Origin of the sequence: Acetobacter sp. P1H12_c, assembly GCF_018811975.1 — a bacterium.
GTDB lineage: Bacteria > Pseudomonadota > Alphaproteobacteria > Acetobacterales > Acetobacteraceae > Acetobacter > Acetobacter persici.
The window spans coordinates 1-52,370 of the sequence record NZ_JACRVR010000020.1; the positions used below are offsets into that span (position 1 = coordinate 1).

General features: G+C 54.5%; 36 protein-coding genes, 1 tRNA gene and 1 rRNA gene. 29 read left to right on the top strand and 9 right to left on the bottom strand.

The window, feature by feature from the left end; translation table 11 throughout:
- Window positions 1-25 precede the first annotated feature (25 nt).
- The 3 genes from rrf to KP699_RS10620 all read left to right on the top strand — a co-directional run bounded on the left by rrf (window position 26) and on the right by KP699_RS10620 (window position 1,227).
- Window positions 26-141: ribosomal RNA gene (gene rrf, locus KP699_RS10610) — 5S ribosomal RNA — on the top strand.
- A gap of 27 nt (window positions 142-168) precedes the next feature.
- Window positions 169-245: transfer RNA gene (locus KP699_RS10615), tRNA-Met, on the top strand.
- 247 nt (window positions 246-492) lie between these two features.
- Window positions 493-1,227 carry an IclR family transcriptional regulator gene (locus tag KP699_RS10620; RefSeq protein ID WP_215762590.1) on the top strand — a complete coding sequence of 245 codons (735 nt, stop codon included), beginning with the start codon at window positions 493-495 and terminating at the stop codon, window positions 1,225-1,227.
- A 14-nt stretch (window positions 1,228-1,241) separates the two neighbouring features.
- On the opposite strand, the gene KP699_RS10625 is transcribed toward KP699_RS10620, so the two are convergent.
- Window positions 1,242-2,738: a class I adenylate-forming enzyme family protein gene (locus KP699_RS10625; RefSeq protein WP_215762591.1), complete on the bottom strand. Its 1,497-nt coding sequence runs from the start codon at window positions 2,736-2,738 to the stop codon at window positions 1,242-1,244.
- 4 nt (window positions 2,739-2,742) lie between these two features.
- Window positions 2,743-3,768, bottom strand: coding sequence for an alcohol dehydrogenase catalytic domain-containing protein (locus KP699_RS10630; protein WP_077930868.1), 1,026 nt, complete (start codon window positions 3,766-3,768; stop codon window positions 2,743-2,745).
- Between the two features lie 130 nt (window positions 3,769-3,898).
- On the opposite strand from KP699_RS10630, the gene KP699_RS10635 reads away from it, so the two are divergent.
- The 5 genes from KP699_RS10635 to KP699_RS16460 all read left to right on the top strand — a co-directional run bounded on the left by KP699_RS10635 (window position 3,899) and on the right by KP699_RS16460 (window position 9,759).
- Entirely contained in the window at window positions 3,899-4,597 is a 699-nt protein-coding gene (locus KP699_RS10635; protein WP_077930869.1) for an enoyl-CoA hydratase/isomerase family protein, read from the top strand.
- Window positions 4,587-5,933 (top strand): MFS transporter, encoded by a 1,347-nt coding sequence (locus KP699_RS10640; RefSeq protein ID WP_215762592.1) that lies wholly within the window; start codon window positions 4,587-4,589, stop codon window positions 5,931-5,933. Before KP699_RS10635 ends, KP699_RS10640 begins: the two co-directional genes overlap by 11 nt.
- Window positions 5,930-7,126, top strand: a complete 1,197-nt coding sequence (locus KP699_RS10645) for an acyl-CoA dehydrogenase family protein (RefSeq protein ID WP_215762593.1) — start codon at window positions 5,930-5,932, stop codon at window positions 7,124-7,126. The genes KP699_RS10640 and KP699_RS10645 overlap by 4 nt, the downstream gene beginning before the upstream one ends.
- Window positions 7,127-7,198: 72 nt before the next feature.
- Complete coding sequence (locus tag KP699_RS10650; RefSeq protein ID WP_252346964.1) at window positions 7,199-9,163, top strand: TonB-dependent siderophore receptor; 1,965 nt, start codon at window positions 7,199-7,201, stop codon at window positions 9,161-9,163.
- Complete coding sequence (locus KP699_RS16460) at window positions 9,115-9,759, top strand: TonB-dependent receptor domain-containing protein (protein WP_374196928.1); 645 nt, start codon at window positions 9,115-9,117, stop codon at window positions 9,757-9,759. Before KP699_RS10650 ends, KP699_RS16460 begins: the two co-directional genes overlap by 49 nt.
- Before the next feature lie 322 nt (window positions 9,760-10,081).
- On the opposite strand, the gene KP699_RS10655 is transcribed toward KP699_RS16460, so the two are convergent.
- Entirely contained in the window at window positions 10,082-11,005 is a 924-nt protein-coding gene (locus KP699_RS10655) for a LysR family transcriptional regulator (protein WP_215762594.1), read from the bottom strand.
- A 135-nt stretch (window positions 11,006-11,140) separates the two neighbouring features.
- Between KP699_RS10655 and betC the strand changes: the two genes are divergently transcribed.
- From betC to KP699_RS10670, 3 genes are all read left to right on the top strand, one after another.
- On the top strand, window positions 11,141-12,658 hold the full coding sequence (gene betC / locus KP699_RS10660) for a choline-sulfatase (RefSeq protein WP_252346966.1): 1,518 nt from the start codon (window positions 11,141-11,143) through the stop codon (window positions 12,656-12,658).
- A gap of 124 nt (window positions 12,659-12,782) precedes the next feature.
- Entirely contained in the window at window positions 12,783-15,053 is a 2,271-nt protein-coding gene (locus KP699_RS10665; protein WP_308164912.1) for a TonB-dependent receptor domain-containing protein, read from the top strand.
- Window positions 15,054-15,055: 2 nt separating this feature from the next.
- A complete protein-coding gene (locus KP699_RS10670) occupies window positions 15,056-16,198 on the top strand; it encodes a hypothetical protein (protein ID WP_215762596.1) in 1,143 nt (380 codons plus the stop codon).
- A 22-nt stretch (window positions 16,199-16,220) separates the two neighbouring features.
- Here the strand turns inward: KP699_RS10670 and KP699_RS10675 are convergent, their stop codons facing one another.
- The gene (locus KP699_RS10675) at window positions 16,221-16,397 is read right to left on the bottom strand and encodes a hypothetical protein (RefSeq protein WP_212361863.1); all 177 of its coding nucleotides are present in this window, start codon (window positions 16,395-16,397) and stop codon (window positions 16,221-16,223) included.
- Between the two features lie 156 nt (window positions 16,398-16,553).
- On the opposite strand from KP699_RS10675, the gene KP699_RS10680 reads away from it, so the two are divergent.
- Both KP699_RS10680 and KP699_RS10685 read left to right on the top strand, forming a co-directional pair.
- Window positions 16,554-17,183, top strand: coding sequence for a peroxiredoxin (locus KP699_RS10680; RefSeq protein ID WP_215762597.1), 630 nt, complete (start codon window positions 16,554-16,556; stop codon window positions 17,181-17,183).
- Between the two features lie 115 nt (window positions 17,184-17,298).
- Window positions 17,299-18,030, top strand: a complete 732-nt coding sequence (locus KP699_RS10685; protein WP_215762598.1) for an alpha/beta hydrolase — start codon at window positions 17,299-17,301, stop codon at window positions 18,028-18,030.
- 150 nt (window positions 18,031-18,180) lie between these two features.
- On the opposite strand, the gene KP699_RS10690 is transcribed toward KP699_RS10685, so the two are convergent.
- Entirely contained in the window at window positions 18,181-21,075 is a 2,895-nt protein-coding gene (locus KP699_RS10690; RefSeq protein ID WP_252346968.1) for a TonB-dependent siderophore receptor, read from the bottom strand.
- Between the two features lie 580 nt (window positions 21,076-21,655).
- Here KP699_RS10690 and KP699_RS10695 point away from each other — a divergent pair.
- From KP699_RS10695 to KP699_RS10750, 12 genes are all read left to right on the top strand, one after another.
- Complete coding sequence (locus KP699_RS10695; protein WP_077930877.1) at window positions 21,656-22,549, top strand: LysR family transcriptional regulator; 894 nt, start codon at window positions 21,656-21,658, stop codon at window positions 22,547-22,549.
- A 185-nt stretch (window positions 22,550-22,734) separates the two neighbouring features.
- Window positions 22,735-25,527, top strand: coding sequence for a TonB-dependent receptor domain-containing protein (locus tag KP699_RS10700; RefSeq protein WP_179194641.1), 2,793 nt, complete (start codon window positions 22,735-22,737; stop codon window positions 25,525-25,527).
- 22 nt (window positions 25,528-25,549) lie between these two features.
- Window positions 25,550-26,725: an acyltransferase family protein gene (locus KP699_RS10705; protein ID WP_215762599.1), complete on the top strand. Its 1,176-nt coding sequence runs from the start codon at window positions 25,550-25,552 to the stop codon at window positions 26,723-26,725.
- A 75-nt stretch (window positions 26,726-26,800) separates the two neighbouring features.
- Window positions 26,801-28,375 (top strand): serine hydrolase, encoded by a 1,575-nt coding sequence (locus KP699_RS10710; RefSeq protein ID WP_215762600.1) that lies wholly within the window; start codon window positions 26,801-26,803, stop codon window positions 28,373-28,375.
- Window positions 28,372-29,553, top strand: a complete 1,182-nt coding sequence (locus KP699_RS10715; RefSeq protein ID WP_215762601.1) for a serine hydrolase — start codon at window positions 28,372-28,374, stop codon at window positions 29,551-29,553. The genes KP699_RS10710 and KP699_RS10715 overlap by 4 nt, the downstream gene beginning before the upstream one ends.
- A 167-nt stretch (window positions 29,554-29,720) precedes the next feature.
- Window positions 29,721-30,929 carry a D-amino acid dehydrogenase gene (locus KP699_RS10720; RefSeq protein WP_215762602.1) on the top strand — a complete coding sequence of 403 codons (1,209 nt, stop codon included), beginning with the start codon at window positions 29,721-29,723 and terminating at the stop codon, window positions 30,927-30,929.
- A 1-nt stretch (window position 30,930) separates the two neighbouring features.
- A complete protein-coding gene (locus KP699_RS10725; RefSeq protein WP_215762603.1) occupies window positions 30,931-33,378 on the top strand; it encodes a penicillin acylase family protein in 2,448 nt (815 codons plus the stop codon).
- A complete protein-coding gene (locus tag KP699_RS10730; protein WP_215762604.1) occupies window positions 33,375-34,649 on the top strand; it encodes a serine hydrolase in 1,275 nt (424 codons plus the stop codon). The genes KP699_RS10725 and KP699_RS10730 overlap by 4 nt, the downstream gene beginning before the upstream one ends.
- Window positions 34,646-36,721 (top strand): alpha/beta fold hydrolase, encoded by a 2,076-nt coding sequence (locus KP699_RS10735; protein WP_215762605.1) that lies wholly within the window; start codon window positions 34,646-34,648, stop codon window positions 36,719-36,721. Before KP699_RS10730 ends, KP699_RS10735 begins: the two co-directional genes overlap by 4 nt.
- A gap of 94 nt (window positions 36,722-36,815) precedes the next feature.
- A complete protein-coding gene (locus KP699_RS10740) occupies window positions 36,816-37,709 on the top strand; it encodes a serine hydrolase (RefSeq protein WP_252346969.1) in 894 nt (297 codons plus the stop codon).
- A 263-nt stretch (window positions 37,710-37,972) separates the two neighbouring features.
- A complete protein-coding gene (locus KP699_RS10745) occupies window positions 37,973-40,363 on the top strand; it encodes a TonB-dependent receptor (RefSeq protein ID WP_215762607.1) in 2,391 nt (796 codons plus the stop codon).
- A gap of 36 nt (window positions 40,364-40,399) precedes the next feature.
- On the top strand, window positions 40,400-42,418 hold the full coding sequence (locus KP699_RS10750; RefSeq protein WP_215762608.1) for a phosphocholine-specific phospholipase C: 2,019 nt from the start codon (window positions 40,400-40,402) through the stop codon (window positions 42,416-42,418).
- Window positions 42,419-42,486: 68 nt separating this feature from the next.
- On the opposite strand, the gene KP699_RS10755 is transcribed toward KP699_RS10750, so the two are convergent.
- The 3 genes from KP699_RS10755 to KP699_RS10765 all read right to left on the bottom strand — a co-directional run bounded on the left by KP699_RS10755 (window position 42,487) and on the right by KP699_RS10765 (window position 45,264).
- Entirely contained in the window at window positions 42,487-43,281 is a 795-nt protein-coding gene (locus KP699_RS10755; protein WP_215762609.1) for a family 1 encapsulin nanocompartment shell protein, read from the bottom strand.
- A gap of 11 nt (window positions 43,282-43,292) precedes the next feature.
- Window positions 43,293-44,321: a Dyp-type peroxidase gene (locus tag KP699_RS10760; RefSeq protein WP_215762610.1), complete on the bottom strand. Its 1,029-nt coding sequence runs from the start codon at window positions 44,319-44,321 to the stop codon at window positions 43,293-43,295.
- A gap of 259 nt (window positions 44,322-44,580) precedes the next feature.
- Complete coding sequence (locus KP699_RS10765) at window positions 44,581-45,264, bottom strand: Fe2+-dependent dioxygenase (protein ID WP_025824967.1); 684 nt, start codon at window positions 45,262-45,264, stop codon at window positions 44,581-44,583.
- 200 nt (window positions 45,265-45,464) lie between these two features.
- Here KP699_RS10765 and KP699_RS10770 point away from each other — a divergent pair, with 200 nt between their 5' ends.
- From KP699_RS10770 to KP699_RS10780, 3 genes are all read left to right on the top strand, one after another.
- On the top strand, window positions 45,465-46,097 hold the full coding sequence (locus tag KP699_RS10770; protein WP_086656501.1) for a TetR/AcrR family transcriptional regulator: 633 nt from the start codon (window positions 45,465-45,467) through the stop codon (window positions 46,095-46,097).
- 147 nt (window positions 46,098-46,244) lie between these two features.
- Window positions 46,245-47,396, top strand: coding sequence for a Xaa-Pro peptidase family protein (locus KP699_RS10775; protein ID WP_252346972.1), 1,152 nt, complete (start codon window positions 46,245-46,247; stop codon window positions 47,394-47,396).
- 209 nt (window positions 47,397-47,605) lie between these two features.
- Complete coding sequence (locus tag KP699_RS10780) at window positions 47,606-49,951, top strand: TonB-dependent receptor (RefSeq protein WP_215762612.1); 2,346 nt, start codon at window positions 47,606-47,608, stop codon at window positions 49,949-49,951.
- Between the two features lie 112 nt (window positions 49,952-50,063).
- Here the strand turns inward: KP699_RS10780 and KP699_RS10785 are convergent, their stop codons facing one another.
- Entirely contained in the window at window positions 50,064-51,203 is a 1,140-nt protein-coding gene (locus tag KP699_RS10785; RefSeq protein ID WP_374196931.1) for a lipase family protein, read from the bottom strand.
- A gap of 440 nt (window positions 51,204-51,643) precedes the next feature.
- Between KP699_RS10785 and KP699_RS10790 the strand changes: the two genes are divergently transcribed.
- On the top strand, window positions 51,644-52,370 hold a 727-nt coding region (locus KP699_RS10790; RefSeq protein ID WP_215762613.1), incomplete at its 3' end, for a hypothetical protein.

Below are 52,370 nucleotides of genomic sequence, written 5' to 3' on the forward strand. Positions count from 1 at the left end.
ACCCCACTCAGGGTGGACTGGATGACCTGGTGGCCATGGCGGGGAGTGATCCACCCGATCCCATCCCGAACTCGGCCGTGAAACCCCCCAGCGCCTATGATACTGCGGCTTAAGTCGTGGGAAAGTCGGTCGCCGCCAGGTCTTCCAGTCTACCCAACAAAACACCACCGCGGGGTGGAGCAGCCCGGTAGCTCGTCAGGCTCATAACCTGAAGGCCGCAGGTTCAAATCCTGCCCCCGCAACCAAAATCCTACCAAATTGCAATCACTACAGCCAACCCGCCTCCCTCAGGCGGGGTTTTTGCGTTGCGCTCAAGCCTTCCCTGGCAAACCCATAAAATCCATCACACTCTTCCAGAGCAGAAATGAGAAGGGAAAATGTGAATACATTCCATAAAGAAAAGTAGGGAGCGAAAAACCCTACTGTTTTTAAGTCTGAAAAATTGTGCAAAAGCCTGAGGTGGTAGTCGCAATCTGCTGAGAGTATTATTGTATGAACGGTAGCGGTGTCGGTGTTCTCGATAAATATATGGAACTGCAGAAGCAGCTTGCGCGAGTTTCCAAAGGCCTGACAGCGCAGGAGCTCGCCCGTTTGACGAGTATGGATCGTGGAACGGTTCATCGGTTGCTCAAAGCAATGATCTATTGGGGGCAGGTGGAAGCAGAACACGGCATATACCGTCTGGGGGGAGGGTGCTTACTGCCCGCCAGTGCGTATCTGACGCGCCTGCCTTTGCGCCGCGTTGCACTTCCCTACACAATTGATTTGCAGAACGTCATTGCGGACCGCCCCGCCATTGTATCTGTCGCCCTGCCCGTGGGGGATCAGATTGTCCTGATCGAACGCATGTGGACGGCGGCAACACCCTTTAATGTTGTGGCCGATCTGGATGATAAATTCGCCATGGATCGCTGCACAAGTGGACGTGCTATTCTGGCGACCTATCCTGAGGAACGGGCGCGGGAGACACTGGGAGAGGAACGGTATGAAAATATATCGCCCAGAATACAGGAAATTATGAAGGCTGGCGGCTACTCCTTCGGGCGGAGTGAGCAGCGCGAGGGCTTGTCGTCCATGGGTTACCCCATTCGCCACGGGCAGGAGGCTGCTGTTGGGGCGCTGGTAATAGCCGGACTGGAGATGGATGCTGTGTTGCAGGTCTCATCTCCTCTGGCGCAACATCTCCAGCGTGCCTGTAAGGGTATTTCAGAACAGCTTTTTGGCTGAGCACGCGCTGGCAGTTAGGCTTCTAAAAGTTTAAGCAGCTTAGCCTGTTGCACCTTGCCGTAATGAGAGCGTGGCAGGTGGGACACAAAAAGGATTTGTTTGGGCACTTTGTGCCGGGACAGGCGCTGTTTGCAGTGCAGGATAAGGTCTGCTTCTTGGATATAGGTATCGGCGTGCAGGACAATTGCTGCGCAGACGCGTTCTCCCCATTCTGGATCAGCCGCACCAAAAGCATGTGCCTCAGCAACACTGCTGTGGGAGAGCAGACATTCCACAACTTCCGAGGGCTGGACGGACATCCCGCCAGATCGAATAATTTCTTTGCTACGGCCAACAATTTTAAGAAGGTGCGTGTCGTCCATCACGCCCAGATCTCCTGTCGCCAGCCAGCCATCCTGTAATACGGAGGCCGTTTTTTCTGGTTGCTTCCAGTATCCCGCCATCAAGTGCGGGCCACAAATTTCCACCTCTCCTGCGTTAAGAGGGGGGATGGTGGGGGACAGACGAACCTGCACCTGTCGGAGTGGGAAGCCTACCGCTCCAATAGAGTTTCCGGCGGCATGCAGGGCTGTCAGTTCCGGGGCTGGCAGGTAAAAGCTCCAGGGGGCTTCGGTCATGCCGTAAAGAATGCTCAGCCGCGGGCCAAGCAGAGACATAGCTTTCTCAAGCAGTTCTGTGGGCAGCGAGGCCGCACCCACGTCGAGCGAGCGGAAAAAAGGAAGCATTTTCCGGCTTTCAGGAACGTCGTCCTGTTCTGCAATATGCTGCACAAGACGGGCAATCTGTGTCGGGACAAGTGAACTATAGGCGGCTTTGGTCGTCTCAAGGAGAGAGAGAAAGGTTACAGGGTTAAAGCGCCCTCCCAGCACCACAGTCCCTCCGTGGCACAGATGCGCCAGCACGGAGACTGAGGCAATGGGCCACAAAGGCCGGACGTTTAACAGCACGTCCCCCACGTCTGTCGGGCGCGCCAGTCCGATATTGTTCACAATGGCATTCAGGCTGCCCTGCGTGTGCATAACCGCTTTTGGCTGGCCTGTTGTGCCCCCCGTATAATTGAGAGATGCCAATGTGGATAGAGCAGTTTCGGATACGGTGAGCGCTGTCGGCGCGTCTGATATTGGCCAGCTTGTGGGAAGAGAAACACAGGTGGCCCCTGCTGCCTGCTCTGCCAGTTCCGCATGCGTAGGGTCATGAAGCAGAATGGCAATATCGGCATCGCTAATCTGATTCCGTAATTCCTCAACGGAAAGGGAAGGGTCAAACGGCACGCGCACATAACCGCAAACCATGCTGCCGTAATCGGCAATCAGATAGGGAATGCTGGCATCAGCCAGAATCCCGACCCGTGCGTCGGGTGTTACGCCCTGTGCAGTCAGAAATGCCCCAAAACCCTGTAAAGTAGTCTGCATATCCCCGAAAGAAAGCGTCTGGCCTGTAGCGGGTTCATGCAGCGCTACCGTATCAGGCCATCGAGCTGCGGCATTCAAAAAAAGATTTTGCACGCTCATGCTTTTACCATCCGCTTAAGATAATGCGGCCATTCACCTGCCTTGCTTCCAGAAGGGCATGGGCCTGCGCCGCCTGCGTAAAGGGCATGACGCGGTCAATCTGCGGCCGGACAAGGCCTGCGGAAATCATGGCGAGAGACTGGCTGACTTCATCCAGCGTGGCGCTGCCAGACCCCTGCACACGAAGCCTGCGCCCGATCAGCAGGCCGGGTGAGACTTCGACAGGTGCCGGAGCGATATTGCCCAGCACCACAATGCGTCCGCCCATGCCTGTTGCCCGCAGGGTTTGGGGAAGGGTGAGGCCCAGATTCTCCATGGCAACATCCACACCGCGCTTACCGGTCTGGTTCCACACCGCAGCACTGTAGTTTCCATCCGGTGCCACTATGACTGAGGATGCTCCAAGTTCTTCCAGTCTGCTGGCTTTTGCAGGGTCCCCTGTCACGGCAATAACCTGCGCCCCCAGCGCACGGGCAATCTGGATCTGATGCACGCCCAGCCCTCCGCTGGCCCCGTTGACCAGAACAGTCTCGCCCGCAGTCAGTCCGGCCTGTGAGACAAGCGCCCGCATGGCGGTGCCAATAGGGCAGGACGCAAGGGCGGCCTGCTGAAAAGTGACATTATCCGGGATACGGATGGCGGAGACGGCGGGCAGGCGAATATACTGGGCATAAGCCCCTTCCGTATCCACGGCGGGGAGAGAGACGGCGCGGCACAGGTCTTGCCGCCCTCTCAGACAGTCCCGGCATTGTCCGCAAAAGCGGCGTTGATAGCCGGTTATGCGGTCCCCGACGCGCAGCGTGGTTACGGCGGCACCCGTTTCCACAACGCGGCCCGCTACCTCGTGACCGAGGATAACCCCCTTAGGGGCTCCTGCCAGTTTGCCTGCTCTGTGCAGCAGGTCATGGTGGCACACCCCTGCGGCTTCAACCTGCACAAGCACATCATGCGCACCAGCCTCAGGTGTGGGGACGTCTTCCAGCCTGAGCTGAGAGGGACCGCCAAAGTCCGAAAGGATAATTGCTTTCATTGTTACAGCCCTGATGTTTGTTCATATAACGAACATAAAGAACACAATATAAACTTTTTATATTCCACATCGAAAAATGTTGCTATGGCTAATTTAACGAATCGGAATCATGCTTAATTCGGGATAAACCATGATAGATAGTGCTATTCAGTCCGGTGTTCTCACCATCACTCTCAACCGTCCTGACCGGTTGAACGCGCTGGACAGCCACGACAAAGCAGCACTGGGGCGTATCTGGCATGAGGCACTGCATAATTCCGCAGTCAGAGCCGTGGTTTTGCATGGTGCGGGAGAAAAGGCGTTCTGTGCAGGGTCAGACCTTAAGGAAATCTCTGCAACGCAGCAGGTGGCGACAACAGATGTGCTGGCCTCCTGTATTCCCGGTGTTGCGGAAGACTTTACCAAACCCGTTGTTGCGGCCCTGCACGGTCATGTCATCGGGTTAGGGATAAGCATCGCCATGTATTGTGATTTTCGGATTGCAGCACCCGGAACCCGTTTTCGTTTTCCTGAGGTCGAGCATGACATGCTCTCCGGCTTCAGCGCGATAGAGTTGCCCTCGCTGATCGGAGAGGCCGCAGCGCTGGATATTATGCTGACGGGCCGCAGCTTTGATGCTGAAGACGCGCAGCGCATAGGGCTGGTGTCTTCCCTGGCACAGGATCCGCTGGCAGAGGCCACGGCTCTCGCCACACGTCTGGCAGGTTTGCCGACATCCGCTATGGCATGGAGCAAGCGGCTGCTGCTGGCTGAGCGGCGTGCGCGGCTGGACAGACATTATGCGCTGGTTGATCAGGCCAGACTGGAAGTCGGTCGATATGAGCAATGAGGATCTGATTCCTGCCGGGGCGGCAGAGGGGGCTGTTTTCCGGCGTGTGGCGTGGCGTCTTATGCCGTTCCTGTTCATCTGCCTTGTTTTTAACTGGCTGGATCGTGTGGCTGTCAGCTTTGCGCATCTCCAGTTCGGTGCGGATCTGCATATCAGCGACACAGCTTTTGGTCTGTCTGTCGGCCTTTTTTCAGCCGGTTATCTGCTGTGCGAAATTCCGAGTAATCTGGTCATGGAGCGGTGGGGGGCACGCAGAACCCTCGCCCGTATCATGATTATTTGGGGACTGGTGACTGTTGGTATGGCATTCGTGCAGGGGCCGTACTCCCTGTATGCCACGCGCACTTTGCTGGGGATGGCGGAAGCCGGGTTTTTCCCCGGTGTCATTCTTTATCTGACGTACTGGTTCCCCAGCGCTTACCGCGCCCGCATCACGTCGCGCTTTATCATGGCGATTGCTGTGTGCGGGATCGTCGGGGGGCCGAGCGCAACCTGGATCATGACCCATCTGGCCGGGCTCTGGGGCTGGCACGGGTGGCAATGGCTGTTTCTGCTCGGGGGGCTCCCGCCGGTTGTTGCTGGATTTCTGGCCTTTGGCTGGCTGGCTGATAAGCCCGATAACGCACGCTGGTTGAAGAAGAATGAGAAAAAAATCATTCAGCAGGCCATGGTACGTGAACCGTCTGCAACCATCCGTCCCGTCCGGGCCTCTCTTGTCAGTGCGTTTTCCAACCGTACAGTCTGGTTACTGTCTCTGAGCTACTGCCTGACCATTACGTGCACGGGGAATGTCGTCAATTTCTGGGTGCCGTCGCTCCTGCGTGCCGCAGGAGTGCAGAACCTGCAACAGCTTGGTCTTTTAAGTGCCTTGCCGCATGCGGTGGGTATTGGGGCCATGTTACTGGCCTGCCGGCATTCAGACCAGCATCAGGAGCGGCGCTGGCATTTCGCGCTGGGCGGAGCGCTGGCTATGGCAGGCATGCTGGCCCTGCCGTGGATAGCGCACGGAACGACAGAAACCCTCTTTTTTCTGACTGTTATGGTTGCAGGCTATCTGATTGCAACAGCAATTTTCTGGAGTATTCCCGCAGGCCTGCTGCCAGCGCAGGACCGGGCCATTGGTTTTGCCCTGATCAATTGCTGCGGCCAGATCAGCAGCATGCTTGTGCCGGTTTTAATTGGTTTTCTCAAAACGCGGCTGGGTGGGTTTGAGGTCGCTTTGAGTCTTGTCAGCCTCTTTGTCGGGCTTGGCGTGATCGTCATGCTTGCCATGACCGCCCGTACGGCGCGCCTTCCGGTCTCTCAGCCTTATTCGGTAATGGATTCACAGTCATGACAGATTATGTTCATCTTGCCCGCACGCTTGCGCCCGTGATTGCTGAAGAGGCTTCGCGGCGGGACGCAGAACGGATTTTACCGTTTGATATTTTCGAAAAAATTGCGCGTTCAGGGCTTGGTGCCGCACGGGTGCAAAAAGAGCTTGGGGGTGGAGACGTTACTCAGGGTGCGGTTGCTGAGATCTTTATAGCGCTTGGTAAAGCAGACCCGAATGTAGCGCAGGCTCTGTTCCCGCATTTTATCAATATTGAACAATTACGGCTTATGGCGGGACCAGACGCGCAGGCGCGTTATCTGGGGCAGATTGGCCGCGGCCGCATCAGTTCTGGCGCAGTGGCGGAACGGACCGGCAGTTTCAGAGGGGAAATTCATACCCATCTCGCGCATGTTGATGGCAAGACAGTCTTGCGAGGCCATAAATTTTACAGCACAGGCTGTCTTTTTGCGGATCTGATTAAGGTACAGGCACTCGATGAGGCAGGGAAGCCGCTCTACGTCATGTTGCCAAAAGATGCGCAGGGCCTTGTCTTAAAGGACGACTGGGATGGCATGGGCCAGCGTACCACAGCCAGCGGTACGACGGAGTTTCACGATATTGCCCTCTCAGCAGAGCAGATTATTCCAACAGGTCACTGGTCGGGCAGGCGGAATTACGTTGGGGCCTCGGCGCAGCTGATCCATTGCGCTATTGATGTGGGGATTGGGCTGGCTGTGCTGGATGATGCCATTTACTGGGCCAGAAACCATACACGCCCCCTGCGTGAAAGCGGCGTCAGCAAAGCGACTGATGATCCTTACATTCTGTACGCGGTAGGAGAAATTGCGGCGCGTGTAAGAGCAGCCGAATCGCTGGTCCGGCGTGCCGCCGGATATGTGGAGCAGGCGGCCCGCGCGCAACTGGAGGACGTCAGCCGTGGTCATGCCTCAACGGAAGAAACGGAAAATCTTCTGGTACAGTCGTCAATTGCGGTTGCAGAAGCAAAAATAGCATCCACGGAAAGCGCTCTGTACGTCTCACAGAAACTGTATGACGTCGGGGGTGCCGCCACAACACAAAAGCCGTTTAATTTTGACCGGCACTGGCGTAATGCCCGCACACATACAACGCATGATAGCGTGGCTTACAAATACAAGGCTATTGGCAATTTTCTTCTTAACGAAGAGCCGCCGCCGATTACCTTTACTTACTGAATCAGCCAAGAGGCATTTTTTTATCTAAATATAACTATCAAAAACAGTTATATGAAAAAGGGATCGTTCACTATGCTTGTTGAGGTTGCGAGCGGAAGGAAAGCACTTCCAATTGTTGTTGTTATGGCGGCCCTTCCGGCAACGGCATATGCAGGCACGGTGGAGGAAGGCAAAACGCGGGAGCGTCAGGGCACGCATACGGTCTCTTCCCATCAGCCTGCCACAAAAAGCCGCGCGACAGCAGCAAAACCGTTTCATAAAAAGGAGGTTTTACAGGCTTCCCCGGAAACAATTTCGGTGGTGGGCAGACAGGAAAACCCGGTGCTTTCCGGCACAACCCGCAGGCACAGTACCGTCAATGTTCAGGTGATCAGCGCGCAGGACATTGTCAAAACAGGCCAGAGCAACGCTATGGCTGCACTGGAACAGCTTATGCCTTCAGTCAGTTCTCCCTCATTCAGTGGCGTGGGCTCCAACCGCTTTATTCGCACCATGCAGTTGCGTAACCTCTCAGCCGATCAGACTCTGGTGCTGGTCAATGGAAAACGGCGGCATCTGACAGCAAATTTCAACGCGAACGCTGGCCCTAATTCCGGAACGGAGCCCGCCGATCTGTCCCTGATCCCCCTGAGTGCCATCGACCATATTGAAGTGATAACGGAAGGGGCTTCTGCCCTGTATGGTCAGGATGCCATCGCCGGTGCCGTCAATATTGTGCTCAAGCATAATACAAGCGGAGGATCGCTCAATTTTGTAGACAGCGGCTACTATGCCGGAGATGGCGTGGGCGTAAACGGGTATGGGGATTATGCCATAAAGCTTGGCAACCGTGGGGGCTTTCTGGATATTGCGGCACAGATATCCAACCAGCTCCCTACCAATCGTTCCGGGCTTTATACAGGCAGCATGTACTTCCCTCTGGCCGACGGGAGTGTGGACCCACGCCAGAAAAAGGCAGGGCGGGACTATAACCGGCTGGAAGGGCTGGGGCACACAACCATGGAGACGCTTTCCCTCAATGGGGCCTTACCCATAACGGACAGTATTCGTGGTTATCTTACCGGAACGTATGGACACAGGACGGTTGAAAATCAGGTCACGTATCGCAATCAGGCCAACAACAACACGGTGCGTGCCCTCTACCCTGATGGCTTTATTCCGCTGATGGGAATGACGGAAAATGACTTTCAGATTAATGGCGGTGTGCAGGGTACAACCGCAGGGTTTGACTGGGATGGGTACGTAACATTCGGTCGGGATGATGAAAGTTATACAACGCTCAATTCCAATAACCCGACATTTGGTCTGGCCAGCAAACGTAATTTTTACGATGGGTCCGATATTTCCACCCAGTTTGTGGCGGGGTTCAAGGCCTCCAGAAACTTCACACCCTCCTTTCTGTCTCGGCCGGTCACGCTGGAATTTGGCGGGGAATACCGGCATGATACGTTCCAGCTGATGGCGGGGGATTATCAGTCTTGGGCGAATGGTGGCGTCAAGGTGCTGGATGGGCCAAATGCCGGGGCCACGGCCACGCCGGGAGCCTCAGGCCATATTGGTGCATCCCCGGATACGGCCAGTAACACAGCGCGGGATACGTTTGACGGGCATGTTAATCTCTCTTTCCATATTCTGCCAAAATGGGAGTGGACACTGGGTGGGCATGTGGTCAGCTATTCCAATCTGACGACGACGGAAACAGGCTCCGTTGGCACCCGTTATGATTTTAACAAACGCTGGGCCATTCGCGCTAATTTTAACACTGGCTATCGCCCGCCGACGCTTGGTCAGGAAAATTATTATTATACCTCAACCTTTCCGACTTATACCTTTGCACAGCTACCGACTACGAGCGCTGCGGCCAGCGCGTTAGGGGGTGGCCCGTTAAAAGGCGAGTATTCGCGCAGCTACAGTATCGGGATTGACGCGCATCCGGTCGATAATTTCACACTCACAGCCAACCTTACCGCATCGCTATCAATGACCGCATGGCCAATTCCACCCAGTTTGGGGGGACTGCGGTGGAAAGTATGCTGAACAGTCTTGGGCTGAATGGTATCCGGTACGTTCAGTACTATACGAACCCGGTCAATACCGTGACCAATGGCGGGGATGTGAATGCTGCCTATAACCTGAATCTGCATGATTACGGGCAGTGGATTTTTTCCATTGGTGCCAATTTCTCGGATACTGAAATCAGCCATTACAATGCCACGCCATCCCAGCTTCTCGCTTTTAATCAGCCGTATTTTGATGGGTATGCTCAGAATACATTATTGCACTCCTCCCCTAAAAATCGGGAAACTCTTGGGATTACATGGGCAAAAAATAAATGGATGGTGTCCTTTCAGGAGCAGCGCTACGGCCAGTTGACCTATATTGCTAACCCAAGCCTAGCAACCAAGGACTGGACGGTTGTCAAACCGGCATTTATTACCAATCTTACAGTGAGTTATGATGTTACGCCGCGCTGGTCCGTCAGCGTGGGGGCGCAAAACCTGTTCAACAAATATCCTAATCAGGTGTCCAAAGCCGGGCAGGCCTCGTCTAGTGGCGCCTTTAAATATCCATACTATTCGGCGTATGGCTTCATGGGCGGATACTATTTTGCTAAAATAAGCTACCGTTTGTGAGTGTTTTCCTCTTTAGAATAAAGGAAGAGAAACGGGCTTATTGATTTTTGTTTCAGATAAAGGGAAGGCGGCAGAGTTTATCTGGCTGCCTTCCGGAGTTCAGAAAATCTGGTCTCTTTATCGCATTCAAAATATTTGATTTTTTTTTAGAACATTTTCAAGAGTTCTATTTTGCGCCGTAAAGATTTCTTTTCATGCTTCTCGCACGATGCATTCAGGGTAATTATATATTGTTTTGAAATGGCAGTATAAACCGCTATTTTATCAGGTTTTTCTGGAATAAATTAAGAATATTAGACTCTTTTTAGGATTGGATATTATATTAAGGGGTATGAGAGTGTGTAAGAATCCATTGTATAAAACTGTCAACATGACGCTTTTTTTTGGAATCAGTTGCTATAAAATACCCTCTTTGGCTTTTAATGCTCTTGTTACTTAAAGATACAATTTGACTGGTTTTTATCAGATCATCAATCAAAGGCCTCCACCCCAGAGCGATACCCTGATTTTGCAACACAGCCTGAAGCAGGAGTGGATAATTTCCGAAAAATAATCCATTTTTCCGGAATGATTTTAACGGGAGCCTGCTATCAATCGCGCCAAACCAGTCTGCCCATGTAAACCACTGATGGTCCGGCCCGCTTAAATGTAAAAGCTTTGCCGAGAGAAGATCTTGAGGTTCATGAAATGGTCCCGCTGCTTTGAAATATAGGGCACTACAGATAGGCACAATCTCTTCCTGAAACAGGCAGATTGAAGAGACGCCGTGTGCATGGGGGTCCTCCCCAAAAAGAATGGAAACATCATGAGGGGTGTTCCTGTGGTCTATTTTGGCGTCTCGTCTGGCTTGTGTTGTCAGAAGACTGACGTCAAATTCAGGAAATTTCTCTTCAAAATCAGACAACCGGGGCAGAAGCCAGTTCGCTGCGAACCCATAATCTGTGAGGATTGTCAGCGTTTTTCTGGAATGACAGTCATGTATACTCTCCATGGTACTATAGAGCTGTGCCAGCACGTCACTTGTTGTCGCATGGAGCATCTGGCCGTGTCTGGTAGCCAGCACCCCTCTGTGCCGACGCTCAAACAAAACTACCCCTAACAGTTTTTCAAGCTGAGCAACCTGCTGGCTTACGGCCGGTTGGGTCATGCCGAGTTCAAGCGCTGCTGTGCTGAAGCTGCCACAGCGGCCAACAGCCTCAATCAGGCGGAGCGAGCGTAACAGATAGTCAGCTTGATTCGGTGTCATAAGTCATGCTTATACAACACATACGAACGTGGATAGATCAAAAATAACGCATCACATGGTTTATTTTACATAATAAAACGACAAAAAATAGTTAAATTAGCAATGGAAAGTGATGCAGTGACAAAAGATGCTCCGTTGAACTTCTTGGTTGTCGTGGCGGACCAGCTGACGGCTCTTGCATTGCCAGCCTTTCTGGGGGGGCGTGACCCCTCCCCCGCAAAAGTGCCCGCTCTGCGCAGTCTGGCAGAACGTGGCGTAGTTTTTAAGAATGCCTACACGGTCAGCCCACTCTGCGGGCCGTCTCGGGGCGCCTTCATGACGGGCCTGATGCCCTCTCAAAGCGGGATTATGGATAACGGGAGCGAATGGCATTCAGACATTCCCACATTCGGCCACAGGCTGCGCAATGCCGGGTATCAGACCATTCTTGCCGGGAAGATGCACTTTGTCGGGGCGGACCAGCTACATGGTTTTGAGGAGCGCCTGACCACAGATATTTATCCTTCGGATTTCACCTGGGTGCCGGACTGGCAGAATAAGGAGGACCGGCCGGACTGGTATCATTCGATGGATTCCGTGCTGAATGCAGGTCCGGTTCTGCGCAGTAATCAGATTGATTTTGATGAAGAAGTTGCTTTTGCGTCCCGCCGCAAGCTGTTTGATCTGGCCCGCCAGCGTGATGATAAGCGGCCGTTTTGTATGGTCGTGTCCTTTACGCACCCCCATGATCCTTTCAATATTACTCCGGAATGGTGGGATCTCTATGCAGAGAGTGACATTCCTCTCCCGCGTGTGCCGGATGCCGTAGAAAATCACCCTTCTGCTGACCGTATCCGGGCGGCATGCGGGATTGATGCCCAGCGCCCATCCGAGGCTGACGTGCTGCGTGCCCGGCGCGCTTATTACGGCGCTCTGTCCTACGTTGATTATCAGCTTGGGCAGCTTGTTGAGGTTTTGCGTCAGACCGGACTGGACAAGACCACAGCTATCATTTTCACAAGTGACCATGGTGAAATGCTCGGTGAGCATGGGCAATGGTATAAAATGTCCTTTCGGGAAGGGGCGGCCCGTATCCCGCTTCTCATGGCTTTTCCGGGTGGTGCGTCACAGCAGGTGGCTCAGGCTGTGTGCCTTGCGGATGTGGGGGAAACCCTCTGCGGGCTGGCTGGCGCACCCTCTGCGCCACAGGTTACCGGCCGTGATCTGACGCCGCTGCTTAAAGGGGAGACTGTCTGGCCGGACGAAGTTTATGGCGAATATCTGGGTGAAGGCACATTTGCGCCAACTGTCATGATCCGGCGGGGGAAATGGAAATTCCTCTACACGCCGGATGATCCTGATCAGCTTTATAATCTGGAAGACGACCCGGATGAAAAGCGGAACCTCGCGTCCCTTCCTCTTTATCAGGCCGATGTAAAGGCTTTCCAGACCGAAGTTCTTCAGAAATGGAATTTTGAACTGCTCCGCCAGAAAGTTGTGCTGAGCCAGCAACGGCGGGCGCTCGTAAAGCGGGCTCTGGCGACGGGCCGCTGTACGGCATGGGATTATCAGCCTCCCGCCAATGCGCACCGCGCCTATATCCGTCATCATAAACCTCTGGAGCAGCTTGAAGCCGAAGCGCGGCTGCTACCACAGGATGTTGGGTCACTGTGACATGCTCTTCCATAACTTTCCCTACCGCGCGTCTCTCACTTTTGTTGTCTCTCTGGGGGCCACATGCGCGGCATACGCAGCAGAAACAGAGCCTCATACCGTTTCAGCCGCCCAAAAAGGCATAGTGCAGAAGCCGGCCAGTCAGAAAAACCATGCGGCTGTGTCCACGCCACAGTCTAAACCCTCAGCACTTGAGGAAATTACGGTGCGGTCGAACAAGCGTGCTCAGCAGGTGAATACAACACCCGCATCCGTTGTGGCACTCTCTGGCAAGACCCTTCAGACCACAGGTGTGCGGGATGCGTTGTCTCTGGCGCGCGATATTCCCGGCCTTATGGCAGAAAGCACGTCAGGCTCAACCAATCCGCGCTATCGCCTGCGCGGGATTGGTACAAATGATTTTTCAGCAAACATGACAACTGCCGTTGGTGTGTCTGAAGATGACGTGTTTCTGGATAGCGGCGCATCGCAGGGCACACCAATTTACGATCTTGACCATGTGGAAGTATTTCGCGGCCCGCAGGGCACCTTGCAGGGCAAAAATACAACGGCGGGGATGGTGTCTTATTACACCAAGAAACCGACAAACACTCTTGATGGTTATGTGCGCGGCACGGCTGGTAATTACGGTTTGTGGGGAGAAGAAGGCGCCATTGGCGGCCCGATTATAAAAGATAAGCTGATGGCGCGCTTTGCCATTGTGAACCGGCGTATGGATGGCCAGTATTATAATGGCAGCCATAAAAACCCGACAGGCGGATATCAGTATTATGATATGCGTGGACAGATTCTTGCAAAACCAACTGATAATTTCTCCATTCTGATCAAGGCCCATCTTGGGCGGAACAGGACGGAAGTTCCCATTGATCATGTAGGGCTTCTGGAGGGGGGGACGGATGCTCAGGGATATGCCCAGACATCGCGAAGGGATATCCAGAATAACGGGCGCACGGATGCAACAACAAGACGGGCCGGGCTTTCTGCCACGGCACGCTATGATTTTGCAGGAGGCTGGAGCCTGAGTAATATTTTTGCTCTGGAATGGAATCATTTCAATGTCTTCTCGGATGATGATGCCAGCCCGGCCGCTGTGGATTATCAGGAAAATATTGGCGGCGTGGCGCGGGTTCTGAGTAACGAAATCCGGGTTGCGTCTCCGCAGAACAAGAAAATACGCTATATCGGGGGTGTCTATTATCTGCGGAACATGACGCAGTCTTTCAGCCAGCAGCCGCTTTATAGTCCGATTGATTTTGGGGTGAATGGCAACGCATCCAGTTTTAATATCAATACGCAGGATGCTGCGGTTTTCTCGGCTTTGTCTTTTGATCTTACACGCCGCCTGACCCTTGATATCGGCGGCCGTTTTACGTCTGAAACCCGGAGCGCGAACGGCGAGGCATGGGCTTACACTACGCAAAGCTCCAATCCTTATGATACGAGCAGCCGGGCTCTGACCTACATCAACACCAGTACGGGCACATTTATTGATCCTGCTACAGGGGAGAGTCTGAGCGGACCACCCCTGAAGAAAACCTTTAACAGGGACAGTGAAGATGCAAGCCTGAAATATCGTTTTTCACACGGGATTACTGGTTATCTGCGCTATGCACGCGGTTTCCGGACCGGCAATTACAATACCTATGTGGCAACGGCGTCCGATTTCAGCCTGTATAACCCGGAAGTGCTGACTGATTATGAAGGTGGGGTAAAAGCCCGGTTATGGCGCGGCAAGGCGCAGCTTAACCTCTCGGGTTTCCATTATGATTATAACAATATGCAGGTTACAATTCTGCAAAATACCGGTACGCATACAACCAATGCGGCCCGTGCTGTCTCCAACGGATTTGAATTTGAAGGACAGGTGCGGCCGACGGATAATCTGTTTGGGTCTTTTGGTGTTTCCTATCAGGATGCGCATTATACAAGCTTCCGGAATGCGAGCGCGCCGACACCCTTTAATGGAGGGAACCCGGTTGATCTGTCCGGCCAGCCGCTGGAACGGGCGCCACACGTCACGACCAATTTTCTGCTGAGCTATAAAATCCCCGTATCATTTGGGGATTTTACACTCCAGCCAGATTGGCGTTACACCAGCCGGTATCGTTTTCAGGCATGGTCTGATGTGCACCCTGCCACACCGGCTGCATTTTTATCGTCACCGCAGACGCAGGCGCTGGTGAGAAATGCCTTTTCCCAAAAGCCTGTTATTACTGGCAATGTCAGGATTGCCTGGCATTCTGTTGATGAAAAGACGGAAGTTGCTGTCTGGCTGCATAATATTACAAACCAGATGACCTATACAAATGCATTTGGTGAGTTCTTTAACCGGAATATCAGCCGATATCCCGGTGATTTACGGTCCTTCGGCTTTGAAGTCATGAGGTCTCTTTAAGCATGCTACAGCAAACACGCACACTTGGCGTTATGACTCTCGTGGCAATCAGCGCGGCGGACTGTGCCGCGCATAGTATGAATTCTCTGGGTCCGTTTGCCGTCGGGGAACTGATAAAAAATGGGCAGATGACTGCCGCGCAGGCTGGCGTGTGGAGCAGTGTAGAAATGCTCTCCTATGCTGCGGCCATGACGGGCATAGCCTCCGCTGTTCATCGTATCAGGTTGCGTTCTCTGGCGCTTGTTGCCGCGATCTGCGTTGTTTTTGCACAGGCGACGTCTGCCTATGTATATGGTTTCTGGGGTTTGCTGGCGCTCCGTGTGCTGTCCGGATTGGGGCTTGGCGCACTGAATGCGGTCGTCAATGTGGGCGCCAGCCGACTGGGGCAACCCATTTTTGTGCTCTCTTTTGTGATGGTCGTTCAGACGATTGTTTTTTCTGCGTCCAGCCTTTTCCTGCCCTCTATCGGAAAGATAGCCGGGCAGAAGGGCGTTTTCCTCGTTCTGGCATGTATTGTGCTCGCACTGGCACCTCTGATGCGGCTGCTGCCCGATACCGTTAACCAGCCCCGAGGCGTAGTGCGCACGGGGCAGCCCGCATCCGGGCCTGCTGTTGCCGCATTACTTGCAGTGTTGTGCTACACGGGCGGCAGTCTCGCGGTCTGGCCTTTTACGGAGCGTATTGCCGCGTCAGTAGGCCTCACCACAGCATCATTTGGCACATTATCAGCATTTTCAAACATACTCGGTTTGTGCGTCTGTCTTGCGAGTGTGCGGCTTAGCCGGAACACGGCAAGTATGCGCCTGCTGATTCCCGCACTTCTACTGACGGGTGTGATCTGCTTTTTTCAGGCATGGCCGCCATCGTGGCTGGTTTTTAAAGCAGCATTTTCTTTAAACTATGCTTTGTGGTTTTTTATCTACCCTGCTCTGGTCGGCTTAACCTGTCTGGTTGACCCTTCAGGAAAGCTGGCGTCTCGTTCCGGAGGCGCATGGATGCTTTCTCAGGCAGCCACAACAATTCTGGCTGGTGTCGCTGGTGATAGCGGCCAGTATCTGGGGATTGGGTTTCTCAGTTTCGTGCTGTGTCTTCTGTCAGCTTGCTGCGTGTTTCTGGTCAAACCTCACCAGATTATGGCGCGGTAGCCGTTAGAGGGCCTCTGTGGTTTCATCGTGAGGCGACTTCCAGCGTCTGCTGCGTCACATCATACTGGAACAGGCAGGACGTGGCCTCTGAAAGCGCAAACAGCGCGGCCTGTGTGTTGTGTGCTGGCACCAGTGCGCCTCCGAGCAGCAGTACAAGCACGCCTGCCGTCAGGCCAGACCAGAGTGTTTTTCTACGCATAAGTTCGGTCTCCACGGCTGAATGAGCTTTCCTCGAAAGGGGGCCAGATGCCCAAAATTCTATTCCACTAAAATATATTGAATTATGTTTTTTACAACGAGAAAAATATGTGCTTATTTTATTTCATATTTAACCGTGTGGTTTTGGGGTGCGCTTATGACAATCCAGCTAGGCCAGACCGCTCCTGATTTTGTGCAGGACAGCACGCAGGGGCCAATCCAGTTTCATTCATGGCTCGGGGAGGGGTGGGGCATCCTGTTCAGCCATCCGAAGGACTTCACTCCTGTCTGCACGACTGAACTGGGGGCCGTCGCGCGGCTTGCGCCTGAATGGGAGAAGCGGAACACCAAAGTGCTCGGCCTTTCGGTGGACGATCTGAAAGACCATGCCTCATGGGAGGCGGATATTGCTGAAACTCAAGGCAGCAAAGTTAATTTTCCCATTCTGGCAGATACCGACAAAAAGGTTTCCACCCTTTACGGGATGATCCATCCGGACGCTGACCCGAAGGTGACGGTGCGAAGTGTCTTTATTATCGATCCCGCTAAAAAAGTCAGACTGACGCTGACATATCCGCCCTCAGCAGGCCGAAACTTCAATGAAATTCTGCGGGTGCTTGATAGCCTTCAGTTAACGGACAAACAGAAAGTGACCACCCCGGCCAACTGGCAGGCCGGGGATGATGTGATTATTGCGCCATCTGTCAGTGATGAGCAGGCAAAAACCCTGTTCCCGCAGGGCTGGAAGACGCTCAAGCCTTACCTGCGTCTAGTGAAGCTCTCCTGAAATCAACCGAACGTCCTGATCAGACAAGGAATGTGTGATGCGACAGAGTGTGAATAAACGGACAGTGGACGCAAAAAACATTGGAAGCGTAATGTCTGCTCTCAAAAGAAAGCCTGTGTCGCGTCTGTCATTCTCAGGACAAAGCAGGCTCCCGCAGAAAGCAGCATCCCTGCATCAGGAGGTGAACGTCCAAGGCAGCGCGCCAGAGGAGATCGTCCGGCGTCTTTCTGCGTCTCTGGCCGGGTTTGAAGTCCTCATTGTGCCGGGTTTGGATGGGTCTGCCCGCCACCACTGGCAGTCCAGTTGGCAAAGGCTGTTTCGGGCCAATGGTGTTGCGGTGCGGCGCGTCACGCAGGCCAACTGGTCAAAACCTGATTATGAGAACTGGGTAACGGCGCTGGTTGCAGCAGTCAAAAAAAGCAAAAAGCCCGTTCTGCTCGTCGGGCATAGTCTGGGCTGCCTTCTGATTACGCATGCGATTAAAAAGGGACTACTGCCGGAGACTGTTGCCGGTGCCTTGCTGGTCGCGCCTGCGGATGTAGAGAATGGGCCTGAGCTGGAGCGGTACCGTGTGGCGGCGTTCAGCCCCGTCCCGTTGTCCCCGTTGCCATTTCCGTCCGTAGTGGTCGGGAGCCGGAATGACCCGTGGCTGAGTGTCACATCGGCTCGGAAATTTGCACGGCACTGGAGCGCCTCTTTTGTCGATGCTGGCCGCAAAGGGCATATCGGCAACCAAAGTGACCTTGGGGACTGGCTGGATGGCCTGTTATTTCTGGACCGCCTGACGCAAACAGTCCTGCTGGAGAAAACGGGACTGTCACGCCACCAGAAAAGAGTCTTGCAGTAATCTGAAGGGATACGCAGGTTTTGTTCTGCCCTTTCTGAGGAGCCTCTATTTCAAATAGAGGCTCCTCAGAAAATATTAGCTCTTCAGGCAGGAGAGCAGACTCACTCATGTGGGTCTGCTCAGTGCGCCTCAGGTCTTGAGAGCCTCCCCTCAGAAATCCATTCCGGCCTGAAGGAAGGCATATCGGCCAATGGCGTTCTGCGAATACATCGCCAGATCAGTATTGATCACGCCATCTGGTATGAAGGGCGGCTTTTTATCGAGAAGATTGTTGACGCCTGCGGTAAAGTTCCAGTCTTTCAGTCTATAGCCCAGCGTCACATCATGCGTGAAAATGCCGGGCACGTTCCATGACCCTGCGGAGGAATGGGTGAGGTCAACAGAGCCGTTGTTCAGCCGCATGCCGCTGGTATAGTTCATCATGTAAGTCAGGCTGAACGCTTTATGCGTCCATGTGGCCGTTGCGTAATCTGTAATACGGGGGTGCCCCACACCTGCGCCCGCATATGCACCGCCACCGGTATAGTAAAGGCGGCCCGTACCGTTTCTGAAGGAAGATCCGGCATAAGGCTGCACATTGTAGCCAACCAGCCCTTGCAGATTGTTGCTGAGGGTCAGAACATCCGTGCGGGTCAGGCGCACGCGGTAATCAAGGTCAAAATCAATGCCGTTGGTGGTCATCTGGCCAAGGTTCTGTGTTGTGGCGTTCACCATGGTGATCTGCCCGTTACTGTCACGCGGAGAAATATTGGCACAGTAACCGGGGGATGCTCCAGTGTAACACTGGTCCACAATATACTGGGTCCCAACGGAGCCAATGGTATTTTTAAGCGTGGTATGCCAGTACTCCACCGAGAGCGAGAGCCCGGGAGTCCAGCGAGGGGTAATGACCGTGCCAAACGTGTAAGTCCGGCCGACTTCCGGGCCGAGTTTGGGGTTTCCGCCCTGCAGACTGGGGAGCTGATTGGAATAGGCCTGCGTGACCTTGCCGGGCACGGCACCGGCCTTCATGCAGTTGGCAACAACAGTTGCCGCCGCTGCGCCATAATAGTCCGGGCGTGTGCAGGGATCGATGGCCGCAGGAAAACCGACGGCCTGACCACCATACAGAGAATACACGCTGGGCTGCCGGAACGATGTTCCCAGTGTTGCCCGGAAGCGGATATCCTGAACAGGAGCCCAGTTAATGCTGACTTTCCAGTTTTCCGTATCGCCAAACGTGTTGTAGCGCGACCAGCGGCCCTGACCATCAATCGTCAGGTCTTTCGCGAAGGCGACGTTATGCAGCAGGGGCACTTTGCCTTCCAGATAGACTTCAGTCGCGTTAAAGCCGCCGCCCGTGCTGGAGGTGTAGGACCCCGCGACGTTGCCTGCCTGCACCTCCGGGTCCGCATGGTAGGAAAGCTGTTCACTATGGTGTTCCATCCCCAGCGCTATCCCGATGGGGCCACCGCCTTTGTAAGGGAGTTTCACAACATCGTTGTTGTTGATACGGAGGTTGAAGTCCCGCAACTGATAGGTGGAATGATCAATTTCCGTATGTCTGGCGTAATCAACGGCAGATTTTGGCCATGTCTGGAAAGGATCAAACAAAGTGCATCCCGCCTGAGATGTGCAGACGGAAGGATCATACGCAATGGAAGATCCGTTTTGTGAAACACCCAGTTCCTGCAAAATGTTGGCGTAATTGACCAGCCCTTGCGTCCGCAGGGTGTTCTGCGTCATGCCGTAAGACATGGAGGCATCATACTGCCAGTTGCCAACAATCGTCCCGTTGCCTCCGGCAATGACCTGATACGAGTCATTTGCGGAATCATAAGAGCGTGGGCCGAATTCTACTGTTCTTTTATAAAGTCCGACATCCTGCCCCCAGACATTATAGGGGTTGCCAGCAGGCAGAACAAAAGCCGCTGGCAGAGAATTAACGCCGACACTCCCGGTCAGGGGCTGGGCAGAAAGCTGCGCCTGAGAGGATTTGTGCGTATACCGTACGTTGGCATAGAGATTGAGATGTTTGTTGATCTCATAATGCGCGTCACCCGTCAGAGTGCTGCTTTGTATATACTGGGATAACGTCCCTTCCGGCCCATAATTATAACGATCAGACGCGGTGAGAGGAGAAAAGCCTCCGTTTCCGTCGGGCTTGAGCTGCTTGCCGCCGACAAGAGCCGTGGTGGTGGGCGTAATACCAGACCCGTAAACAACCGAACCGCCCGGTGCAGGGTTGTTGATCTGGGGGTTATAAGCCCAGTCGCGGTCCCGCTGCATAACCGGCCCCTGGCTCAGATACTGGCCGCCGATGGTAATATTGCCGCGGTCATGATCAAAGTTGAAACCTTTGATGCCGGAGATCATCCCCGTCCGCTGGTCCCCATACTGAGTGATGCCGCCTTTGACGGTAATATTGCCGGTGGTCAGATTGTGCTTGAGCTTGATGTTGATCACGCCGGACACAGCATCTGCGCCATACAGTTCTGAGCCACCATCCTTCAGGATTTCCACGCTCTGAACCATGGAAACCGGGATCATGTTCAGATCCACGCAGGAGGAGCCTGAGCCGCCGTTCTGCACTTGTCGCTTGCCATCCACCAGAACCAGAACGCGGGAGGCCCCAAGGTTGCGGATATCCGGGCAGGCAATACCGCCGCCGCCATTGGTGGTGCTGTTATAGCTTCCGCCACTGCCCATGGAGGGCAGGCGCTGGAGATAGTCGGACAGCGTGGTCGCGGATGTCCGCTGAATATCCTTGGCCGTGATAATCTGCACCGGGTTGGCGTTGGAATTGTTGGAAGAACGGAGCATGGAGCCCGTCACAACCACATTTTCAGGAGATGTGCTGCGCGCTTCCTGCTGGTCTGCAACGTGCAGCAGAGTTTTCTTCTCGCTCTTTCGAGCGGAGATTGTGCTGTATTTGACAGACGTTTTTTTAGGAAGCTGCGCGTCCTCTGCGTACGCCACGCCACTCTGTAACGGTGAAACCACCGCGAACAGACTAAGGCTGGAGGCTGAGTAAAGCAGAAAATGTCTCAGGGTTTTGTAGCGCATGGTCGGAACATCTCCTGAGTAAGGAAAGGGACGGGCGTGATGAAACAGAGTATTCATCCGGGCTGTTCATAGCATCATCGCAACAAACAGGAGGGCGCAATTCCATATTGTTCTGTGCCGTATAACTTCGGGTTATGATGAGGATGTGTTTTTATATACTTAGGTATTAATATAGATTACAGAATGATAATGAGTCCGAAGGAAAGTTATTTTTTCTGGGAAAGCCATTGAATATTTGTGTGGGAAAGAAATCGGCAGTTATCTGTTATCACTGCTTTGGCGATAAACCTGTATCCACAGGGCTTTGAATGAGGCTGAAATCCTGAAAAAACCTCTCACAGACTAAAGAGTGGAAACGAGATTCTGTTTCAGAACATTTGGAAAGATCAGAAAATAAAAAGATCTATGGAGAAAATATTGATTCATAACAGAAAGTTGAAGTCTTCTGTCCTTAGAGAAATTTCAAAAGGAAAAAATTTCGCTTTTCTGATGGGAGAGTAAAGACCCAAAATGGGTCTTTCTAATTTGTTGGGGTATGTTAACATTAGGAAACCAGACCAGAAAGGATAAAACGCTTATTATGCGTTTACGTCAGATCGAAGTTTTTTATGCGATCATGTCCACGGGCTCTCTGCGTCGTGCTGCGGAGGTGCTGCATGTCTCTCAGCCCGCCGCCAGCAAGGTGCTGCGCTATGCTGAGCAGTCTTTAGGGTTTGCCCTGTTCGAGCGGACAGGGGGCAGGCTGGTGCCCACGCGGGAAGCACGGATTATGCTGCCCCACGTTAATACAATTTTTGAAAAGATTTCTGACCTTAAAAGGCTTACGGAAAATTTGCGTTATGCGCGGGATGGTCACGCTATCAGTATTGGCTGTGTGCCCAGTCTGGGGCTAAGCGTGGTGCCCAGAGTCATTCAGCGCTATCACGCGGCCCATCCGGGGAACGAACTGACAATTGATACGCTGCACGGGCCGGAAATTGTCTCGCGTATCCTCAATCATGACCTTGATTTGGGTATTGTCTTTGGCACCTATGAGAAGCAGGGGCTTACCGCCAGCCATATTGCCGATGTTCCGCTGGTGCTGATTGATCAGGACGTGACGAAGGGGCCGGTCGCTCTGGAAGATATTGATCCGGCCCGCTATATCGGCCTGAGCGAAAATGATCCGACCGCGCGCCTTCTGGATATGGTGTGGGAAGAAGCCAGTCTGGCGGCTGTACCCGTTGTGCGGGTGCGCACGCATTATATGGCGGCGGAGCTGGTCCGGCTGGGGGGTGGCTGCGCCATTGTGGATGGGCTGACGGCTCTGCATCATCCCGGTTTGCCCACCCCGCTCCCACTCAAGCCGCCACTGGGGATAGCCTGTACCGTTCTCTTCCGGGCTGATTATGCGCTTTCTCATATTTCCCGTGATATTCTGGAACTTCTCAAAAAAGAGATCACAGACGATCTTGCTGGTCTGCCTGCTCTGTAACCCCCCCCTTAACCGCTGGCTAATGGTTCGTGACATTTTTGACATGGACAGCGTTCCGTTTTCTTCTGATCATTCCGATATCGTATTTACGTGGTGGTGGCGGGGAAGGCAGGTGGACGATGTCTGGATCAGGGACCTATAAAAAGCGACTTCTTCTTTTAGGCATTTCTGCCTTTTGTTATGGCTTGACGACTGAGGCGCACGCCCAGATCATTTCTCTGCCCGGGACAACCACAGGGAAAGCCATAACCAACAAATCGTCGAAAAAATCGGACGCGACGGTCAAAACAAACGGCAAGGATGAAGCGATCACCGTGGTCGGTACGCATCTGGGTGCTGTTGAAACGGCGGAAGTTCAGCCGGTTACCGTCATTACAAGTGAGCAGATTCAGCAGTCTTCCTCCATGACAACGGGGGATGTTTTTGCGCACATCCCGTCCATGGGGTTTTCAGGGAACACCTATTCCAACGCAGGCGGTTCCTGCCTGAATATCCGGAGCCTTGGCACGGCCCGCACGCTGGTGCTGGTTGATGGCCACCGTATGGTCAACGGGAATGGCGCGGTTGATTGCCCGGATGTGAACAGCATTGTTCCCGCCATGATTGACCGTATTGAAATCCTGAAAGATGGGTCTTCTACAACTTACGGATCTGACGCCATTGCTGGTGTGGTCAATATTATTCTGAAGAAGAATTTTACCGGTACAACGCTGACCGCAAACGGTGGGATCAGTGAATACGGGGATGATCAGACGACGGCGCTGACCGCCGCGCATGGGTTCAATTTCATGCATGACCGCGGCAATTTCACTATTGCCGGGTCCTATAACTATCAGGCGCCTATGGCGGCTGATCAGCGCAAATGGGCGATGCAGGAAGCAAAGGTCAATAACCCGCCGGGGCAGGACCAGTATTATGGTTCCCAGTATGGCGCTCTGCCTGTTTATGCGGCTCTCAACGGGGGGGCACCTTTAACACCGTCCAGTGATGGTGTGGCGCAGTCCGTTATTTCTGACGGGCATGGTGGGTACAGGCCGTATAAATGGAGTGATAACTATGATTACTCCAAAGATAACCAGATTATAGCGGAACAGCAGGTCGGCTCTCTGGCCTCTACAGGGCATTTTGACGTCAACAGCAATCTTCAGCTTTATATGACGGCGAATTACAGCCATACGCATACGGTTAGTGCGGGCACGCCGATGTATATTGCCACACCCGCCACGACGCTGACAGGCAATTCCGGTGCAATGGTTGTGCCTGCCGGTGAGCCGGGAAATCCGTTTGGGTCAGATGTCGCGCTGAACCAGCGTATGTTTGGGATTGGTCGTGAATATGACTATGAAAATATTGATTACTACCAGCTGACAGGCGGCGCGCGCGGCACGTTGCCGCATACGGGTGGCTGGACGTATGATTTCTTCTTCTCTTACGGCAAAACCACAACGTCCGATAAAGGCACGGGCCGCGTTAACTGGCGCAATATGGAAAACGCGCTGGGCTTCCATCAGACGGGGGGTGCTGGCTCAACAGAAGGGTATTATGACCCTAACCTTTGCGCAAATACCGCTGGCTGCTCACCGTATAACCCTTTTTCAGGCACCATGTCCCGCGCCGCTGCCAACTATATCAGCTTTGATGATGTGTATCCGTCTGCTCAGGAAATGCGGGACGTCCAGTTTACTGTTGCCAACAAGCATCTTGCCCGCCTGCCGTATGGTCCGCTGGGGATTGCGCTTGGGGTCGAACATCGCAGTCTGAATGGGTACTGGCATTCTTCATGGCAGGATCAGGCAGGACTGAACTCCAATCAGGTGCGTGGGGATACGGGCGGCGGCTATAACGTGACAGAAGTTTTTGGGGAGCTGAGTATTCCTCTGTTGCGGAATCTTCCGGCAGTTAAAGCTCTGAATGCTGAAGTTTCCGGGCGGTTTTCAAATTATAATACCTTTGGGCAGGCTTATAACTGGCACGCAGGTCTGATTTATGCGCCGACTGACGATATTAAATTCCGGGCGAATATCGCAACAGGTTTCCGGGCCCCGACCATTCAGGATCTCTATAAAGCCAAAATTATCAGCCTGACGGGCACGCGTGATCCGTGTGCTTATATCTCCACCTACCCCGGAGCCGTGCAGAGCACCATTGCGGATAACTGCCGGGCTCAGGGCATCAACCCGAACACATTCAAGCAGACCAATGGGTCTCTGAAATATGAAACCGGCGGCAATGTGAATCTGAAGCCGGAAATTTCCAGAACCTATACCATTGGTTCCATCATCACACCGCGGTTCATTCCGGGCTTTACGGCAACGGTGGATTATTTCCATACCCATATTACGGAAACAATCGGCTATCCGTCCCTCTCAACCGAGCTCAACGGCTGTTATGAAAGCACGGGCCTGTCCAGCAGCTACTGCTCCATTCTCAATGGGCGCGATGTGAATGGCCAGCTTTACCCGGTTGCACGTCTGCATGAAAATACCGGTGCTTTTATTGAAGATGGTCTGGATATCAACGCGTCCTATCAGGTGCCGATTGACTACAACAATACGCTGACATTCGGTGCGGATATTCAGGACATCATGTCCTACAAAGCGCAAAGTCAGGATGGCCAGCCCCTTATTTCCTATCTCAGCACGGATGCGGGTGTGCCAAAGTGGGTTGCCAACGGGTCTGCCACCTTCACCCATGGTCGCTGGAGCCTGACATACATGCTCCGGTTTATTGATGGGTTCACGTATTATCCCAGTTCTTCTTATGGCCCGACTGTCTCCGAGTGGTGGAAAACCAATCAGGCCTGGTATCATGATCTGATGCTGACCTATCACGGAGATATCTACAGCGTGACGGCAGGTGTGAAAAATCTTGGGGGCCGGGACCCGAATTTTTACGCAAACGGTGATTATAATACGTCACCCGGAATGTATGACTATGCCGGGCGGTATGTTTATCTGAAGGCGCAGGTTCATTTCTAGGTCAGAGCATGGAGCGGGGGCCGTGCAGCCTCCGCCTTCTTCCCGCATCCTCTCTTTTGATATCCTGCGCGGTGTAACCGTTGCTGTCATGATTCTGGTCAACAATCCGGGGGACTGGAGCAAGGTCTGGCCCCCGCTGGAGCATGCCGCATGGAATGGCTGCACCCTTGCTGACCTTGTTTTTCCGTTTTTCCTGTTTCTCATGGGGTGTGTCATCCCCTTTGCGTTTGACAGACGCCTGAGCGAGGGAGTGCAGCGGAGGCAGCTGATGGCGCATATCGCGTGGCGCGGTCTGGCATTAATCGGCTTTAAACTTCTGCTCAGCCTGTATCCGTTCTTTCATTTCGGGCATCTGCGCTTTTTTGGGGTCCTGACGCGGATTGCCCTGTGTTACGTGGCGGCCGCCAGCCTTTATGTGTTTGTCCGCAAGCCGGTGGCTTTAGTCTCCGTTATCGCGATCCTCCTGCTGGCTTACTGGGGGATGCTGTATGCGCTGCCCGTGCCGGATGCAGGCTGGCCCGGAAAGGATTTTCCTTTTCTGGATGCCGATAAAAATATGGCGGCATGGCTGGACAGGCAGTTTTCCGCGTGGTGCCGGGCATGGCTGCATACTGGTGTGCTGTATGAAAAGACGTGGGACCCGGAGGGGCTTTTAAGCACCCTTCCCGCAATCGGGACGACATTATCTGGCGTTCTGACAGGCCAGCTCTTCCGGCGGTCAGATATTTTACCGGCGCGGCGGCCCGCGCTCCTTATGGTCGCGGGTCTTCTTGCTGTTGTGCTTGGTCTGCTGTGGGCGCTTGTTTTCCCGCTGAACAAGTCGTTATGGACAAGCTCTTTCACGCTCTTCACAACCGGAGCGGCGCTCTGTTGCCTGAGTGTGTGTGACTTTCTGTTTGATCTCCGGATGGTGCAGAAAAACAGTTCTGTTATGTACTCTGTTGCGACGTTTTTCAGGATATTCGGAACAAACGCCGTCTTTGCATTTCTCTTTTCGGGTTTTGTCGCAAAAACGCTGCTTGCTCTGCCCTCTCCGGTAAAAGAGGGGGCGTCTTTTCAGGCGTGGCTCTCTTTTGTCCTCAGGGCCGGGTATCCCTCCACGCCACTCACATCTTTTCTGTTTTCCCTCTTTTTCCTTATGCTCGTTTTTGTGCCACTTTATGGGCTGTACCATAAAAAAATATTTCTAAGGCTTTAGAGTTTTCTTATGTCTCAAACACAGGTCTTTTCCTCCATGCATTCAAACCAGACACGATCAAAGCGGCGTTTCAGCATGTTCGCACAGTGCGGTGCGCTGGCGGCACTGTGTCTGGTGGTGGCAGGCACGTCTGTTCAGGCGGCAACAGTCTCTCTGCCAGATGGCCTGACTGAAAAGCAGATTGATGATGTGGTGAACAAAGCGCGGCAGGCTTTTGATGTGCCGGGTGTTGCCGTCGGTGTGATTCATGATGGAAAAATTGTGTTCGCCAAAGGGTATGGGCGCAAGGCTGATAATGAAAAAAGTGGTCAGGTCGATACCAGCACGCTTTTCGCGATTGGCTCCAACAGCAAGGAGTTTACAGCAACCGCGCTTGCAACGCTGGTTGATGAAGGCAAGCTGAAATGGACAGATCGCGTTAATGATATCATGCCCGAATTCAGGGTTTCAGACCCGTGGATTACGCGGGATTTTCGTGTGAGTGATCTGCTGACGCATCATAGCGGCATGGGGCTTGGTGCCGGAGATCTGATGCTGTTTTCACACAGCACGTTCACGCGGAAAGATATTCTGGCAGCATTGCCCTACATGCCCTTCACGGGGCGTTTCCGGGCCGACTATGCCTACAATAATCTGCTTTATGTTGTAGCCGGGGCGCTGGTGGAAAAAGTATCCGGCCAGACATGGGAGCATTATGTTCAGACGCGCCTGATTGATACCGCAGCACTCCCGGCATGTCAGAGCACATTCCCAGTCAAGGGGCAGGTGGATGTTGCGGCGGGGCAGGGGAGTGATGGTGTGCTGCCTGACCACGCAGAACCCTCAGCCATGGCGCCCGCAGGTGGTGTGTGGTGCAGCGTGAACGGGATGAACCGCTGGGTTCAGACCCTTTTGAATGGCGGCCAGACCGTGGATGGCCGGAAGGTGATCAGTCTGGTCCAGCGGGATGCGCTCTGGGCACCCCACGCGCTCCTGCCATTGCCAGACAGTGCTGACAGGACAAAAAGCCATTTCCGGGCCTACGGCTATGGGTGGTTTATGGAAGATTTTTACGGCCTCAAACGGGTCTGGCATACAGGCACCGTCAGCGGCATGGTCAGCTATGTTTCCATGCTGCCGGAAAAAAATACAGGGTTGGTGGTCCTCACCAACCATGACGATAACCACGCGACCTATTCCATCGCTCTGACCATGAGTGCGCTGATTGCGACAGGCAAAAGTGATGACTGGGTTGCCTACTGGCAGAATGAAGCCAGAAAGACGCAGGCAAAGGCCGCGCAGGAGGCTTCTACAACCGGACCGGGTTCTCCCGCGCGGCCCTTTATAACGCGGCCTGCCTCTGAGCTGAAAGAGTATGTCGGGCTTTATCATGATGCATGGCGCGGCGATATCCGCCTGTTTCTGAAAAATAACACTCTTGTTATGGAGTTTGGTAAGGCAGACGGCCTTTCCGGCACATTGTCGGCTCTCCCGCATGATCTGTTTGTGGCAAAGTGGCAGAACCGGGCTGAGGATGCCGGGGATGACAGCTATGTGCAGTTTGAGCGCGATATGTCCGGTAAGGTTACGGGGTTTCATATGCAGGTGGTCGGGTCTGATTTCAGTTTTGATGCACAGGATCTGCATCCGCTTAAAGTGTCTGCGCCATGACCGGGCGGCAGTTTCCTCTCTCCCGCAGACATTTTTTGCAGGGATCTTCTCTTCTGCTGGCGCAGGCTGGTCTTTCCGGGTGCCAGACGCCGGGTGAACTGAACAGGTTTGCAAAGGCGGATGCGCTGATAGAGCAGGCCATCAGGCGGGGCGAGTGCCCCGGTGCCGTATGGGGTGTCGGGCAGCATGGACGGTTGCTGCATCGGGGGGTCTTTGGCGCGCGCAGTCTTGTGCCGGTGCAGGATGCCATGACGTGGGACACGGTGTTTGACATGGCGTCTCTCACCAAACCGATGATCACCGCACTGGCCGTTATGCAGCTTGTGGAAAAAGGGCTGGTGGACGTGGATGCACCGGTTGCCCGCTACCTTCCGCAGTTTGCCGCAGGGGGTAAAGGCCAGATTACGGTGCGCCTGTTGCTGACGCATTTTTCCGGCCTGCAACCTGACCTGCCCCGCGCGCCGGACTGGTGGGGCAAATCCGCCGCGACAGACCGCATTATGCAGGCTGTTCCCGTCAAAACACCTGGCAGCAGCTTTATTTATAGTGATCTTAATTTTATTGCTCTTGGTCTGCTAGTTGAAACGCTGACAGGTCAGACGCTGGATGTGTATGCACAGGCGGCCATTCTCAAACCGCTTGGCATGACGCAATCCGGTTTTCTGCCGCCTGCCGCCATGCAGCCGCGCATTGCTCCAACCCAGTATGATGAACACGGCACCATGCTGCGCGGTGTGGTGCATGACCCGACAGCCCGCAGGATGAACGGGGTTGCGGGGAATGCAGGCCTCTTTTCCACTGCAGAGGATGTGATACGCTATGCGCAGGCCTTGCTGGATCAGCGTGCCGGGCGGCCCAGCGCATTTCCTCTCAGCCGAGCCCTGCTGCTGCGGATGACAACGCCGCAACAGCCTGCGGGCCAGACGAGCCTGCGTGGCTTTGGGTGGGATATTGCCTCGCCGTATGCCACCCCGCGCGGCGAGAGGCTTTCACACCAGTCGTTCGGGCATACCGGGTTCACGGGCACATCTTTGTGGATTGACCCTGAGAATGACTGCTATGTTTTTATTCTGACCAACCGTGTGCATCCCAATGGCGGACACAGTGTTGTGCATTTGCGGCATGATGTGGCGACTGCGGCCGGAGAGGCTCTGGGGCTGCCTCTAGCTGTGCCGTAATCTCTGAAGCCTCTGTGGTGTTAACTTCAGGTTATGGGGGGCGGGCATTTTTTAAATGGCATGCCGGGGTATCTCTTTTTAGGTTTTTCTTCTGAGAAGATCCCCGCACTCCGGCGTGAGCATGTTTCAGCGGGCTCGTCATTCTACACAAGGGGTCAGCGGATTTTATGCCTGCAAAACGGACAATTACGGTAGTCGGCGGGGGCGTTATTGGCCTGACAACCGCTTATGCGCTTATCCGTGCCGGACATAGCGTGACACTGGTCGAGCAGGAAGAGCATGTTGGGGAGCAGGCCAGTTTTGGCAATGGCGGGCAACTGAGCTACCGCTACGTGCGGCCACTGGCGGATGCCGGAGTTCCGCTTGAAGCCCTTTCATGGATGGTTCGGCCTGACTCCCCAATTTCACTCCGGCTCCGGCTGGACTGGAAGCAGTGGCGGTGGCTGACGGATTTTCTGCTGGCGTGTAATGCCAGAACCAACAGCGCCAACGCCGCCCGGCTTTTAAAACTCGCTCTGCAATCTCAGCAGGCGCTGCATCAGTGGCGGCAGGATGGTCTGGCGGATTTCCTGTGGCGCAAACCGGGGAAACTGGTTGTCTACAGGAACGCACAGAAATTTTCCAAAGCAGCAAAGAATGTCAAAAATCCGCAACAGGAGCAGGTGCTCACCCCGGCTGACTGTGCACGGGTGGAACCCGCCTTTGCAGGTCTTTCCCCCACACTGGCAGGCGGGATTTTCTCCCCGGATGATGAAGTTGCGGACTGCTATCTGTTCTGCCAGTCTCTTCTCAAATCTCTTCAAAATAGCAAAGAATTCCGTCTGATAAACGGTGTTGCCACACTGGAGGCCGGGCAGGCGGGAGCGTGCCAGGTACGGGTTGATGGAGCGCTTTTACCGACAGATCTTGTTGTGCTGGCGGCAGGTCTGGCCTCGCGCACGCTGGTGCAGCCTCTGGGGCTTACTCTGCCGCTCTACGGGCTGAAAGGATACAGCCTGACGGTGGAGGCTGACCCCGTTTTGCTGCCTGATGTGAGCGTGACGGATTATGATAACCGTGTGGTCTATGCCCGGCTGGGGGAGCGTCTCCGTATTGCCGCTATGGTGGATATCGGGGCGCTTAATGCGTCGCCTGACCCGCAGCGCATTGCATCCTTGCGGCATCTGGCGGAAGAAACGCTTCCTGCCGCCGGGCCTTACGCGTCTGCCGTGACATGGGCCGGGATGCGCCCTGCAACACCGACAGGCGTGCCGTTGGTGGAACGGACGCAATGGCGTAACCTGTTGCTGAATGTTGGTCATGGCGCTCTGGGGTTCACGCTGTCCTGTGGGGCGGCCGTGACTATTCGTGATCTTGTTGAAGAAATGCAGCCTTAACATGAAACAGTCCGCCTCCGCTCTTTCCCGTCGTCGTGTTCTGCTGGGAGGTGTGGCCGCGGGTCTGGCTGGCTTTGTCACTCCGTCTGCTCTGGCCCGTAAGAGCGGTAACTTCCAGATCATGGAGGGAGAGGGGCTGGAGGCGCCGGTTGAGGTGCTGGAAGACCAGTGGGGTGTGCCGCATGTTCGCGCGGCTTCCGTGCCGGATGCGTTTTTTGCAAATGGTTATCTGGTTGCGCGGGACAGGCTTTGGCAGCTTGATTTTGAGTATCGCCGCGCGCTGGGGCGGCTGGCGGAAGTGTTTGGTCCGGATTTTGTGCCATCTGATACCGCGAGCAGACTTTTCCTGTTCCGGGGCGATGCGCAGGCTGAATTTGCGGCGCTCCCCCCCACAGTGCAGGCTTCTGCCCGTGCCTACGTGGCGGGAATTAACGCGTATCTTGCGCACCTACAAAAAAATGAAGAACAATATCCTGAAGAGTTCAGGATTTTTTCGTATACGCCGCTTGTCTGGGATGTGCTGGACCTCGTGCGGATGCGCGCGGAAGCGACCGGAAACACGCAGGCTGAAGTTCGCCGTGCCCGGCTGGCCGCGCAGGACGCCCTTGCTTATGACGCACTGATTATGCCCCTGCGCCCTGCTCACACCCTTACGGTGCCAGACGGGCTGGATGTGCAGGCTGTGACGGAACAGGATCTGGGTCTTTTTGGGGTTTTGCAGGATGGACCACCTCTCTCTGGCCTGCATACACCTCCATCCCGCACGGAAGGTGACCACCGCCGCGCTAATGAAGGGAGTAACGCGTGGGTCATAGCCCCTACGCGCACAGCCACAGGTCGGCCTGTTCTGGCGAATGACCCGCATCTCAGCTTCGGCTCACCGGGGCCGCGCCATGTTATTCATCTGACGGCACCGGGGCTGGATGTGATTGGTGGCGGCGCACCGGGTATGCCCGGTGTGATGCAGGGGCATAACGCACATTTTGCTTTTGGACGCACCAATTTTCATATTGATCAGGAAGACCTCTTTATCCTGCGCATGCATCCCGATCGCCCGGATCGCTATTTCCATAACGGACGCTGGGCGGAGATGGAGACGGAAGAGACCACCATTGCGGTGCGTGGTGGTCCTGCGCAGAGCGTGAGGCTTCGTTATGCGGCGCAGGGGCCTGTTGTGTCGGCTGATGGGGCGCGGAACAGGGCTGTGGCAGTGTCTGCCACGTGGCTGTATCCGGGCGCTAATGGCATGCTGGCAAATATTGGAATCAATCTGGCCAGTGATTGGGCCAGTTTCCGCAAGGCGCTGAAACTCCATACCAGCCCGACAAATTTTACATACGCGGATACCGCCGGGAACATTGGCTGGCAGGCAGCGGGTGGGCTGCCGGAGCGGCGTAACGGGTATGATGGTCTGCTCCCCGCACCGGGTGACGGGCGTTATGACTGGAAAGGCCTCCAGCCGCTGGACGCCCTCCCGAACAGTTTTAATCCGGCTTGTGGCTGGTTCGGGACCTCGAACGAACTTAATCTGCCCGCGGATTATCCCTACGCGGAACGCTGCGTGAGTTATGAATGGAAGGACCCTTACCGTTACCAGCGGGTTGCGGAGGTTCTTCAGGCCTCTCCGCGCGCCACTCTTGCGCAGAGTGTGGCATTGCAGCACGATACACTCTCGCATCTCGCTTTGTCCGTCGTGCGGTTTCTGCCGGATGTTCCTGCGCATCTGGCGGCGGAAGCGACCCTCTTGCGCCGGTGGGACGGGCATGTTGAGGCAGCCAGCGCCGGGGCCGCGCTGTATGAGGTCTGGTGGACACGGCTGAATACGCTGTTCTATCAGGCGCTGGTGCCCGCACATCTGCGCCCCCTGCTGCCACAGCCGCTCAATGCCTCTGTTCTGCTCGCACTGCTGCAAACGCCGGATGAAAGATTGGGGACTGCACCTGAGACACAGAGAAATAGTTTGCTTGTCACAGCTTTTCAGCAGGCAGTGGATGAACTGCGTGACCGGCTTGGGCCGGTTGCCGCCGCGTGGCAGTGGGGCCGGTTACATACGGTGCAGCTTCGTCACCCGCTGCATAGCGTTAAAGCGATAGCAGAAGCATTTTTGCCGATTGGCGGAGAAGACGCCCGCAGCGGAGGGGACGCATATACCGTTATGGCGCGCTGGTATAACCCCAACCTGTCACACAAAGCTCTTGAACAGGGCCGCAACCCGTATGCCGTAACAGGGGGGGCGAGTTATCTGATGGTGTGTGACGTCGGGGCATGGGACCAGTCTCTGTTCCTGAATTTCCCCGGACAGTCCGCTTTGCCGGGCAGCGGACATTACGAGGATGCTCTGCGTGTCTGGCTGAAAGGGGAGATGCAGCCTCTGCTCTTTTCAGAACAGGCCGTTCAGGCCGAAGCCAGATACCGCTCTACACTTTACCCAAAAGGAAAAACGCCATGAACTCTAAACTCTGTTCCGCTCTGGCTCTGGCGTTTTTTACAACGACCGCACTGGCGCAGACGCCGGAGCGGTCCATGGATCAGCAGATGGATGCTGTGCTGACGCAGGGTGAAAGCCAGCCTCTGGCGGCGCTGGCGGCTGTCAGACTGCATCATGGTCAGCCTGTTTATCAGTATTATGGCGGGTTTGCGCGGCGGGATGGCGCAAATACGGTTCCTGTCAGGCAGGATACACTGTTCCGTATTGCATCAATTTCCAAAGTGGTGACGACCATTGGTCTGATGGAACTGGTGGAACAGGGGAAAGTCAATCTGGACCACGATGTTTCAGACTATCTTGGCTTTACTTTGCGGAATCCGGATTTTCCGCAGACACCCATTACTGTGCGGATGCTTCTGAACCATACATCGACTCTCCGCGATGGCGATGTGTATGTTTTGCCGCCCGGAAAATCCGTGCAGGATTTTTTTGATGCGACCCATAAACCCGGTAATCAGAACTATCATTTTTCTGTCCATGATGGGCACGCCCCGGGAACATATTTTACCTATTGCAACCTGTGTTACGGGCTTGTCGGCACGATTATTGAGCGTGTCAGCGGGGAACGGTTTGACCAGTATCAGAAACATCATGTTCTGGAGCCGCTGAAAATTGATGGTGGATACAACATCATGGCGCTTGACCACCCGGAGCGTCTGGCCACGCTCTACGGGCGCGTACCTTCAGGCTATGAGGCCACAGTAGACAGCCAGCCCCTTAAAGGGTGGAGCAAAGATGCGCTGGCCTCTTATAAAATTGGCAGTAACGGAACACTCTTTTCTCCGCAGGGTGGTTTGCGTATTTCCATGCAGGGTCTGACGCGTCTGGCACGCTTCATGATCCAGCGTGGCACACTGGAAGGAGTAAGGCTCCTGACGCCTCAGAGCATTGAGGCTATGGAAACCCCGACATGGAGCTTTAACGGCCAGAACGGCGTCTGTCCTTACCCGCTGAGCGCATATGGATTGAGCCTATTTTTGCTGACAGGCACAGAGGATACCAACGGAAAGCCTGCCAGCCCCTATCCGGGATATAAAGGCGGCCTGCGAGGGCATCTGGGGGATGCGTACGGCCTGCATTCCGGCTTCTGGTATAATCCGCAAAATGGAGATGCCTATCTGTTCGCGGCAGATGGTTTCCCGGATTATGATCAGGAAAAACGTGGAAAATATTCCTCCTTCTCCCGTGTGGAAGAGGAAATTTTCACAACTCTGGCAGGAAAGAAGCCATGAGCCGCCGTTCTGTTCTGGCGCTGGCGCTGCTTGCCGGGAGCGTATGGAATGCAGGCGGTGCCGATGCCGCTCCGCTGGATGCAGCGGGAGCTGCCCAGCAGATCCGCGCCCTTCTGGCTATGCCGTTTGCGACGGATCTGGTCGGGGCCAGTGCGGCACCCCGGTTTGCGTGGGTTGAAAAGCGGAATGGCGTACGCAACATTCTGGTGGCTGACGCCGCGGGTGCGCCAAAAACCCTGACGCATTATACGCAGGATGACGGAACAGATTTGTGGGGACTGGCTCTTTCTCCAGATGGTAAGACGCTGGCTTACGTGGAGGGAGGAGACCCGGAATATCCGGATGATCCTTCCCCTAACCCTGATCTTCAGGCCTTCGCAACGCATCAGAATGTGTATGTGGTGCGGGAGGATGGCAGGGCGATCCGTGCAGGTGAAGGCTGGAACCCGACCTTTTCCCCCGATGGACAGATGCTGGCATTTATCCGCAAAGGGTCGTTGTTTATTGGTCCGGTCGGCAAGGTTGCGAAAGAGGTTACGGCGGTACGGGGCAACCTGACATCGCTGCAATGGTCGCCGGATGGCTTGGCGCTTATGGTCACGCTGGACCGGGGCAGCCATGCCTTTATCGGACTATGGCGTATCCGGACCGCCAGTATGATGTTCCTCGCCCCCGCGCTGGCGCAGGATAGTCTGCCTGCTTTTTCCCCGGATGGTCGCTCTGTAGCGTTTGTGCGTGAGCATAAACCGCTGAGTGAAAGAAAGGGTCAGAAAGGCTCTTTCTGGTCTCTTCATGTTTATGATCTGGAGAACAATACCGATCATGCCGTCTGGACACCGCCTTCTGGTCCGGGCTCACGGTTTTTTGCACCTGAAGGCAGTGGTCTTTTATGGTCTGATTCCGCCCATATTCTCTTCCCCTGGGAAGGGAGTGGCTGGATGCGGGTCTGCTCAGTGCCGGCTTCTGGCACGGCTGCGCCAGCATGCCTGACACCGGATAAAGCGGAGGTATCATCCTACCGGCTTTCTCTGGATGGAAAGATGCTTTTTTACACAAGCAATGTCGGAAATCTGGATGCATGGCACGCATGGCGGCTGGCTCTGGATGGCTCTTCACCCCAGCGTCTGACGCAGAATGAAGATATGGAGACAGAGCTTGCGGTTGCGGGCAGCCGCGTTGGTCTGCTGGCCGCAAACGCTGTGCAAACAACACATCCGGTTATGGTAACGCCCGAAGGCCAGGGAAAACCGCTTGTTTCCCCGCAACACCCTGCGGGCACGCATTTTGTCACCCCGAAAGTTGTTATTTTTCGGAGTGAGGATGGGGAGGAGGTGCATGGGCAGCTTTTTGTGCCAGACGACGCTTCTGAAGCACCGCGTCCCGCACTGGTTTTTGTGCATGGTGGCCCGCATCGTCAGATGCTCCCTGCCTTTAATGGCATGGGCTATTATTCCAACGCCTATGCCATGAACCAGACCCTGGCTGCGCAGGGTTATAGTGTACTAGCCGTAAATTACCGGAGCGGGACGGGCTATGGCGAGGCCTTCCGCAACGCACCCGATATTGGCAGACTGGGTGCGCATGAATATCGGGATGTTTTAGCGGCTGCGAGATATCTTAAAGCCAGACCGGATGTGGACCCCGTGCGGATCGGCATCTGGGGTGGGAGCTGGGGTGGCTATCTGACGGCACTGGCGCTGGCCCGCAATAGCGATATTTTTGCCGCAGGAGCAGATTTCCACGGCGTGCATGATATGACGGAGGCTGATAAACCCGGCCTTTCTCCAGAAGAAAACCGAAAAGCACATGAGCTGGAATGGCAGTCTTCCCCAGCCGCGGATATTGCCCGCTGGCACGCCCCGGTTCTGCTTGTGCATGGCGATGATGATTATAACGTAGAGTTTGAGCAATCCACGCTTCTGGCCAGATTGCTTTCAGAGCGTGGCGTACCCTATGAGGAACATGCGCTGCCTGATGAACGGCATGCGTTTTTGCGGATGCAGGACTGGCTCTCCGCTTATACGTGGATGAATACGTTTTTTGCGCACACACTGGCAGCCCATAAGCCTTAAACAGCAGAAGGCCGGTGGACTTACAGGAGTTCTTCCGGCCTGTGGTTTGTTCATCGGAGAGGGACAGATGAAGATAATGAAAACTTTTAACGATATGAAAAAAGTTTTTATAGCCGGACTTGTTCTGGTATCTTCTCAGGCAGGTGTGGGCGTCGCTGCTGGTGCCACGCCGCTCGCGCAGAGGATGGCGGAGACGGTTGCTCATCAGCCCGGACATTATGCGGTTTATGCTGCCCGGAGCGGGCAGGCACCGGATGTGTGCCTGAACTGTGATGATCTGATTAACGCCGCCAGCACGATCAAACTTTTTGTGCTGGATGCGGCGTATGCTGCGTTTGCAAAAGGCACTCTGCATCCGGATGATACTCTTACGGTGCATAATCGCTTTTCTTCTCTGGTCGGAAAGGGACATTTTGCACTGGAGCAGAAAGAGGATTCTTATGACCCTCTTTACGCGCAGGCGGGAAAAGCTGTTCCCGTATCAGAGCTTCTGCGGGTGATGATCCAGTATAGCAGTAATCTTGCAACCAACCTGATGATTGAAAAACTGGGTGTTCTGCCTATCCGTTCTGTTGTGAATGCACAGGGTCTGAGCGGTATTATCTTCGGCCGTATGATTGAGGATTTTGACTCGGATGCGCAGGGTATTCGTAACCGCGTTTCTGCCCGTGGTCTGGGGAGTTTTCTGCAAAAGCTGAATAACGGGCAGATTGTTGGCAAAACGCAAAGCCAGAGCATGATCAAAATTATGCTGGGGCAGAAATTTAATGACATTATTCCTCCCGGCCTGCCAGCAGGCACACCGGTCGCGCATAAGACAGGGTGGGTAAACGGTGTGCGGAATGATGCCGCCATCGTCACGCTGCCTGACGGGCGGCAGTATATTCTGGTGGTGCTGACATCTGGCTTGCCGGATGAACAGGCCGGGATCAAAGTGCTGAACACCCTTTCTCATCAGGCGTATCTGTATTTTTTGAAGAAGGACTGACAGGCGGTTTTAAAGGTTTGTTGGATCTTTTGCACAGGCTGAGCGTGGCTTGAAATGGTGATTTCCTGAAAAAGAGTTATTTACAAAAAACACATTCTATAAAAAGATTTTGACATTGTTTTTCCGTAACTTCTCTTGCGTTCTTTAACAATACTGTCACAGAACAATCATCAAACTACAACACACACGCCTCTGCAAGGCGATAGGTTACGCAGCGTTATTTAACCCCCGACCGGGAGCCTCAGTATGAGGAATTACGCTGCATGAAACAGAGTAAACTCTTTCTTCTGACAACATGCATGAGTTCTTTGCTCTTTCATCATGCCCATGCTGAAACGGCACCAGCCAGCACGCACAGCAAAAAAGCTGCGCAGGCCAGCGCCACACCGGCAGCTAAAAATAAACCGGCTGCGGCTCCCCGGAAAATAAAAGTCACCTCGACACAATCAGACAAGTCTGAATCGATTGTTGTGCTGGGTGCGGGTGCGGCGCGTGAGACACAAAAACTGTCCCATCTGGCGCTGCAACAGGTGGCGCCCGGCACCAGCCCCCTTAAAACTTTGTCCAAACTGCCGGGCGTGATGTTTACATCATCCGACGCGCTGGGGTCTTATGAATGGTCTCAGCAGATTATTATTCGCGGGTTTGATCAGAGCCGCCTTGGCTTTACCATGGATGGTATTCCGCTGGGCAATCTGGCCTACGGGAATGATAATGGCCTGTCGATTGGCCGCGCTTTGCAGACGGAAAATAATGGTACGGCTACTCTGGCGCAGGGGGCAGGGTCTGTCGGGGTTGCGGCCTCGAATGACCTTGGCGGCGCGCTTGAGTTTACATCCATAGACCCGACCGAGAAGTTTGGTGCGGACGTTGCGGCAACGGGTGGGTCTTACGGAACCTGGCGGACGTTTGCACGGGTGAACACCGGCACGCTGCCCGGCGGTGGCCGCATGTATATGTCCTATGATTATCAGGATGCCAATAAGTGGAAGGGTACTGGCATCCAGCAGCAGCAGCAGGCAAACGTCAAGTTCGTGCAGCCGCTGGGTGAGAAGGTAAAACTGACGCTGTTTGGGGATTACAGCCAGCGGGCAGAAAACGATTATCAGGATATTTCCAAAGAGCAGATCAGAACAATCGGCTATAAGCTGGATAATATTACCAATAACTATGGTCTCGCCAAAGAGATTGCCAGAGCCTACCAGAATGGCACGCCTTTTCCGGCCGGGATCAAGGATCAGGATCAGTCTTACTATAACTCAGCAGGCCTGCGTGAGGACGTGCTGGGGTATGGCAAACTGGATTTCCACCTGACGGACCGTCTGAAAGGGTCCGCCACTGTTTACGGTCATACCAATACGGGCGAAGGGATTTACGCCACCCCTTATACGCCGACCCCTGATGCATTGGGCGGCTCTCCGCTGTCCGTCCGTACCACGGAATATGATATTCATCGTGAAGGCTTTATTGGCAGCCTGTCTTATGAAATCGGGCATCACACAATTGAAGGTGGATTCTGGTTTGAAAATAACGATTTTGAACAGGCCCGTCGCTTTTATCCGCTGAGCGAGGATCGCTATACCGGCAGTTCCGTCCACTGGTTCCGTGGGAATTCCTTTGCAACCCAGTGGCAGAGTGCGTTCAACACCAAAACCTACCAGTTCCATTTGCAGGATACCTGGCAGATTACTCCGGCTCTTAAGCTGAATTACGGGTTCAAATCTCTCGTTGTTGACAACCGTGGTCGTCAGCTTGAAGGGAATGAGATGGGTGTGCCTGTGCCGACCAACACCTATGCCGGCGGTTCCATAACCTCGGCCAACGGCTTCCTGCCGCAGATCGGCGCGAACTATCGCCTGAACCGCCACAATGAAATTTTTGCTGATTTTGCAAGAAACATGGCGGCTTTTGATAACTCAACTACAGGTGCCACCAGCCCGTTCGCTATGACGAGTGCAGCCTATGCGGCCTCTAAAAACTCTCTGCGTCCTGAAATGTCCTATAGTGAAGAAATCGGGTATCGCTTCCATAACCGGCGTATTCAGGCCTCTCTGACCGGGTATTACATTGAATTTGAAAATCGCCTTCTGTCGATTACCCCCAATGCGACCAATAACGTGCAGGGTATTCCCAGTATTCTTGTCAATGGTGGCGGTGTGACTGCGCGCGGGATTGATGCTGCTTTTAACTATCACTTTACGGATAACTGGTCTCTCTACGTCTCGTATGCCTATAACCAGTCCACCTATAATGATGATCTGACGACAGGTGGCATTACCTACAACACCCGTGGCAAAAGCGTTGTGGCAATGCCGCGTAATCTGGCAAACGTGCAGATCAGCTATGATGATGGCTCGATCTGGGGTAATTTCGGCATGCAGTATCAGGGCCGCCGGACCTATACCTATACCAATGACCAGTGGATCAAGCCGAACGACATCTTTAACCTGAATGTCGGCTATCGCTTCCATAGCCAGAATTGGGCGCTGCGTGGTCTGGATATGCAGATCAACGTGACGAACCTGTTCAACAAACGCTATGTCGCGACTGTTGGCAGCGCGGGCTTCCGCCCGACTGACCCGACGGGCAGCCTGCAAACTCTTCAGGCTGGTGCTCCGCGCATGGTCTTCTTTACCGTGCGCAAGCATTTCTAAGAGCTTTTCTGTTGATCTCCTGTAACGGATATTTTCATGCTCCGTGGTCCTAATCGTCGCCAGTTTCTGAAGTTCAGCGCCGCTGCAACGGCCGGAGCAGCGTTGCCGGAAAACCTGAAGCGGGCGCTTGCCATAGCGCCCAACACAGTAACCGGCACGATACAGGATGTAGAGCATGTGGTGATCCTGATGCAGGAGAACCGCTCTTTCGATCATTACTTCGGGTGCCTGAAAGGCGTGCGTGGCTACGGGGACCCGCGTGCCGAGCATCGCCCGGACGGCAAGAGTGTCTTTGCGCAGCCTGACGGAAAAGGCAGGTATGTCCTGCCTTTTCTGTTTAATACCGCGCATACATCGAGTGCCTGTCTGGCCAGTCTTGATCATAGCTGGAAAAACACGCAGGCGGAGTGGAATAACTGGGATACATGGGTGCCGCACAAAACACCCATGACCATGGGGCATTTCACCCGTAACGAAATCCCATATTACTATGCTCTGGCTGATGCATTCACGATTTGTGACGCCTATCATGCCTCGATTTTTGGCCCTACCAACCCGAACAGGCTGTACTTTTTTACCGGCACAAACGGGCTCGCTGTGGGGAATGCGGGCAAGCAGGCTGTTGAGAATGTTGATGATGGCAACTGGTCTGCCGATATTACGCATGACAAGCCGGATTTCAAACCGTTTGACTGGACCACTTACCCTGAAAAACTTCAGGAAGCGGGCGTTTCCTGGAAAGTGTATCAGGAATACGATAATTTTGGTGATAACCCTCTGGCCTCTTTTGCGGCATTCCGGAATGTCGATAAAAATACATGGGCGTATCGTGGGGCGCGCAGCATTGTGGAGGGCTCTGGTCCTGCCGATATGCAGACCACTGAGGGACGTTATCTGATTGCAGCGTTTGAGCGCGATGTTGCGCAGGGCAAACTGCCGCAGGTCTCATGGATTGTGCCGCCCACAGCCCTGAGCGAGCACCCCAATGCCCCGCCGGGCTATGGGGAATATCTGATTTCCCAGTTGATGGATGTTTTTGTCCGGCACCCGGATGTCTGGGCCAAAACCGTTTTTATTCTCAATTACGATGAAAATGATGGGTTTTTTGATCATGTGCCGCCCCCGGTCCCGGCACTGGGTGCACAACAGGGCGCCTGCACGGTCCCGACCGATGGAGAGCACTATAACGGAGAACCGGTGGGCCTTGGGCCGCGTGTGCCAGCGTTGGTTATCTCCCCATGGACTAAAGGGGGCTGGGTGAATTCGCAGGTTTTTGACCACACATCTGTGCTGCGGTTTCTGGAAGCGCGCTTCGGGGTGGCATGCCCCACCATCACGCCATGGCGGCGCAGCGTGTGCGGAGACATGACCTCCATTTTTGATTTTGCACAGCGGGACCGCCGCTGGGAGGCCACGCTGCCCCGCACGGACAGCTATCTGGCAGAAACCCGCAAATCCTGTGCGTTGCCTAAGCCTGTTGTGCCTGCCCATCAGACTATGCCGCAGCAGGAAAGCGGGCAACGCCCCGCCCGCGCGCTCCCTTACGCCCTGCACGCCGACTGGCATGCGGGGGCTGTGCAGCTTCTCAATACTGGCGTGCAGGGGGCTGTGTTCCGCGTGCGGGATGGCAGGACAGCGCGCCACTACACCCTTTCTGCCGGGCAGAGTGTTGCGGTGCCGGTGGATAACAGCGGACCGTCTTCTCTGACAGTACACGGGCCAAACGGTTTTTTCCGTGGTTTTTACGGGAAGGCCGTGCCGGAATGCAGTCTGCGGGAAGATCCTGATAACGGGGCGGTTGTTCTGACTGTGCAGAACTCAGCGCAGGCACCCCGCACTGTGCGTGTTGCTGAGCGTTATAGCTCAGCCGGTCATACCCTTACTCTGCCGTCCGGTTCTTCCGCCAGCACGTCCTGGCCTCTGGTGGCGTCTGATAACTGGTATGATCTGGCTGTGTATGATGCGCAGGACGGCACGCTGCTTGTGCATCTGGCGGGCCATATGGAAAATGGAAAGCCCAGTCGCACAGACCCGCATATGGGCATGCAGGCATAACGGATTACATTGAACAGTCACTGGCGCTGCCGCGGTGAGCAGAACCAGTGACTGTCTGAGCCGGGTGGTTAGTCGATGACCACCGTGGCTTCATCCGTCAGAACACGGAACAGGAAGCTTTCCTGCAAATAGAGTTCAACCGTGGTGCCCGTGTGGCTCAGATACCCGATTGAGAAATCCTGACCGATTTCCAGCGCCAGATCGCCCCCGCGGAGGGAGACAAGGAACGCGCCCTCAATTGCCGGGGCCCAGATGATTTTTCCGTCAATCATGCTCTCAATATGTTTGATGATCGGGTATCCGTCATCACCACCGCCTGTCACAGCCTGATAGGCCTGCGCACCCAGCACCAGAGAATACGGGCCGTTTACGCCCGCCAGCCGGAGGTTCTTCAGGGCTTCCGCCAGCACGCCGGGGTAGTTCTTGGCGGAGGTTGGCAACTGGAGATGTGTGTTGGAGCTGCTGCGACGGATGCCGGGAATACCGGCGGCGTCATAGCCATCAAAAATGACGCGATCTTCAAAGAACGCTATTTTTTTGGCGGCGTCTTTCACGGGCTGCCAGTCTGCGTCCAGAGCGCCACGTTCAACGGCATCAATCTCGGTGCGGGAGAGGGTGAAGGGAACGCGGACCTCCACCGGCGGCAGAACTTCCCGCCGGACTGCCTGAATCCCGTCTTCCGGGGTGCTGAGGGCTGTGGCGTGGCCTGTGCCCGTGCCGGAGAATGCGGTGCCTTTGGGTTCAGAGGTATCTACCACACGGCGGCCAGCCAGATGGCGGCGGATGGTGCGGGCGGCTTCTTCCTCAATTTCAGCCCATGCGGCGCTGGAGATCGGGGCCAGATGTCTGTGCAGGTTGTTCATCTTACGTGTCCTTACTTCAGTGAGCCAATACCAAGGGAGCCATCACGCGGGGGTGCGGCAGGCGCAGGTGTCTCTGCCGGAGGGGCGGGCGTGGCGTTATCAGCCGGGGCGGCAGCCCTGTCGGCTGCGTTATCGAGGAAGTCCGCTGTGGGGATAAAAAACAGCACACCGGTCACAGCCGTGCTGACATCGAGAATCCTGTCGTAATTGCCAGCAGGTTTCCCCACAAACATGTTTTGCAACATCTGCTCCGTGCGTGCCGGGGAGCAGGAATAGCCAATAAAATAGGTGCCAAATTCCCCTTTGCCCACTTCACCAAATGGCATGTTATCCCGCACGATCTGGAGCTGCTGGCCGTTTTCTTCAATATTGGTCAGCACATTATGGGCGTAGCTGGGTTTCGCGGAGTCCTGAAGTTCAATATCAGAAACCTTTTTACGGCCAATGATATGTTCCTGAACTTCCGTGGGAATGGCTTCCCATTTTTTCAGGTTATGCAGGTATTTCTGCACAATCACATAGCTGCCGCCGGCAAACTCCGGGTCTTCCTCGCCAATCAGGGTCGCGATTTTTGCGGCCTGACCTTCCGGGTTTTCCGTGCCGTCCACAAAGCCCAGCAGGTCCCGTGAATCAAAATATTTGAACCCGTGTACTTCATCAATCACTACAGCAGCGCCTTCCAGACGGGAGACAATGGCTGCGGCCAGCTCAAAGCACAGATCCATCCGGCTTGCGCGGATATGGAACAGGAAATCTCCGGGGGTTGAGGGCGCATGATGCACCCCGTTAATTTCCTGAAACGGGTGGAGGTCTTTAGGGCGGGGCTGGCCGAACAGGCGGTCCCACGCGTGGGAGCCAATGCCGGTAATGCAGCTCAGCAGGCCATCAGGGATGCGGAATCCTACCCCCCGTACGAGGGAGGAGAGGTCTGCAAGCAGGTCCACCACCTGCGGGTTAACGGACTCATCCTCGCTGAGCGTCATCACGAGGAAAACGGCGGCCTGAGTCAGTTTTGTATCAACGGGCTGCGGTGTGACCAACGGACTGAAACTCCCCTGCAAGTGGCGTCTGCCTGAAAAAGATCAGGCAGACTGACCATAGGCAGATCGCTTTATCTGGCAAGGGAGGGCCGCACAGAAAACACAAAATCAGGAGCCCGAAAGGGCCTCTGATAACCCAGAGCAATCACGCCATAAATCCGGTGCTGAGCAGAGGGTGTGCAGGCGGCATAGCAGAGGGCTTATCGGCTGCCCGTCCGGCAACAGACCGACGGGCAGCAGGGAAGCGTGCAGAGGTTGATCAGAGCTGCGCCCATTGTCTCAACAGGTTGTGATAGGTGGAGGTCAGGCCCAGCACAGCCGGGTTATCATCCGGCAGAAGTTTGCGGATTTCCATAATGGACTGGTCAAACTGATACAGCAGCGTGCGCTGTGTGTCCTCCGGCACCATGGACTGGGACCAGAAGAAGGAGGCCCAGCGTGACCCGCGCGTGACCGGGCTGACGCTGTGCAGGCTGCTGGAGGGGTAGAGCACCATATCTCCGGCCGGAAAACGGACATTCTGCACGCCAAATGTGTCCTGAATCATCAGTTCCCCACCATCATATTCCTCCATCTCACTCAGGAAGAGGGTGGAGGAGACATCCGTTCGCATCCGGAAGCCGGTGCCCGGTACAGGGCGGATGGCATTATCCACATGCGCGTGGAAGCGCATGCCCTCATCATACCGGTTGAACAGAGGCGGGAAGACGCGGAGGGGCAGGGCTGCGCTGTTAAAGGTCGGGTTCCGGCCAAGTGCCCGTAAAATGATCTCACCCAGTGCCCGACATTCTGCGCTGTCCTGCGGGATCTGGAGATTGTACTTGGCCTTGGCGGACTGGTCTCCCGCCGTCACCTTGCCATCCACCCATTCAGATTTTTCCAGTGTTGCGCGGCAATGGGCAACTTCTTCCGGTGTCAGAACATTGGGGATATGAACAAGCATGCGGACGGTCCGTTCAGGGGTTTCTGGTTGTGCGGGGGAGAATGGCAGAACCGCGCGCCCTGCTGCAACCTGCTCGGGGGTGCCCAGCGGTTCTCAATTCTGCGCCATGCGTCGGAAAGGGTTTCCATTATCGGTGAAGTGCTTGTAAACACATGTTTTTCCCGGCTCCTTGCCATAATAAGTTGAGTGATCCGTACCGTATGCCAGCCCCTTCTTCTCCAGTGCGCCGCCGCACACAGGCTGATCGCAGCACAGCCACACGGACAAAAATCATTCAGGCAACTGTTACCCTGTTGCAAACGCAGGGCTATGCCGCCACCACAATCCAGCGCATTGCAAAGGCGGCGGGTGTCAGTCTGGGGGCTCTGCAACATCATTATCCGGCAAAAGCTCAGATTATGGCCATGGTGCTCCGGCATTATGCGCTAAAGCGCACACGTCTGTACCGCCCCGCCATGCGGCATAAAAGCCAGCCAGAACAGCGGGTGGACGCTATGCTGTCCGCCATGTGGACCCTTGTGACGGAGGGGCCGGATTTTATTGCTACGGTAGAAATTGAACTGGCCCGGCGGAGTGATCCGGAACTGGCTGCGGCAACAGAACCAGTGCTGGCCCGCATTGACCAGTTTATGACGGGGTGGCTTTCCGGCAGGCAGCACGGCAAGCCAGACCCGAAATTTGTGATGCTGCGCCTGCTGAATTCCACGTTCCTGCGGGGGGTTGCCATTGAAATTGCGCGGGGCACACCGCTGAGTGAGCTGAAAGAGGCTTACGAAATCTGGTGTGGCTTTTCACGCGCGGAACTTCTGGCAATCGTGAAAGACACCCCCTGAGGGCACAGGCCGGAACTTGTTGCTCTTTTGGAATAAATCTCTTGACGACTCATAAACAAGTAGGATGTATTGCTTGTTATACACGCTTCCGGGGTGGCCTTCCTGCGGGAAAGGCGCCCTGAACGCCAGAAAGGGTATAACGTGACGATGCCATCTTTGAGTGCTCATCAGGTTTCCAGTCAGGAAATTGCCGAACGCCTGAAAAAAGTCCGCGAGAAGATGGAGCAGGCAGGGTTTTCTGCCTATATCTCATTCAATCCGGACAATATTTACTACCTGACAAACTTTGCGAATTTTGTTCATGAGCGGCCATTTGTGCTGGTTATAACGGCATCGGCGCTCACTTTTATTATTCCCCGGCTGGAAAGAGCCCATGTTGAACGGCACAGGGTGGGGGATGAACTGACACTTGTTGAGTATGCGGAATTCCCGGCCCGCGCTGGCACGCGCTGGTCTGACCGACTGCTGGACGTTCTGCCTGCGCAGGGCACAGTGGGGATTGAGGGGGCATGCCCCGCTTATCTGAGTGCTCTTATCAGCAACCCGACGCAGATCCTGAATGTGATTGATACCGTGCGGGAAGTTAAATCCCCGCATGAAATTGCCCGTATTGCCTGGACCAGTGATGTCATGACACACGCACTGGCCATGATGCTGGGCGCTGTTAAAAACGGCACTCTGGTAGTGCAGGCAATTGGAAATGTCACGCCGTATTTCTACCAGCGATGTCTGGCGGAAGCGCCCAATTATAATGTGATGTCCACCCATGCCGCGGGGCTGATCCAGCCGCCGGCTTACACGGATGATCCGCATAATTTTTCATGCCTGACGGCCCCGTGTGAGCCGGGGGGGCCATTTCTGGGGCTGGTTGCCGGAAAAATCAACGGATATGGCGCGGAAATTGAGCGAACATTTTTTCTGGAACATTGCCCTGAAGACGCCCGCAGGCCATTCGATACCATGATGGAAATGCGGTATAAGGCGTATTCCCTGCTCAGGCCGGGTGCCATTGGGGCCGAAATTGATGCAGCCTGTCAGGAAATTGCCAGAAAAGCTGGTTATGACGTTCCGCTGCACCGCACTGGCCATAGTTTTGGCGTGACCAGCCATGAAGCGCCGTTTCTGGCGGTTGGGGAAGACAATGTGCTCCAGCCGGGAATGATGTTCAGTATTGAGCCCGGGATTTATCTCAAAGGGATCGCAGGGTTCCGGCATTCAGATACCGTGCTGGTGACAGAAGCAGGCTATGAAATCCTGACCAGATATCCTGCTGAGCGCGATGATCTGACACTCTCCTGAAAGAGAAACGAGAAAACTCTTCCTGATTTCAGGGAGAGTACTCTCTCAGGGTCAACCTGATTGTCAGATTCCTGCTTTTTATTGTTACAAATAAACAACAAATAAAGACAGAACTGTCTTTCTCCCAAAAGTTTTCTGAATCCACGCGTCAGGCTGCTGCCTGAACGATGCATTGTCTGAAACCTGACGAGAGGCTGCTGAAGTTGAAAATGTTACGATATAAAAACACTCTTCTCCTCTGCACGAGTGCGCTGGTGTTCTCCACGGTGGGTGCTGTGCAAACAGCACAGGCTAAGACCTCCGGTGTGCGCCCTACTTCAGGCTTAGGGAAGGCTGCGCCTCGTCACCCTGCATCTTCTGCTGTGCCCGTGGCAACGCACAGGAAAAAACGTGGCCCTGCCTATGGGCAGTCTGAGGAACTGACAGTCAGCCGTGCCAGAAACGCCTTCGGGCAGGGGGCCATGCAACATCGCGGTGTTTCTGTCACGCACATTGATGCCACAACACTGGCGCGCCATCAGGTGACGGATGTAAAGGGGCTGATGAATCTGGCTCCGGACCTGACGGTGCAGCCACAGGGAAACAGCTCCAGCGTCAATTTCACTCTGCGTGGCGTCGGGCTGAATGATTTTACTTCCAACAACACGCCATCTGTCATGACGTATGTGGATGGAGTGGCTCTGCCGATTGGTTATATGGCTGGTGCGGCTCTTTTTGATCTGGCTGGCGTGGATGTGAGCACCGGCCCCTCCGGCTTTACGCATGGGCAGACCGTAACAGCGGGGGAAATCAATCTGAAAACGGCTGATCCAACAAAAACACTGCACTATGGCGCATCGGAAGATATTGCCACGTATAATCGTAGCATTACCAATCTGTATCTGTCCGGCCCTATCACCTCACGTCTGCACTATCGTATTGCCGGTTTTACACAGCAGGGTGGAGGTTTTCAGAAAAACATTGATACCGGAAAAACTCTTGGGAACGCCAACAAGGGTGGACTCCGTGCCAAAGTGGCATGGCAACCGGATGATAAGACGGATGTGCTGTTTACCGGTAACTGGATCAAAGATAATTCAGACGCTATGGGCGCTTATAATATTCAGGATCTTTCCCGCAGAACACCAGCGTATGCCAATAATCGCGACACAGGATGGGGGTTCTGTCCGGAGTTTTTAAAAACGATCGGGTATTCCAGAAACGCGAAGCCCTCTTACGATAATACATTCTGGGGTGCTGGCATCAATGCGACGCGGCATCTCAGCTTTGCCGATCTGACAGCGACCAGCGCATTCCAGCAGATGTATGTGCATAACCTGATGGATATGGATGGCACGCGGTATGCAATTTATGATGTGAACGTCAACACAAATGCCAATCTGTTCTCTCAGGAACTCAAACTGGCGTCCAGACCGTCTCAAAAGTGGTTTCAGTGGGTTGCCGGGATGTATTATGACCGCACAACCATGCATACCTCGCTGTTTAACGATTATACTCAGTCAGGCACACGCCCCTATATCCAGCGCACCAGTTATAATCAGGATCAGCAGGCTTTCAGCCAGTACGGGCATCTGCGGTTTGAGGCGACACAACGGCTGCATCTGATTGGCGGAGTGACGCATGAGTCGGACGATCGCACCCTCTTTAATATGCAAACCCTGCGTTATAATACGCCCTTGTACCCTACCCCGTTTGACAATAAATATGGAAAACACGGAGCGTTGACCAATCAGTTTTCCGGGATGGGCGGGATTGACTATCAGGTGCTGGATAACCTGATGCTTTACGGGTCCATTCGCAAAGGTTTCAAGCCGGGCGGGTTTACCGCCAATAATACCGTCGTAGCCTCTCAGCTTGCGCCCACAAAACCGGAATCTCTTCTGGCCTATGAGGTGGGGTTTAAGTCCGACTATTTTCACCACAAGCTGCGTCTGAACACAGATGCCTTCTGGTATGATTATCACGGGCAGCAGATGGTCGGGCTGGCGCTGGTTCCAAATTACGGGGTTGTCGGGCAATATCTGAACATCCCGAAAAGCCGGATCTGGGGTGTGGAAATGGAAATTGATGCCAACCCCATACCGGGTTTGCTGCTCCACCAGCATGTTGGTTATGAACGCGGCAATTATCAGGACTTTAATACGCTGGATACCGCGGCTATCACCGCACATTATATCCAGACAGGTGTGCTGAGCGCGTTTTATAAGAGCTTTAACGGCGTGGATATGGGCATCCCCAAACTGACCTTGCAGGGATCTGCATCTTATAAAGCAAAACTGGGGAAAGACTGGACGCTGACGCCGTATCTTGAATACAGCTATCGCGGCGCACAGCAGAATATTCCGGGGAATACGCTTTATAAAATGCCTGCCTATTTCCTGATGGATGTTGGCCTGGCCTTTGCACCCAAAAGCAATAAATGGTCCATCAGCGCCTATGCCAATAATATTATTGACCGGCGTTACGATATTACCCGTGAGACTGGCCTGAATGGTATTTTCGGTGTGCCGGGGACACCACGCATGGTGGGAGGCCGTATGCGGATTGATCTCTAAAAAAATATGAAATGGATTTCTGGCTTTTATTTTTTCAGAAATTGTCTGTTTAAAACTGAAAACACCTGAGTGGCAGGAGGAGAGACAATCCCGCCACCCAGTCTACAGGGTGTTATTCAGGCGTGGGCGTGCAGTTTGAAGGCACGGGCTGATCCGCCATCACAGCTTTTGTAAAAGCGGCTGAATCCGGCAGGGAAGCATTGACGGTCTGGTCGTGATTCAGGCCTTTATAGATATGAGCCTGCACAATTGTCCCTGCGGCGCAGGCGGCTTTAACAAGGCCAAGCTGGAGGGGCGGCGGTACATCCTGATCCACTTCCCCTGTGCCGACAAAAAGCGGCTGTTTCAGCTTCATGGTCGGATACAGCATGGCTTCCAGAGCCGGGGCCAGTGCTTTCTGGTATCCGGGTTTGACGGCGTTGCTGAAATTCAGGCCCTCAGCGCGGGCTTTATCTGTCAGCGGATGCACGCACAGATCCGCCGCAGCACGATAAGCGGGGAGACCTTTGTCCGTAAAAACACTTTCCGGTTTAAAGGAGGGATCATATCCGCTTTGCCCCTGCGCCAGATACAGCGTGTAGACAATAACCGGGTTAAAACCCGTTTCATGCGCGCCGGATGTGGCCATATGCTGGAGCAGTTCCTGCGACACATAAGGCACACCTGTTGCCACAGTGCCCCGGATATTCAGGTCTGGCGCATAGTCCGGTGCATAGGCTGCGGAAGCAAATGCCGCGCCACCCCCCTGAGACTGTCCGACAATTATGATCTTGTTTTGTAGCCCCTGCACAGAGGCCAGCGCCGCGCGCACGCCATCCAGCACACTGTAGGCTTCCACCCGTGTATTTAGATACGCATGGGTGCCGGATGTACCCAGCCCCTGATAATCGGTGCCGACAACAGCAAAGCCACGCTTCATCCACGCGGACAGATAGGTGCGATTCCGCTCGGACCACGGGTTACAGGACGGAGCACAATGGTCAGCCACCCCGGTTGTACCATGCGCCCATGCCACAATAGGCCAGCCGCCTTCCGGGGGTTTGCCCGCAGGCAGAATGACTTCTTCTGTTACCGGAACCAGCCCTTCGCCAGTAACACCGTTGGTGGACAGGTAGGTAAGGCGGAGCGAACGCCCTGCCTCAGGTAGCGTAAGAGCGGCAGGCAGGGGCGCTGACGCCGTGAGGGTGCCGGGTTTCTTCGCGGTCTGTGTGGAGGCGGCCTGACTGGCGGGAGGAAGCAGGGCAAAGCCCAGACCGGCCAGCAGACTGGTGCCAGCCAGAAAGGCGCGCTTAAAGGAATGTCTGAATTCTTTCACAACAAAAATCCTTACTTTTGTCTTTATGTATTCAAATTCACAGGTTTCAGAGGATCGTGCGGGGCAGGGTTTGTCAAGGAATGATCTCTATGCACAAAAATGTTTGTCACAGGGGTGAAATCGTGATGAATTTTTCATGGGAAATAGATGGAACAGCCAGTGTTGACCGGCGTTGCACTACAATTAGTCTGTTACGTCTGGCTGGTCTTTCGGGCGAATTGGTATGTCGCGTTCAGGCCGCCTGTGGGCGGTGTTGTGCTGCGTGCTGAGAGGCCGGAGCAGGGTCCAGTTTACCGTCGCTTTATGCTCATATTGGCAGGCGGCGGGAAATTCGTTAGCTCTTATCATCTGAGACTGTCATAGAGATGAGCCTGCCCGTGAAGACCCTGCCTGTTGCGCGTTTTGTTACCAGATCTGCTGTGCATCTTTCTGCTGGCTCTCTGCTGCTGGGTCTGGGGGGATGCGGCTATTACGCCTCCCGCACGGCGCATAAGGCGCAGGTGATCATGATTGGTATGACGGAAGAAGACGTGCAGGCGTGTGCGGGTGTTCCGGCTAAAACGCAGATCATCAACAGTCATGTAAAAATTTTTGAATATCAGCGGGGGCGTAATATTGGGGCGCCCACGTCTTCAACGCTTATTCCGGTGCAGTCTGTTGTCAATATTGTCAGAGATGTTGGCGGTGGGGACGGGAATAGCTGTATTGCTGACTTCCGCATTGTCGATGGGACTGTGCGCGATGTGTACTATAGTGGTGATGATGATATGCTGGTGGGCACAGACGGAGTGTGTTCAAGCATTGTGCGCGGATGTGTCCGCCGCAATGTGCCCAGTGGCTCACCGCCTGATTTCTGGAAAACCTCTGCGTTCATGCAGCCGCAACCCGAGAAATCGTCCGGGGCATCTGCTCCGGTATCTTCTGCTACGGACGGTATTTCCGGTAACGCTGCGGCTCCAGTCGCCATAACGGGCAGCTTTCCCTCAGCAACATCAAGCCGCATGGCCTGCGTGCCCATATTGCGCTGCCACTGGGCATTGTCTCCAAACCCTGAAAACCGGGACGCCTATAATCCAGCCCCTGTCTTGGCCGCAGCGAGAAAAT

What these genes read in the sequence shown, in the direction of transcription:
- KP699_RS10740 (WP_252346969.1), top strand. Translation starts at nt 36,816, where the DNA reads ATGAAAAAAGTTTTTATAGCCGGACTTGTTCTGGTATCTTCTCAGGCA.
- KP699_RS10755 (WP_215762609.1), bottom strand. Translation starts at nt 43,281, where the DNA reads ATGAACAACCTGCACAGACATCTGGCCCCGATCTCCAGCGCCGCATGG.
- KP699_RS10780 (WP_215762612.1), top strand. Translation starts at nt 47,606, where the DNA reads ATGTTACGATATAAAAACACTCTTCTCCTCTGCACGAGTGCGCTGGTG.
- KP699_RS10750 (WP_215762608.1), top strand. Translation starts at nt 40,400, where the DNA reads ATGCTCCGTGGTCCTAATCGTCGCCAGTTTCTGAAGTTCAGCGCCGCT.
- KP699_RS10650 (WP_252346964.1), top strand. Translation starts at nt 7,199, where the DNA reads ATGCTTGTTGAGGTTGCGAGCGGAAGGAAAGCACTTCCAATTGTTGTT.
- KP699_RS10720 (WP_215762602.1), top strand. Translation starts at nt 29,721, where the DNA reads ATGCCTGCAAAACGGACAATTACGGTAGTCGGCGGGGGCGTTATTGGC.
- KP699_RS10775 (WP_252346972.1), top strand. Translation starts at nt 46,245, where the DNA reads ATGCCATCTTTGAGTGCTCATCAGGTTTCCAGTCAGGAAATTGCCGAA.
- KP699_RS10670 (WP_215762596.1), top strand. Translation starts at nt 15,056, where the DNA reads ATGCTACAGCAAACACGCACACTTGGCGTTATGACTCTCGTGGCAATC.
- KP699_RS10725 (WP_215762603.1), top strand. Translation starts at nt 30,931, where the DNA reads ATGAAACAGTCCGCCTCCGCTCTTTCCCGTCGTCGTGTTCTGCTGGGA.
- KP699_RS10655 (WP_215762594.1), bottom strand. Translation starts at nt 11,005, where the DNA reads ATGACACCGAATCAAGCTGACTATCTGTTACGCTCGCTCCGCCTGATT.
- KP699_RS10625 (WP_215762591.1), bottom strand. Translation starts at nt 2,738, where the DNA reads ATGAGCGTGCAAAATCTTTTTTTGAATGCCGCAGCTCGATGGCCTGAT.
- KP699_RS10770 (WP_086656501.1), top strand. Translation starts at nt 45,465, where the DNA reads ATGCCAGCCCCTTCTTCTCCAGTGCGCCGCCGCACACAGGCTGATCGC.
- KP699_RS10630 (WP_077930868.1), bottom strand. Translation starts at nt 3,768, where the DNA reads ATGAAAGCAATTATCCTTTCGGACTTTGGCGGTCCCTCTCAGCTCAGG.
- KP699_RS10710 (WP_215762600.1), top strand. Translation starts at nt 26,801, where the DNA reads ATGTTCGCACAGTGCGGTGCGCTGGCGGCACTGTGTCTGGTGGTGGCA.
- KP699_RS10695 (WP_077930877.1), top strand. Translation starts at nt 21,656, where the DNA reads ATGCGTTTACGTCAGATCGAAGTTTTTTATGCGATCATGTCCACGGGC.
- KP699_RS10735 (WP_215762605.1), top strand. Translation starts at nt 34,646, where the DNA reads ATGAGCCGCCGTTCTGTTCTGGCGCTGGCGCTGCTTGCCGGGAGCGTA.
- KP699_RS10620 (WP_215762590.1), top strand. Translation starts at nt 493, where the DNA reads ATGAACGGTAGCGGTGTCGGTGTTCTCGATAAATATATGGAACTGCAG.
- KP699_RS10715 (WP_215762601.1), top strand. Translation starts at nt 28,372, where the DNA reads ATGACCGGGCGGCAGTTTCCTCTCTCCCGCAGACATTTTTTGCAGGGA.
- KP699_RS10690 (WP_252346968.1), bottom strand. Translation starts at nt 21,075, where the DNA reads ATGCGCTACAAAACCCTGAGACATTTTCTGCTTTACTCAGCCTCCAGC.
- KP699_RS10730 (WP_215762604.1), top strand. Translation starts at nt 33,375, where the DNA reads ATGAACTCTAAACTCTGTTCCGCTCTGGCTCTGGCGTTTTTTACAACG.
- KP699_RS10635 (WP_077930869.1), top strand. Translation starts at nt 3,899, where the DNA reads ATGATAGATAGTGCTATTCAGTCCGGTGTTCTCACCATCACTCTCAAC.
- KP699_RS10675 (WP_212361863.1), bottom strand. Translation starts at nt 16,397, where the DNA reads ATGCGTAGAAAAACACTCTGGTCTGGCCTGACGGCAGGCGTGCTTGTA.
- KP699_RS10745 (WP_215762607.1), top strand. Translation starts at nt 37,973, where the DNA reads ATGAAACAGAGTAAACTCTTTCTTCTGACAACATGCATGAGTTCTTTG.
- KP699_RS10645 (WP_215762593.1), top strand. Translation starts at nt 5,930, where the DNA reads ATGACAGATTATGTTCATCTTGCCCGCACGCTTGCGCCCGTGATTGCT.
- KP699_RS10680 (WP_215762597.1), top strand. Translation starts at nt 16,554, where the DNA reads ATGACAATCCAGCTAGGCCAGACCGCTCCTGATTTTGTGCAGGACAGC.
- KP699_RS10765 (WP_025824967.1), bottom strand. Translation starts at nt 45,264, where the DNA reads ATGCTTGTTCATATCCCCAATGTTCTGACACCGGAAGAAGTTGCCCAT.
- KP699_RS10640 (WP_215762592.1), top strand. Translation starts at nt 4,587, where the DNA reads ATGAGCAATGAGGATCTGATTCCTGCCGGGGCGGCAGAGGGGGCTGTT.
- KP699_RS16460 (WP_374196928.1), top strand. Translation starts at nt 9,115, where the DNA reads ATGGCCAATTCCACCCAGTTTGGGGGGACTGCGGTGGAAAGTATGCTG.